We start from the raw sequence: 57671 nt of genomic DNA, 5'->3' as shown, positions 1-57671 counted from the left end.
CCAGCACTAACGGCAAGCTAAATGAGCAAGCGATACCGTGCGGCACACCGTGCTGCAGCGTGATGTCGTAAGACAGTGAATGCGCCAGCGCCGTTTTGGTGTTGGAGAATGCGAGCCCGGCCAGCAAAGCGGCCTGAGCCATGTCGCTTCGAAGCTGTACATTGCACAGATCGTCCATCAAGGCAGGTAGCGTCGCCATCACTTGGCGGGCAGCTTGCACCGCCAGCGATATGGAAACGGGGTTGCGATTGACGTTCCAGATCGACTCCAGTGCATGCGACAGCGCATCCAGCCCCGAGGCCAGGGTCGCACCGGCAGGCAAGCTGCGCATCAACCCAGCATCAATGATGGCGGCCTCAGGCCAGGTGCATGCCTGATGCAGTGAATGCTTGCGCCCGCCTGCTTGGTCCCAGATGGTGGCCCAAGGCGTGACTTCGCTGCCAGTACCTGCCGTTGTCGGGATAGCGATCAATGCCTTGTGTGCATTGGTTTGATTGGTCGCTGGTAATTGGCCTGCCTGTTCAAGCACCTCCAGCAATTGTTCAAACTTGCCGCTGGGGGTTGCGCACAACAATGCCTTCGCAGAGTCAATGGCACTGCCGCCACCTAAGGCGACGATGACAGGCACATCTGCATGCTCACGCTGCACTTGCTCATACAACGGAGCCAGCCATTGGACATCCGGGTTGGGGGCAATGGTGTCGATGACTCCGTGCAATTGCTTGCCGACCAGCTGCTGGGTACGTTCTATCATCCCGAGTTCATGCGCTTCAGGAAACGTCACCAGAATGCAGCTGCGACCTGCAAGCAATGCAGGCAATTTATCCAGGCTGTTGATGCCTGCAGTGACGTTTACGGGGTTGTGATACTTCCACACGGTCAGAGTCTTTTCAAATATTGAGGATGCAATCGGCCCTGTGCGCTGGAGCTGAGTGCACAGAAAGCTAATTTTTTGATGGATTGAATGTGGTGCTTCGATTGCGCACCACTGAATGCGCAGTGGGCCAAATCAGTGGCGTGCGCCTTGCTGAATTCGATTGCGCAGCCAGTTGGATGCCATGTCTGCGGCAATCACCATCACCGTGATCACGATGATGCAGGTCGCTGTTTCCTGATAGCGAAACAGCTTGAGGCTGCTGACCAGCTCAAAGCCCAAGCCACCGGCTCCTACCATGCCGAGCACAGTGGCTGAGCGCAGATTGACCTCGAAGCGGTAGAGCACCACCGCGATCCAAGCGGTAATGACTTGAGGTACGACGCCAAAGGCGATGACCTGAAGCTGGCTGGCACCTGCACTTCGCAGTGCTTGCAGCGGACCGTCGTCAATTTCTTCAATTGCTTCGGCAAAAAATTTACCCAGCATGCCCATGCCGTGCAGGGCCAACGCCAGCACACCTGGAAACGGACCCAGCCCCACCGCAGAGACAAACACCAAAGCCAAAATCAGTTCATTGATACTGCGTACCACGTTCATGAATTGGCGAGTTACCCTGCGAAGCCAGTGCCAGCTGTGAAGATTGCCCGCCGCGATAAATGACAGAGGCAAGGCGAGCAATACACTCAGTAAAGTACCCCAGATGGCAATTTGAATCGTCTCCATGGCAGGGGCCCACAGACGCGGCAAGATGCTCCAGTCAGGCGGCACCGATCGGGACAGAAAGTCCCCGATCTGTGGCATGCCACCAGCCAGTTCGCTCCAGCTCATCTGCGCACCACCTGCGCTCCAGTGCAACAGCCAGCCAATACCCAATGCCAAGGCAGCATAGGTGAGCCAGCTGCCCGTCGTTTCCGGGCGGCCTGCCGTCCAAACCCAGCGGGCATTTGTCTTATGTAAACGTGGCGCTTGCATCACAACGCCCTCTCGGTAGCAGCCACTGCGTGTGCCGCATTGGCAGTGGCGGGCATCCATTTTCCTGCGCAGTAGGCAGGTACGTGTTCGTGAGCATAAGGTCGAGGTTGCACCTCATCCATCGCCGGCATGGAGCTGGATTGCACATCGGTCGTGTGATAAATCGCATCCAATGCAGCCGCATTCAGGGCAGCGGGTACATCGTTAAAGACCATGCGTCCCTGCGCCAGCCCCACAACACGATCACCGAACTCTTTGGCGTAATCGACCTGGTGCAGATTGCAAACCACGGCGATGCCCATTTCTCGTGTGGCATCCCTGAGGTACTGCAAGACGCTGCGGGCTGTCTTTGGGTCCAAGCTTGCCACTGGCTCATCAGCCAAGATCACATTTGGCTGCTGTGCCAGCGCCCGGGCAATGCCTACGCGCTGCATTTGCCCGCCCGATAATGCCTGGGTGCGTTGATCAGCTTTGTTGATCAATCCCACGCGCTCTAAACACTGGTCAGCCAGCACGATATCGCTGTGCCTGAACATCTGCATCATTGAAGCAAACGTGCCAACCTGTCCCAGACGACCCGTCAATACGTTCTTGCGTACCGACAGTCGCGGCACAAGGTTGTGGTGCTGGAAGACCATCGCAACATGACGTGCCAATTCGCGGCGCGAGTGCTTTTGCATCAAGTCAATTCCACCGACTTGCAGCGTACCGCTGTCGGCTCGGTTGAGTCCATTCATACAACGCAGCAGCGTCGATTTACCAGCACCGGAGAGGCCCAGCATGACCACAAACTCACCGGCTTTCACATCCAGGTCGATGCCATGCAGCACGTGGTTGCTGCCATAACTCTTGCGCAAGTTACGGATCGTGATCATTTCATTTTTCCTAGATCCAGATTGAGGGTCTTGGCCGTATCACGTACCACGTTGTAAGCCGCATCGTTGGTAGCTGCAAAACCATTAAGTACACCCCGGTCACCCCAAGGCAGCCCTTTAATTTCTGCCAGTGCTGCGGCTACTTTTTGCTTGGTCTGTGCATCTAATCCCTTGCGCCACGCCATGGGTGATTCAGGGATGGGCTGAGAAGTCCAGATCACCTGGAAATCTTCTGCCTTCACATGCCCCTTGGCCACTGCCGTCTGAAAAATAGGACTAGCTACTGCTGCCGCATCTACCTTGCCATGGGCCACGGCCATGATGCTTGCATCGTGTGAGCCAGAGAAGATGACGCGCGAGAAATATTTGTCTGCATCAACGCCATCGCCTTTCAAGCCCGCTTTAGGAAACAAGTGACCTGATGCCGAGCTGGGATCCACGAACGCAAAAGTCTTGCCTTGCAACTGCGCCACGCTGCTGGGGCCCTTGTCTTTTTTGCTGATGATGATGCTTTGATAGGAGCTTTGGCCTGATTTTTTTGAAACCGGAATCGCGAACGCTTCGGCGTTGGCCATCTGTGCAGCCAACACGTAGGAGAAGGGGCCAAAGTACGCCACATCAATCTTGCCTGAGCGCATGGCCTCAATGACACCGTTGTAATCGTTGGCGACAAAGGGCTTGACCTTCAAACCAGTTTTCTGCTCCAGCTGCTCCATCACTTGCTGGCTGGCGCGCATCATGGCCTGTGCATCTTCTGACGGAATTAGTCCGACTCGCAATTCGCTGTTCTGTGCCCAAGCTGCGCCAGTAGCCGTCAGCAGCAAAGACGCTATAGATGTTTGTAGCCAAGCTTTACGAGTCATTTTCATGGAAGTCATCCTTTGCATTTGCATCGTTCGCAGCACGGTATGTGGTGCGATGGGTTGAATGCTAGGCAAGACATATGACTGTCATGTGAAGGTTTCAAAATCAGTTTTGACACCTTCTATAGATAAATCCTTGAGATGAGACTTGTATGAGCACTGCCCGTTATCGCGCTTTTATAGCTGTCGCTCAGCATCGCAGCCTCAGTGCTGCAGCCCGCGCCTTGGGAGTGAGCCAGCCGACCATATCCAGTCAAATCACGACACTTGAGCGGCAAAGCCAGATTGAGCTGTTTCACCGTCAGGGCTATCGAATGTCGCTGACGGGCGCTGGTCACAAGCTGCTGGCTCTGGCTCAGAAAATAGTGGCCATCGAATCTGAGGCAGATTTTTTCCTTCGAGACTCGGGCAAGCTCAATCAGGGGGAGCTGAAAATTGGCGCGGTCGGTCCATTCCATGTCATTGAGATGGTTGCGTCATACCGTGCATGCCATCCTGGCATGCAGTTGTCTATCCGCATGGGGAATTCTCAGCAGGTGCTGCACGACCTGGAGCACTACATCACGGATGTCGCCGTGCTCGCTGGCATGCATGAGCGCCCTGAGTTTCAGGCGTATGAGTACGCACGCCATGCCATCATCTTGTTCGTGCACAAAAGTCATCCTTTTGCACAACGCCGTCAGATAGATATCCAAGAGCTCAATGGTCAGCCGCTGCTGTTGCGTGAACCGGGCTCCACCACCCGTGCCGCCATCGAAAAAGTACTCAGACAGGCTGGTGTCAAAGCACAACTTGGCCTGGAAATTGGTAGCCGTGAAGCCATACGAGAAGGCGTCATTCGAAGGCTTGGTATTGGCGCTGTATCAGAAGCCGAATTCATCGCAGATCCAAATTTGGCACCCGTGCGCATTACTGGCGACCCGGCTCACACCACTACTTACGTGTATTGCATGAAAGAGCGCAGCGATAGTTTGCTGGTTCGCTCGTTTATCAAAACATTTCAGCAGTTGCGGCCTTGAATCTGATAAACCAAGTCGTGCGGAACATCGCTTTGCCTGGCTCAATGACATTGGCCAAACTCCGTAAACAGCTGCTATGACGCAGCGCTCGGCCTTACGGATTGAGGCATGGCCAGCGACCATTGTTTGGGGGTCTTCGGCACCTGCAGATCGGCCATGAGCACGCAAGCATGGTGTTTTTCGTCAAAGTGTCTCGGCTGCGGCGCGCTCCAGCGCGTCGATATCGCAGGCACACAGCAGCGGCTGCAGACGCTGGAATTTTTCGGCGGGCCAGTCGTAGATCTTGAGCGCCAGCAGCCGCGCAATCACGCTGTCTGCAAAGCGGTTTTTGATGCACTGGGCTGGATTGCCGCCCACCACGCTATAGGGCGCCACATCGCGGGTGACCACGGAGTTGGCCGCAACCACGGCACCTTCGCCAATGGTCACGCCCGGCATGATCATGGCGCGCATGCCAATCCAGGCGCCGTCACCCAGGGTAGTGGGGCCCTTGCCCTGGTAGGCATTGCTGATGTTGTCGGCAAAGGGGTAGAGGCTGAACCAGTCGGCCCGGTGGGTGTGGTTGCCTCCCATCAAAATCACCGCCTCGGCACCTATGCACACATAGTCGCCGATATACAGCGGATCGATCTCCCACTGCGGCTGCCAGTGCTGCAGGCTGTAGGCATCGCCATACAGGTAGCGCACCACGGACTGCTCGAAGCCGCCATCCCATGCATCGCTGTAATAGCTGTGCTGGCCTTTGATGTGGATGTTGGGGTTGCGTACGGTCTGGTGCAGCATCTCCACGCGGGACCAGTGCTTGGATGGTGGCTGGATAGACATCAAGGCGTTTCTCTACAAAAAAACAAACCTGCTCAGGCAGGGGCGGGGGCTCTTGCATCCATGCTAGCGCAAGCAATCCGGCCGGGGGGCACTGCGAACTGCTGAGCCAGCTCAGCACTGTGCATCGCACTTCAGTGCGCCACTGGCTTTGAAGGCGGCGCTGTGCTTGCGTCTTGAATGAATGGCCGTGGATTGCTCCAGATTCGACCTGATGTCAGGCCGTTTTTACGGCAGGGCATCTGGTGTGGCCCACTGTTCAAAAAACCGGTGCCACGGCTCACAAACGCCTATTTTTCCACGTCCGCTGTCGCGGTCATTAAGCATAGGCCGGCAGAAAATTCCAGCGGCCGCTATGGATCGCTGACAGCCGTCCACGTTAGCCCGCAGTTGATAGAGCCTGACAGGCTGCAAGCTGTGGATATATGCTTTTGCGACAGAGCCGGGAGGTATTCAAGACACCCGGCCAATCGAGGAAAGACAGGCGAAGAAAGAGGGTGGTGTGCGCTGCTTTCAGAAAAAAACCGCGTGCAGGCTAGCGGGCTGGTTTGTCCAGCCGTTTCAAGAACACGCTCAGCTCTTTGACGACCTGCGCATCGCCGTTGGTCTGGGCGCAGGCCAGACCCTGCGTCCACGCTTGGCGTGCGGCGTCGCTGTCGTCGAGGGCCAGATGGACTCTGCCCAGAAGTTTCCAGGCCACGGAGTACTGCGGCTCCAGCGCCGTGGCCCGCTGCAGGTGGAGCAGCGCAGCAGCGGGTTGTTCGCTGTCGAAAGCGGCCTTTCCCAGGGTATAGCGCAGCAGCGCGGTTTCCTTACCGGTAGCCAGCAGGGCTTCTAGGCGCTCGGTCATGGAGGACATGCCAATCCTTTGGGGTGCGTCAATGGCGCTATGGTGCCCGGGTCAGAGAAAGCGCATGGCACACAGGTCAATTGTCCCGGGCTTGCAAAGCAGCCCTGAGCCTCAAGGAAAAGCGGCTTAAAGCAAAGGGCGGCTAGCAGGTCGCAGCTCCAAATATGTGCGTTGTAGCTGTCTGCTATGGGTGGTGTGCGGCTGTCCATATTGGGCAGCCAGGCGTCCATGAAATTTCAGCAAATTGTTCATGGGAGCTGAAATGGGGGGGCAAGAAAAGCTGCAATCTGCGTTGTATAGGTGTGGGCTCAAGCGCAAAAATATCCATCTCTCTCCTTGCGGTGGCACTGGGCGCTGATCAGCACCACTTTGCGGGTTGGCATGGTCATTCAGCGCTGTTTACGGGGGCAGGGCGGTGCAGGCAGGCAGCGATGCTCAGGGCTGCAGCCGAGTATTGGCTGCGGTGCATTTGCTGCTATTGGGGAGCGTAAAAAACCCGCCAAATTGGGACAACGCCTTGGCCTTGATCTGTGCCATATATCGTTGCCTCCAGGCAACAATAGTAAATCATATTGAGATTGATTCGCTTTTAGAAATGTATCATCGGCACCGCCTTGCGCAGGGCGACTGCAGCCGTTTTCTTGAACCGTGCTGTTCCCGCAAGGCCTTGTGCAGGCTGTGTAAAAGGTGCGTGTTAAGCCCCTTTCATTGTGGGCTGCACCTGAGGTTGCCTGCGCTTTGCGGTGCCAAGTGCGCTGCGGGCGCTGATGGCTGACTTTCAGGTGGGCGGCAGGTTTGGTCCATGGCCGTCTCTGCAAGTCAGTAATTTTCTGATCTGACGAGGACGTCTCTTTCATGCTTTCCCCCTCCTTTAAACCCCGTCGCACCCTGCTGGCGCATGCGAGCATCTGCCTGGGCCTGGCCCTGCAAATGCAGGCTGCCATGGCACAAACTGCGCGTTTTGATATTCCCGCGCAGCCATTGTCCAGCGCGCTGGAGCAGTTGGCCCAGCAGGCCAATCTGAAATTGGTGGCATCCCCACCGGCAGCGCAGGGGCGTCAAGCGCCTGCCGTGAAGGGGGCGCAGGATGTTGAGCAGGCGCTGCATACGCTGCTGAGCGGCTCGGGTCTGCAGGGCAGGGTTGAGGGCGGCATGCTCACCGTGCAGTCTGCCCCTGCTGCGGGCGAGCCTGCGACCTTGTCTGAAGTGACGGTGCGCTCCAACCAGCTGGGCGAAATCACCGAAGGCAGTGGCTCCTATACGCCGGGTGCCATTGCCACGGCCACGCGTCTGGTGCTCACGCCGCGCGAGACTCCACAGTCTGTCAGCGTGGTCACGCGCCAGGTGATGGATGACTTTCAGCTCAACTCGATTGACGACGTGATCAATCACACGCCGGGCGTGAGCATCGTGACGTATGACAGCGAACGCACCGAGTACTACGCGCGCGGTTTTGCCATTCAGAACTTCCAGTACGACGGTATTCCGATGACGCGCAACTCTGCCTATTCCGCAGGCAACACGCAGACGGATATGGCGATTTATGACCGGGTTGAGGTGCTCAAGGGCGCGACCGGTCTGCTCACCGGCAGTGGAGACCCCGGGGCCACCATCAACCTGGTGCGCAAGAAACCCACGCGTGAATTTGCGGGCCACGCCACGCTCAGTGCAGGCAGCTGGCAAAACTACCGGGGTGAGCTGGACATCAGCGGCGCTCTCAACGAAAGCGGCAGCATCCGTGCGCGTGGCGTGGCGACCTATCAGGACAAGCAATCGTTCATGGACAGGTATGAGCGCAAGACGGGTGTGCTGTACGGCATTGTTGAAGTCGATCTGACGCCCGGCACACTGCTGACAGTGGGCGCTGACCGCCAGGACAACAAGCCCACGGCATCGACCTGGGGCGGCATTCCGCTGCTGGACTCCAATGGCAGTTTCAACGCCATGCCCCGTTCGTTCAACAACGGTGCCAACTGGAGCCACTGGGACCAGTACACGCGCACCACCTTTGCCACGCTGGAGCACAACTTTGACAGCGGCTGGGTCACCAAGCTGCAGCTGAACCACCAGATCAATGGTTACAACGCCAATCTGGGCGCTGCCGCAGGCGGCAATCCCAACCCGGTAACGGGTGGCGGGGTGAAAATGTGGCGCGGCCAGTACATTGGCCGCACCACCAGCGATGCCGCTGACGTGTACGCCAGCGGCCCCTTCTCGCTGCTGGGGCGCGAGCATGAGCTGGTGGTGGGCGGCAGTCTGGCCAAGCGCCGCTGGAAAAATGACGGCTACTTCAACGACAACAGCGGTTTCAACGGTGATGTGGACAACTATTACCAGTGGAATGGCAATGTGCCCGCTCCGGTGTGGAACAGTACCCCGGACTACACCGACGACGAGACCACGCACGAAAGCGGTATCTACACCACGGCGCGCTGGAACCTGCGCGATGACCTGAAGCTGATCACCGGTGGGCGTTTTTCCAACTACAAGAACAAGGTGCAGGAGCAAGACGAAAAGAACGTCTTCACGCCCTATCTGGGTGCGGTGTATGACCTGAACGAAAACTATTCGGTCTATGCCAGCTACAGCGGTATCTTCAAACCGCAGTCCGCCCAGAACGAACGGGGGCGCACGCTGGACCCGTTGGAAGGCACGAACTACGAGCTGGGTGCCAAGGCGTCATTTTTTGGTGGCCGCCTCAATGCCAGTGCTGCCGTCTTTCAGATAAAGCAGGACAATTTCGCCGTGGAAAGCGGTGGCACCACGCCCAGCGGCAACCCTGCCTACCGCGCCATTCAGGGTGTGAAGACCAAGGGCTGGGAGGCCGAAGTGTCTGGCCAGATCACCCCGGCGTGGCAGATTCAGGCGGGCTACTCACACGGCGTGGCGCGCAAGGGAGATGAGCGTGTATCCACGCTGACGCCTGCCAACCAGTTCAACCTGTACACCAGCTACAAGCTGGGCGGCTCCATGACGGGGCTGACGCTGGGCGGCGGTGCCCGCTGGCAGGACAAAACCTGGGGCACGATCAGCGTGCCCACAGGGGGCAAGACGGTGCACACCGTTCAGGACTACTGGGTGCTGGATGCCATGGCCCGCTATCAGTTCAACAAGCAACTGTCGGCGTCGCTCAACATCAAGAACCTGCTGGACAAGAAGTACTACACCATCTTCAGCCACTACAGCACCTACACCTGGGGTGAGCCGCGCAGTGTCAATGTCAGCATGACGTACAAGTTCTGACGCTTCAAAGGCGGCCTCGATGCCGCTTCAATTCTTTGAATACACCACGGGCCAGTGTGGCCCGGCGGTGTTTTTTTATGCCTTGGTGCAGGGCAGGGTGGCTTGCTTCACAGTTGCACCATCCACACGGCAAGTTGCTGGAGCGCGCCAGCAACGGTCAGCAACGGTCAGCAACGGCCAACTGCTGCCAGCAGCGCAAGCCCGATGCCAGCGCGGGTTTTGGGGGCCGCCTACGATGAGCGCATTCGTTTTTTCCGGACTCTGCCATGACCAGTGCGCCTGTTACCTTGAAGATTGATTTTGTTTCTGACGTCTCCTGCCCGTGGTGCGTGATAGGGCTGAAATCGCTGCAGCAGGCTGCACAGCGTTTACAAGACCAGGTGGCGCTGGAGCTGCACTTTCAACCGTTTGAGCTGAATGCGCAGATGGCCCCTGAGGGACAGGACATGGCGGAGCACCTGATGGAAAAGTACGGCGCCACGCCTGAGCAGTCGCAGCAAAACCGTGATGCCATTACACAGCGCGGTGCGGCGCTGGGCTTTACTTTCAATATGGGTCAGCGCAGCCGTATCTACAACACCTTTGATGCACACCGGCTGTTGCACTGGGCCGGGCAGGAGGGAGCACAAGGGCAGCAACTGGCACTGAAGATGGCGCTGTTTTCAGCCTATTTCACGCATGGCCAAAGCCCGGCAGACCATGCGGTGCTGTTGCGTGCAGCCGAGTTAGCAGGGCTGAACGTGGAGCGCGCCCGTGAGGTGCTGGACACGAACATGTTTGCCGACGCAGTGCGTGAGCGCGAAGCGTTTTACCAGCAGCACGGCATTCACTCGGTGCCAGCCGTCATCATCAATGACCGCCACCTGATTCAGGGCGGCCAGCCGGTCGAAGTGTTCGAGCAGGCCCTGCGTCAACTGGCCGCAGATGCCTGATGGTGCTTGATAGCGCTTGAGGGTGTTTGAGGGTGCTATGAGTAGTAGAGCTGCCAACGCTTGTGTGTATTGGTTTTTAGATATAAAAGTATCTGAAAGTCAATAAGGTAAAGCGCTGGCAGCTATCTTATTGAATTCTTGGTTTATTCAGTGCTTGGTGCGCCCAGTGGATTGGCTCAGCCCGTGATGCAATCGCACGCAGTGCATGCACCACAGCGCTGTGGTGCTGGGGCAATGGCTCAAGTGGCCGTCGCTACAGAGCCCATCTGCTTTGAGTGCACAGCGCAATGCAGGGTGCGCGCACTGTCGCTGCTGCTTCACCGGTGCGGTGCAGCGGACTTGGATTAAAAGCTCAGCCATTGCAGCAACGTGCCCAGCCAGCGCAGCAGGGCCAAAATGGCTTCCAGAAAATTGGTTGGGGCGGGGTCGGCACTTGCAAACATGGTGGCTCCATTGTGCAGTGCCCGCAGTTTCCACGTTCAGGCAAACGCCTATGATGGCGGGCTTAGCGCAGCGCACACGTACTCCAAAAATGCCCTTGTCTGGCCTGCCGCATGCACCGCATCGGCTTGCTGCGGTGGCATTTTGGCTGCCCACCGTCACTGACAGAGGTGCGTGCGCTGTGGCTGCAAAGGGTAGCGCGGCTGCCGTTTCGTTGATTGAACACAAGATTTTTATGCCAAGCAGCAAATTTACATGGGCGCTCAAGTTGAGCGCATTGGGTGCGGTGGTTCTGACTTCGGGCTGCACCTATGTCAAAGGCTTGTATGGTGGAAAAACCGCCCCTGCGCCGGCAGCTACGGCCACTACCTCGCAAGTGATGTATGCGCCCGAGCGCCATTACGCCGGCGATATCAGTGCTGCACGTGCCTATATCGGCACGCAATTGCCAGTCAGCCAGAGGATGGCTCTGCTGGATGTGCGTGATGCCACGGAATACCGCCTGGGCCACCCCGAAGGTGCACGCCACCTGCCGTATCCGCGCATGTACCAGCAATGCCAGCCGCACCCCAGTGGCGCTCCTGAGGCGCAGATTCGCTCGGATGACGGCAGCCAATGCCGCTATGGCGTGGTGCAGGGCAGTGAAGTGCGCACCAGCGCAGAAAGCTTCTGGCAGGCGGTACAGGCGGTGCTGCCGTACAAAGACGCACCGGTAGCCATTCTGTGCCGCACAGGAGCTTGTGCAGTCGATGCCGCCAATGTGATGGCACGCCCAGATGTGTTCGTCGACAAACGTTTTGCGGGTCAGGGCTATACCGAGGTGTACGTCATCAAGGAAGGTTTTGTGGGCGAGCCCATGGCCGCCATTGATGCACCAACGGGCAAACTGCTCAGTACCGATAAAAAGGGCGAAAAACTCAAACTGGCCACCTCCAGCCACACCTTCTACGGCACAGCCCCTGTGGCCCTGGATGTGAACAAGGATGGAAAAATCACACAGGCGGACTGGAGCGGCTGGCGCAACTTCCTGGGTTTGCCTTATGGCGTGAGCATGCAGCCCAATTTGCTCAGCGAGTCAGCGCACAACTATTACGACAAGCCCTGAACACGTGCGCTTTCTGCCTTCTTCCTACACGCAGGTTGAGGGTGCACCGATCAAGATAACGCTTTCTTTCGCAAGGACATGAGCATGGCTGGTGGTGGACTTTTAATGCTTCTCGATGACATCGCCGCACTGCTCGACGATGTGGCGCTGATGACCAAGGTGGCGGCACGCAAATCCGCCACCATGGCCGATGATGTAGCCGGAATGACCAAGGTGGCCATGCAAAAGACGGCGGGTGTGCTGGGCGACGATCTGGCACTCAATGCCGAGCAAGTCTCTGGTGTGCGCTCCAACCGCGAGTTACCCGTGGTCTGGGGGGTGGCCAAGGGTTCGCTGGTCAACAAGGTGATCTTGGTGCCGGCGTTCTTGCTCATCAGCGCTTTTGCCTCCTGGCTGATTACCCCGCTCTTGATGATTGGCGGGGCATTTTTGTGCTTTGAAGGGGTAGAAAAAATTGTGCACTCCCTGCACAAGCGCAGCAAAACGCACGACCCCGTACAAGAAGCCCTTGAGGCCCAGGCACAGGGCCTGGCTCCGTCTTCTGTGCGCCAGAGCAAAGAGCTGGGCATTGACCCTGCCACTTACGAAAAGCAAAAAATCGGCGGCGCTATTCGAACCGACTTTATTTTGTCGGCAGAAATTCTGGCCATTGCGCTGAGCACCATTGCTGATGAACCACTGCCCAAGCAGGTGGCGGTGCTGGTGGCAGTCTCGATTGCCATCACCGTGTTTGTGTACGGTTTGGTGGCCGGCATTGTGCGGATGGACGACGTGGGCAACTGGCTCATGCGCCAGCACAGCAGCGCGGTGCAGGCCATGGGCCGAGGCTTGATTGCGTTTACCCCGTGGCTGATGAAAGGCCTGTCGATCGTCGGCACAGCGGCCATGTTTCTGGTTGGAGGCAGTTTGCTGGTGCACGGCATCGGCCCCATTCAGGGCTGGATTGAAAGTGCGGTGATACCTCAGGGTGGTGTGGTGCAGGCCGTTGTACCCCTGCTGGTACACGTGGTGGTGGGCGCCGCCATTGGTGGCGTCATCGTGCTTTTGGTCACGCTGTGGCAGCGCCTGCGAGGCTCGGCTGCGGCCCACTGAATACGGCGTGTTGCGAAATTCCAACATTTCTGAAAGCACTGAAATGTGCCTTGGTGGTGGATTGATATAAGGCAAACCCTTGGGTGGGGCGCAGTGATGCAATGGGTTTCACGGGGGTTGTCCCCGGACTTTTACTGATCACCCATTATGAAAAAGACCCTGCTGGCTGTGGCCGCTCTGTGTGCGTTGACTTCCGGTGCTGCAATGGCGCAGCAGCAAGATGGCAAGTGGCAAGTGCGCCTGCGCGCTGTGAACATTGATGCAGCCAACAAAGGCGCTGCAGCTGACGCTTTGAAATTGACGATCAACGACAAAGTAATTCCTGAAGTGGACATCAGCTACTACTTCACACCCAACTTCGCGGCCGAACTGATCCTGACCTACCCCCAAAAGCACACTGTGCGTGCTGGTGGCGCCAAAATCGGTAGCCTCAAGCACCTGCCTCCCACTCTGCTGGCCCAGTACCACTTCACCAACTTTGGCGCGTTCAAGCCTTACGTAGGTGCTGGTATCAACTACACACGTTTCTCGGGTGTTAAAGACAATGGCGCAGCCGGTGCGCCTTGGGATGTGAAGCGCAACAGCTTTGGCGGCGCACTGCAAGTGGGCTTTGACTACGCACTGGACAAGAACTGGTCGCTGAACTTTGACGTCAAGAAGGTTTACATCGATACGGACGTGTCTGTGGCCGGTGCCAAAGTTGGCAAGTTCAAAGTTGACCCAGTGCTGGTCGGCGTGGGCGTTGGCTACCGCTTCTAATTTCCAACTCTCCTCCTCCAAGGGGCTTTTAAACCGCTGTGCTTCACAGCGGTTTTTTTTCGTCTGCTCTTTGTGTTTGTCGAAGGCATGAAAAAAGCCCGCACAAGGCGGGCTGCTGGTGGGGCTGAGCAGATTAAACCTTGGACAAGGCCTGCTCCAGATCTGCCTGCAAGTCATCGATGTGTTCAATGCCCACAGACAGGCGCACCATGCCTTCCGTGACACCAGCCTTGGCCAGCTCTGCGGCATCCAGCTGGCGGTGGGTGGTGGAGGCCGGGTGTGTGGCCAGCGACTTGGCATCTCCAATATTGACCAGCCGCGTAAACAGCTGCAGCGCATCCAGAAAACGCGCACCTGCGGCGCGTGCATCACCTGCCGTGCTTTTAAGGCTGAACGACAAGATGCCAGAGGCACGGCCAGCGGATTGCTTTTGCACAATCGCATGGTCGGGGTGGTCTTGAAGGCCCGCGTAGCGCACCCATTCCACCTTGGGGTGCTTTTGCAGCGTTTCGGCGATCTTTTGCGTGTTCTCGCAGATGCGGTCCATGCGCAGCGCCAGCGTTTCAATGCCTTGAAGAATCTGGAATGCATTCTGCGGCGAGATGGCGGCGCCCATATTGCGCAGCGGCACCACGCGGGCGCGGCCAATGTAGGCAGCTTCGCCCAGTGCTTCGGTATAGACCACGCCGTGGTAGCTCACATCGGGCTCGTTGAGGCGATTGAAGCGTTGCTTGTGCTGTGCCCAGGGGAATTTGCCGCTGTCCACAATCGCGCCGCCCACACTGGTGCCGTGGCCACCCAGGTACTTGGTCAGCGAGTGCACAACAATGTCTGCGCCGTGTTCAATGGGGCGCAGCAGATAAGGCGATGGGACGGTGTTGTCCACAATCAGCGGCACACCATGGGCATGGGCCACATCGGCCAGTGCACGGATATCGGTCACATTGCCCAGTGGGTTGCCGATAGATTCAATAAAGATGGCTTTGGTTCTGGCATCAATCAGCTTGCCAAAGCTGGCCGGATCGCGGGCATCGGCAAAACGCACTTCGATGCCTTGCTGCGGGAAAGTGTGTGCAAACAGGTTGTAGGTGCCGCCATACAGGGTGCTGGCGCTGACGATGTTGTCACCTGATTCCGCGATGGTCTGGATGGCCGCCGTGATAGCGGCCATGCCCGATGCCAGTGCCAGCGCTGCAATGCCGCCTTCCAGTGCAGCCACCCGTTTTTCCAGCACGTCGGTGGTTGGATTCATGATGCGGGTGTAGATATTGCCCGCTACCTTCAGGTCAAACAGGTCCGCACCATGCTGTGCACTGTCAAAGGCGTAGGCCACCGTTTGGTAAATAGGCACAGCCACAGCTTTGGTCGTGGGGTCTGGGCTATAGCCCGCGTGGACAGCCAAGGTTTCCAGGCGCATGTTCTTGTCTCCGATGGTTGGTTTTGATTGCCAGCCATTGTGAGAACAAAAAACGCTTGCGCCAACTACGCAAATGCTATGTGCTTATGTCACATCAAACAAAAGCAGCCATTGTTGGACATGGGCTGCTGATGCCTGCAAGACAAGCGTTTAGCCAGTGTTTTTCTTGCCTTCTGGGGCGCGCAGCAAGGCAGCGCGGTGTGGCCGGTGCGTGGGTTCAGTCGATGTCTGGCGCGGCACACGCGGTGCACGCTGGGGTTGCGGTGCAGCGGCAGGTTGTGCCGCTTCCCACGCGGGTAAGGCGGCATAGACCATGGCTGGACCATGGGCGTCATTGGCCGCATAACGGATCTGCGCGTCGTTCAAGGTCTTGACGGACCAGTTGCTGGTGGATTGCTTTTTGGATTTGTGAAAGTTCTGTCCCAGCACCAGCGCAACTGCTGCACGAACACCGGTGGATGCCCCAAAACCGTAGCGCTTGAACACGCGGTCGAGGTCGAGGATGTTGGCCAGCTCTGCCCCCAGACGCTTGGGCAGGGTGGATTTGTCATTGTCCAGCCCAAAACCTACCTTGCAGATGCCCGGATGGGCGACGATTTCGCGTGCCAGCGCCATGGCTTGCGGGTGGTGCAATTGCAAGATCCAGGCGGCGGTGGGTGTGGCCAGCTGCACCACATGGGGCCCGGTATCTACCTGAGCCACATGAAAAAGTGGCTTGCTTTCCGTGTCAAATCCCAGGGCTGTCTGCGCCAGCAATTGCGCCCGCGCCGCATCAAACTGCTCAGCGGTGGCTGGAATGAAAATGGCAGCATCAGGCAGTGCTGCATAGGAGGGCAGCAGCAGACTTTCTTCTTTGGATGGTGGTTTGCGGCGCGACATGTGCAAAAGGTACAGCGTTCAACGAAGCTGCCATAGTCAGGCAGGTATCGTTTTTTATTTCAATCAGACGGTTTGCCAACGTCAAGCCTGCAGCGGCTGGGAGTGCATCAGTGCTTTTTCTCCCGCCATCACTACAGAATCACGCTTGGGCTTGCGGCGGTGCAGGGCGTGTGCGGTAAAACTGCATGGGAGACTCTTGCATCTCTTTGGCATGCTGGTTCAGTACCGAACGCTTCATCTTGCCAACAACGTGCATTTCGCAGGGTTTGCAGTCAAAGCGCAGGGTCAGTTTTTCTTTGCCATTGATCAGTTGCAGCGGCTCGGCCTTGATGGTGCCCTTCACGCCAATCACGCCCTTGGCCTGTTTGGGGCACAGACTCATGGAAAAACGCACGCAGTGCTTGGTGATCATCAGGCTGACTTCACCTTCTTCTTCCTTGCTCTCGTACGCGGCATCAATCACCTTGACGCCATGCTTGACATAGAAGTCATGGGCTTTCTGGTTGAAAACGTTGGCCAGGTAGGTCAATGTTTCCTCAGGGAAAGCCACAGGCGGCTCGACGGGCTTGGCGCGGGGCAGGCGCACAAGGCCTGAGAGGCGGGCTTGCTCCAGTGCGTCCAGCGCGTCACGGCGCAGCTGGTTCAGTGCCGAGGCCGGCACGAACCATGGCTGGCTGATGGCCAGCGAAATATCGTGGACCGTAAAAATAGATGCGCCAAAACGGCCCAGCTGCTCACGCAGCGTGTCCTGTGCCTTGCTGGGATCTGTTGCGGGCTGGTGCTGCTGGGCAATCGACGATGTGCCCACAAAACCGTCTTCGTCTGTCAGCGTCAGCGCAAAACCGTTCACGGTTTCCTTGAACTGCGCCCACAGACCAATGCGGCGGTCACTGGATTTTTTGTCCAGCATGCGCACCCAGTTCATGTCTCGATTGCGGTTGACTTCCAGTCCCTTGCGCAAGTCTTTGAACTCGGTAATTGCGTTCTTGGGGAATACGCGCCAGATACCTTTTTTGGCATGCATGCACTCGGCACGGTTGATGTGTACGCCCACCAGTTCTTTTTGCAGGTCGTAGTAGCACAGACCGTCGCCGTTGTTGATGATGGCGCTCTTGTCATTGGTCTCAAACTCAAACCACTTGTCACCCACCTGCGTGACCCACCCAATGGCCCGCCCGGGCGTCTTGGGGGAGTCAAAAGCACCGATGTCGTCCTTGCGGCCGTTCACGAAGTAGTCGGTGAACTCGCGGTTGAAATTCTGGTCAGGATCGGGGGTGAAGGTGAACGTGGTGGTGCCAGAGGACGAACGTGCCAGCGGCATGTCAGAGAACTCGCGCTCTTGCATGATGCCGTCCAGCAGCTTGCGGTAATGCGCCGTAATGTTCTTGACGTAACCCAGATCCTTGTAGCGGCCCTCGATCTTGAAACTGCGCACACCGGCATCTACCAAGGCACGCATGTTGTCGGACTGGTTGTTGTCCTTCATCGACAGCACGTGTTTTTCGTGCGCGATGATGCGCCCGCTTTGATCCAGCACTTCGTAGGGCAGGCGGCAGGCCTGGTTGCAGTCACCCCGGTTGGCGCTGCGCCCCGTGTGGGCATGGGTGATGTAGCACTGGCCCGAATACGCAACGCACAGCGCGCCGTGGATGAAGTATTCAATGGTGGTGCTGGGGTCGATGGCCTGGTGAACGGCCTTGATCTGCTGCAGATCCAGCTCCCGCGCCAGCACAATCTGGCTCAAACCCGCGTCTTGCAGAAAACGGGCTTTTTCGGGTGTGCGGATATCGTTTTGTGTGGAGGCGTGCAACTGGATGGGGGGTAAATCCAGCTCCAGCAAACCCATGTCTTGAATGATCAGCGCATCGGCACCAATGTTGTAGACATCCCAAGCCATCTGGCGTGCGCCTTGCAGCTCATCGTCGCGCAAAATAGTGTTGAGCGTGATGAAGATGCGGCTGCCAAAGCGGTGGGCATGTTTCACCAGTCGCTCCAGATCGCGGATCTCATTGCCCGCAGTGGCGCGTGCGCCAAAGCCCGGGCCGCCGATGTAGACGGCATCTGCTCCGTGGTTGATGGCTTCAATGCCAATATCGGCATCGCGGGCCGGGGACAGGAGTTCGAGCTGGTGGGGCAGGAGAGACATAGGGGGCGAATTATCCCCGCGTCGACTGCTTTTGTGGAGACCGGGGGATATTGCAAGTGCTGGCCGCTGTGTTGGGGCTTGACCTGCAGCTGGCTGCGTGCTGGCTTCGTTTTTGTCCTATAGCTATTTCAAGTGTTTCAGGCAGGGTAAAGAGATCGCTCATGCCATGTTGGACTTCAGGCAGGAATTTATGGATATTCAATTCAACACCTACTACACCCTGATCTGGGCGGCTTTGGTCTTGTTGCTGGGAAAGTTTCTGGTCAGCCGCATACGCTGGCTACGGGACTTCAATATTCCGGAGCCCGTGGCTGGAGGCTTGATCGCAGCTACGGGTTGCTACGTGCTGTACGCGGTCATGGGCTACCGCTTGAGTTTTGATGGAGAGCTGCAAACAGCGTTCATGCTGGTGTTTTTCTCCTCGATCGGTCTGAGCGCCAACTTCGCCAAACTCAAGGCTGGGGGGCGCTCTCTGTTTGTCTTTTTGCTGGTGATTGCAGTGTTTATCGGCCTGCAAAATGCGGTGGGTATCAGCATGGCGAGCTTGCTGGGACTGGATCCGCTGATTGGGTTGATTGCGGGGTCCATGACGCTGCTCGGTGGCCACGGAACAGCGGGCGCCTGGGGCAGCATTTTGGAGTATGAGCATGGCGTGCAGGGTGCCATGACGCTGGGCATGGCGTGTGCAACCTTTGGGCTGGTGATCGGTGGACTGGTCGGAGGGCCTTTGGCCAAATGGCTGATCCGGCGCAATCAGCTGCAGGGGCCTGAAGGTAACAGCGAAGACATGGTGGACGCGGCCTCACCCAATTTTGAGTCACCGCGCAAAACGCGTCTGATAACTACCGATGCCACCATTGAAACCTTGGCACTCTTTGCAGGGTGCCTGGCTTTTGCACAATTGATGACAGAGTTGACGGCAGGAGCCAGTTTTCAGTTGCCCACCTTTGTATGGGCGCTGGGGGCAGGCGTGCTGATCCGCAATGCACTGGACTATGTGTTTCACTTTGAGGTGTTTGATCGCGCCATCGATGTGTTTGGCAGCGCCGCATTGTCTATTTATCTGGCCATTGCGCTGCTGTCGCTCAAGCTGTGGGAGCTGGCGGGGCTTGCTGGTCCCTTGGTGATTATTCTGGCTGTGCAGGCGGTGGTGATGGTGCTGTATGTGGCGCTGGTGACGTTTCGTGTCATGGGCCGCGACTACGACGCTGCAGTACTGAGCGCAGGCAACTGTGGTTTTGGCATGGGCGCTACCCCGACGGCGGTGGCCAATATGCAGGCTATTACCAACCAGTACGGCCCTTCGCACAAGGCGTTCTTGATCGTGCCCATGGTGGGAGCTTTCTTCATTGATTTGCTCAACGCCATCTTTCTGCAGTTCTTTATCAAGCTGCTGGCGTAAATGGCATGGCACATGCCACGGGATAATGTGCGGTTATGAGTGTTGCAAGCCCTGATCATGACCACTGGATGCGCCATGCCTTGCGCCTGGCCCAGCAAGCTGCTGGCGCAGGTGAGGTGCCTGTGGGCGCTGTGGTGGTCAAAGATGGACAAGTTGTGGGGCAGGGAGCGAACGCTCCACTGGCAAGCCAAGACCCAACAGCCCATGCGGAAGTTGTGGCGCTGCGTGCTGCCGCACGACAGCTGGGCAACTATCGGCTGGATGGATGCACTCTGTATGTGACGCTCGAGCCGTGCACCATGTGCAGCGGAGCCATGCTGCACGCGCGCCTAGATACGGTGGTTTATGGAGCTGCTGAACCCAAGACGGGGGCCGCAGGCTCTGTGCTGGACGTTTTCAGCTATCCGCAGATCAACCACCAGACGCAAGTTGTACGCGGGGTGCTGGCCGATGAATGTGCTGCAATACTGGCTCAATTTTTTCAGCAGCGACGTGCCGCCAACAAAACGCTGGCACTGGCCAATCACCCTTTGAAAGACACTGCGCTGCGCAATCCAGACAGCGCTTTTTGTGATCTGCCCAATTGGCCGTACCAGCCGCAATGGCACAGTGGCTGGCCCGTGCTGGCTGGGCTGCGCATGGCCGTGATTGATGAGGGCCCCCGCCACGCTCCCATCACATGGCTATGTTTGCACGGTGCCGCCAGCTGGGGTTATGCCTTTTGCCATTGGTTGTCGCCATTGCAGCAGGCGGGGCACCGCGTGGTGGTGCCGGATTTGCCTGGCTTTGGCCGCAGCGACCAGCCCAAGCGCGATAAGGCGCACAGTGCACAGTGGCATATACAGGTGCTGCAAACACTGGTGCAGCACTTTGATCTGAACAACGTAGTGCTGATCGGTGAAGGCGATGGCGCACGACTGGGCCTTGCGGTGGCGCAGGCCATGCCTGAGCGCTTTGCAGGGGGCTGGCTCATGGATGCATGGCCAGATGCCAATTTGCCAAAGCCGTTGGCACAATGGCTGCATGCAGCGGCCAGCAAGCCGCGCTGGGATGTGGCGCAAGGTTTCAATCAAGCAGGTTTGTGGCCTGTAGGGAAAGCGGAAAAAACGCCCATAGCGATACCTTTTGAAAACGCGGGCCATCGTGCAGCCCTCAAAGCCTGGCCTTCGGTACAGGCGCAACTGCCACCGGTTGCGCAGACGTTATTGGGCGATTGGCTCCAGCAAGGGCGCTGCCTGATTACGCGCAGTGCCAGCAACACCTTGATGCCAGCGGCCGCGTGGTACAGCGCGTGGCTGGCAGCAGTACCTGCTTTGGCGCAGCACCCTCAAGCATTGCAACAGACCCCAATGCCTCCTCTGGTTCCGGAGCAGGTGGCAGCCAGCGTGCGCCAGGCTATGGAATACTTTGCGCCATTCGCTAAGGTTTAGGCCTTAGCCACACAGACACCATCACATACGGAGCATGCCGCACAGTTGCGGCATGGAGCGCTTTGGCCAATTCCACTAAAAAAACAAGTCCTGCGGCTGTGCAAGACCAGGCCCCCATGCACCCTGTGCATAGCGGCTGTCAGCACGACCATGACCACGCAGCCCATGATTGCGGGCACAGCCATGTGCATGACGCGCACTGCAGCCACGATCACAGTCACGCCCATGCACACGGTGACGCTTGCTGTGGTCATGACCATAGCAATGGGCCCAAACACATCTATGTGTACTCGCCGGCGGGTGCCGTGCGCGACAAGGCTGCATTCAAGCGCGCTGTCAAACGGTTGCAGGGCATGGGCCACCAGGTGGAAATCGATGGTGATGCGCTGAGCAGCCACCAGCGCTTTGCCGGTGATGACGCCACGCGCATTGCCGCCATTCACCGGGCAGCGGCAAGTGGTGCTGATGTGGCCCTGATCAGCCGCGGTGGCTATGGCCTGACACGCATCTTGCCGGGCATCGACTACGCAGCAGTCGCCACCGCTATTGAGAGTGGTACCCGCTTTGTCGGTTTGAGCGATTTCACGGCCTTTCAAAATGCCTTATTGGCCCAAACCGGAGCCACCAGCTGGGCGGGCCCGGCGTTGATTGCCGACTTTGGGCAAAAAGATGAGGTGGACGACATCATGCTCGACTGCTTTGAAGATCTGATCTACGGCCATGGTGAAGGCGCTGGCTGGCGCATGCCCAAGCAGCCAGCAGGGGCCGTGCCCGACGATTTCTATATTGAAGGAGGTGCCACGCTGTGGGGCAGCAACTTGGCCGTACTGGTGTCGTTGCTGGGCACGCCCTACTTTCCGCAAGTGGACGGTGGCATTTTGTTCTTGGAAGACGTCGGCGAGCACCCCTATAAGATCGAACGCATGCTCACTCAGCTGCTGCATGCAGGCGTGCTGGCCAAACAAAAAGCCATCGTTTTTGGTCAGTTCACCGAAATTAAGCTCACCCCCCATGACAAGGGCTACAAGCTGCAAAGCGTGATTGACTGGCTGCGCACCCAGCTCACCATTCCGGTGCTGCAGGGCCTGCCTTACGGGCACGTGGCCACCAAGGTGATGCTGCCTGTTGGCGCGCAAGTTTCACTGTCGGTGGAAGGGCGCGATGCGCTCATTTACTGGGGACATACGCACTGATGAAATCATGGCTTTTAACGCTTGTTACATGGGCGGTAGAAGCTAATTTGTTTCATAGGATTTTTAAAAGGCATACGCATGGGCAAAGCCGCCTTGGAATGGACCGATGAAATGCTGGCCCTGCTGGGGCAGGAAAAAGATGCCGTACTGGCTGAGCGCTGGGGGACATCGGCCAAGACCGTGAACCTCAAGCGCAATGCGCTGGGCATTGCTGCCTGTGGACTGGTGCACTGGACACCCGAGATGCAGGCACAGCTGGGTACCGACAGCGATGCCGAGCTTGCCAAGCGCTGGGGCATCAGCAAAGCCAGTGTGGTGGCGCAGCGCAAAGTTCTGGGCATTGCCTCGCGAACCGAAAAACACGGTGGCGTGTTTGTCTGGACGCCTGAAGCTGTCGCGCTACTCGGTAGTGCGTCTGATGCCAAGGTGGCTGAACAGCTGGGCCTGACACGGCTGACGGTTTACAACGCCCGCCAGGCGCGTGGCATTGCCCCCGCAGCGCGGGGTAAAGCCTCGTCGATGGAAAATCTCGAGCAGCAATAAAACGGCAGTAGGAATGTATCAGGCAGAGCATTCTCAGCGCAGTGAGAATGCTGGGGGGTGTCTAAAGCGCCGCGCACGTAACCTAAGACGGGGTCTTTTGACCAAAAATGATGCCTATTTGTGCGCGTGTCAGCTCTGCAGCATTGGCTCCGGGGTAGGTGCCGTCGGCACTCAATGCGTCGTGTACCAGTGAGATCCAAAACGGTGCCGCCAGCAGCTGTGAAGCCACAGCCGGGGTGATGCCTTGCAGCTCCCCCTCTTTTTTGGCTATGGCGAACAGCTTTTCAAAATGCTGGTGCCAGGGGGCAAACACCTGCTGGTAGTAAAGCTGCATCAGCGATGGGTGGCTGCGTGCCTCGCCCAGCACCAGGCGCGCCAAAGAGGCACGAGCTGGAAGGTGGAAGTGCTCCATCGGAGGTACTGCCAGCCGAGTGATGTACTCCTTCATGGACTCTTTGGGCATGCGTGGGGTTTGTATGGATGCCAGGGCCGAATGCGCAATCGTCGCTTGCAAGGCCCCTTGCAGCAGGGCCTCCTTGTTAGCAAAGTGCAGATACAAAGTGCCTTTGGCCAGTTTGGCGCGTTTGGCAATCTTGTCCATGGTGGCTTTGGCAATACCTACTTCGGTGAACTCATCCAGTGCTGCACTCAAAATTTCCTGGCGGGTGAGCTCGGTTTTCTGTGGACTGGGTCCGCGTGTGCGGCGCAGTACAGGCGCAACCGCGCTGGGGTGGGGTGTGGGTTTTTTATTGGGTGTGGGTTTCATGCGCGGCCAAAGCGGGTGGGCGTTAGCCATGCACTTTAATCTCAAGTGTCTGGGCTGCACAAAAGGCGCTATTGCAGCATCTTTGCCGACACGAATGTAAGTGCTTGTCTCGGCAAGACCTGCTCGCCGCGCCTCTAGGCTCAATGCCATGTTCCAAGATGCAGGAGCTTTTGTGGCACAAGGCATGCATTTCAATGTTTCGGGCAGCACATGGCGAACACCATGCAAGACGATCGCTCTTGCAGCGGCTGTGATGGCTGCTGGGTGCGCAGTTTCTGTCCCCGCACATATTCAACCCATCAGTAATTTCGATGCTGCCAGGTACGCAGGCACTTGGTATGAAATTGCCCGCATTGATCACCGGTTTGAAAAGGGCTTGATCAACACCAGCGCCAGCTATGCCCTCAATGGAGATGGCACCTTGAAAGTCATCAATCGTGGCTTTAACCCTGAGACAAAAGAATGGAAGCAAGTCGAAGGTAAAGCCCGGTTTTTAGGCGACTCAAGCGTTGCCGCATTGAAAGTGTCGTTCTTTGGTCCGTTTTACGGTGGCTACAACGTGGTGAGTCTGGATGAGCAGTACCAGACGGCTGTGGTGATTGGTCAGGATGCCCGCTACTTTTGGCTGCTTTCTCGCAGCAAAACCATGCCGGCTGAGCAAATGCACCGGTTATTGCAAAAGGCGCAAGCCATGCAAGTGGATTTGAACAGAGTCATCTTGGTGCAGCAGGATTAACGGCATGTGTATCAGCCACTGCTTGCGTTCAAGAAGCGTGCACTTGACTGATGGGCCGCAACGCTCAGTTCACTGTAATTTCAGTAATTTCTGAAAACTTAGGTACACACGGAGAAGCTATGGACTTTATTTCTCATAAACAATGGACTTTCTTTCTCATAAAAAATAAAGGCTGGCTGTCGCAGTGATCGTGCATGCGCAGGGGCCGGCTCGTGTTCGAGGATTCGATATGCAACATCAACAACCTGTGCAGTCAGTGGCTGCACGTGTCTGGCTTGGGGTTTTAGGGGCAGTACTGGCGCTGGCCGGGCTGTTCTTCCTCATCGGCGGCGGCAAGCTCATCAGCTTGGGTGGCAGCTGGTACTTTTTGCTGGCGGGCATGGCCCTGCTGGCTTCTGGCGTGCAATTTGTGCGCCGTCGTCCTTCCGGGGCCTGGATCTATCTGGCGGCCTTTGCCGCCACGGTGGTCTGGGCGCTGAGTGAAGTAGGGCTGGATTACTGGAGCCTTGTTTCGCGCTTGCTGGCCATGACGTTTGGCGCTGTGGCAGTGGCCGCTAGCTTGCCACTGCTGCGCAAGGCCAGTGGGCAAACGGCTGCTTGCAAGGGGGCATTCACTGCCGCCGGCGTATTGCTGGTGGCTGGCCTGCTGGGCTTTGTCTCCATGTTCCAGATCCATCCTGAAGTGCAAGCGCAGGCAGCGGCCGCGACCCGCAAACCTGTGGATGCTGCGAGCGAGCAAAAAAACTGGAACAACTACGGCAGCAGCAGCAAGAACGACCGCTTTGCCGCCCTGGACCAGATCAATGTGGACAACGTCAACCAGCTACAAGTGGCATGGACGTACCAGACCGGTGACGTACCCAAATCTACGGGTGCCGGAGCAGAAGACCAGACCACCCCATTGCAAGTGGGTGACAAGGTGTTTATATGCACGCCCAGCAATAACGTGATCGCACTGGATGCTGATTCTGGCAAGGAGCTGTGGCGCCACGATGTCAATGCCCATGTGGGTGGCGTGTGGGAGCGCTGCCGTGGGCTGGCGTACTTTGATGCGACAGCACCGCTGGATCAGCCGACAGTGCCTGGCTCGACAGCGGTGCAAAAGGTGTCTTTGCCAGCAGGTGCCAGCTGTGAACGCCGCATTTTGATGAACTCCATCGACGCTCGCCTGTTTGCTATCAATGCCGATAACGGTGAGCTGTGCGGTGAGTTTGGCAAAGACGGTGTGGTGGATCTCAAGGAAGGCATTGGCGCTGTGGCCAACCCTGCTTACTACACTTTGACGTCTGCCCCCACCGTTGCGGGCACTACGGTGGTGATTGGTGGCCGCGTTGCCGACAACGTGCAAGTCGATATGCCTGGTGGTGTGATTCGAGGTTTTGACGTCATCACCGGCGCACAGCGCTGGGCGTTTGACGCGGGCTCGAGCACCCCTAACGAAATCTTGAAGCCTGGTGAAACCTACACCCGTTCGTCTGCGAACGTGTGGGCCGGAACCACATACGATGCCAGCTCCAACACGGTGTATCTGCCCATGGGTTCGGCTTCGGTTGACCTGTATGGCGCAACTCGCAGCGCGATGGACCGTAAGTACGGTGCATCTGTGCTGGCTCTGGATGCCGCTACCGGCAAGGAAAAATGGCTGTACCAGACCGTGCGCAATGATCTTTGGGACTTTGACATTCCCATGGCTCCGACGCTGATTGATTTCCCCCATGCCGATGGCACAACGACGCCAGCGGTGCTGGTGGGGACAAAGGCTGGCCAGATCTTTGTGCTCGACCGTCAAAACGGCCAGCCGTTGACTAAGGTGCAAGAGGTGGCCGTCAAGCCCGGCACCATTCCTGGTGAGTTCTACCCTGCGACGCAGCCTCTGTCTGTTGGCATGCCACAGATCGGAACGAAGACGCTGACCGAAGCGGACATGTGGGGTGCCACCCCCATTGACCAGCTCATTTGCCGCATCAAGTTCAAGTCCATGCGTTATGACGGTCTGTATACCGTACCGGATACCGATGTGTCGCTGAGTTTTCCTGGCTCTTTGGGCGGCATGAACTGGGGCGGCGTGTCCGCTGATCCCACTAACAATCTGATTTTTGTGAACGACATGCGTCTGGGCCTGTGGGTGCAGATGATGCCGCAACAGCAAAAATCGGCACTGTCGGATGGCAGCGAAGCGCCTAATGCGGGCATGGGGCAGGTTCCTCTGGGTGGCACGCCTTACGCGGTGATCAAAGATCGCTTCATGTCGCCTCTGGGCATTCCTTGCCAAAAGCCTCCATTCGGAACGCTGACTGCGATCGATATGAAAACGCAGCAGATCGCGTGGCAGGTGCCTGTGGGCACCGTGCAAGATCAGGGCCCCATGGGCATCAAGATGCGCTTGCCATTGCCTGTGGGTCTGCCTACGCTGGGCGGCTCGCTGGCCACACAAGGAGGCTTGGTGTTTTTTGCTGGCACGCAAGACTACTACCTGCGTGCCTGGGACAGCGCTACAGGCAAGGAAATCTGGAAGGCTCGCCTGCCCGTGGGCAGCCAGGGTGGTCCGATGAGCTACAAGTCACCCAAAACGGGCAAGCAGTATGTGGTGATCAGCGCCGGTGGCGCGCGTCAATCGCCTGACCGTGGTGACTATGTGATTGCCTACGCCTTGCCTGACCGTGCCAAGTAAGGCGATTAGCCCAAGTTGAGCCAGGCCAGTAATGGCTAAAAGCCACGTGGCACTCCGGTGCCCCGTGGCTTTTTTCATGCCTGCTGCACACGCAGTGCTCTGTACCTGGAGGGCGTGGCTTGCGTGTTAGGCTTTGTGCCCCAGAAATAAGGAGTTGGGCCGTGAGCCAGCCGCAAGTTTTGAAAGCCCCCATCGCTGAAGCTGTAGACAAAGCGGCGGCAGACATGCGCCAGGCATTGCTGGATGCCGGCAAAACCGAGTTCGCCAACTACGGCTACGACGGCGCGCGCCTGGAGCGCATCGCAGCCAAGGTTGGCTGTGCCAAACGCATGCTGTATTACTACTTTGGTAATAAAAAAGACGTGTACCTGGCCGTGATCGAGCAAAGCTACAGCGATATACGAGCCTCTGAGGAACAGCTGAACCTGGATGCTTTAGAGCCTTTGCAAGCGCTGCATACACTGGCCCGGAAAAGCTTTGACTACCACGAGCACAACCAGGAATTTACCCGTCTGGTGCTGCAGGAGAACTTTCAGGGTGGCGAAATGCTGGGGCAAATCTCCACGATCGATGCTTTGCGCAAAGCAGCGTTTGAACCCTTGGGGCGTATTTTGCAGCGTGGCGTGGCACAAGGCTTGTTTAAAGAGGGCATCACCGCTGTAGATGTGCACTATTTGATCTCCGCGCTTTCCAGTTTCCGGGTGGATCACAGTGCAACGTGGCGCAGCTTGCTCCAGGTCGATTTGATGGGTGCAGCCCTGCGAGAGCGCCATCAGCAGATGCTGCAAGACCAGTTGACCGCACTGGTATGTAAAGAAGCTGCCGCGCAAGATTGAACAAAAACGATGTAATTGCAAAAATGGATGCTGCAAAAAATATAGCTTTTAATGCTTTTGGAATAAGGGCTTGATACCTTTTTCAGTAAACTTTAAGAGAGCAGTTTGTGCGCTGACGCAGCAGTCAAAGTGCGCAAGATGGGTGAGCCACGATAAGCTTGTTCAAAGAAAGGGCAGCGCTGCAAGGCGAATCCTGTTAAAGTTGCTGCCGCTGCTACAACGCAACGCTAGCCAGCAGCCATCCCATCGTGCGGTTTGATTGATTAAGTCACGCGCGCCCGCGATCGCTTCAGACGATTTTTCAAGTTTTCCCCCCTCCGGTTTTCTGTTCGCCGTTGGAACCATCCCAAGCAGCTTGTGCGTGCATGGGGTTTTCTTTTACGTTTTTTTAAAAGCGTTGAGCGGCTTGCTTTTGAGCCACCTTTTCTAGCGCATGCCCAAGAGCATGGCGCATCTTTGTTGAAACATATCTCGCATCTTGCGCAGATTGTGGGCAAGTACCAGCTCACACCATCTGCAGAAATTACTACCAGCGGCTCCTACACCGCATCGCTTTCCATTCGCAGCGGTTGCGGCACAGGCACTCACGACAGAGTGTTTCGTTTCCTGCCCCGTTTTGGCACTGCCGCCGCTGCCAAGCACTACGCCATCGAACAAGGCAAAAGCTATGTACAGCAGCCTGCTTTGCCAGCCTGATGGCCTTTCCCCAATTTAATACTGAAGGATCCCAATATGTCTAAAGAAGATCTCGTGGAAATGCGCGGGCAGGTCATGGAAGTACTGCCCGATTCGCGCTTCCGCGTGACACTGGACAACGGCCATCAACTTATTGCCTATACCGGTGGCAAAATGCGCAAATTTCGTATTCGCATCTTGGCCGGTGACAAGGTTTCCTTGGAAATGTCGCCCTATGATTTGACCAAGGGCCGTATTACCTTTCGCCATATTGAGACGCGTTCTGGCGCTGCACCATCGGCAGCCAAGCGTCGTCCTCCAGCCCGTTAACCCCCAGGGGCATTTGCCCCTATCTTTTTGAATACAGCCTCAGGCTGTGCTCAGTTACTTTGAGAGTTTCACTATGAACAACAAACTGTACGTTGGCAATCTGGCCTATTCCGTTCGCGACAACGATCTGGAACAAGCATTCTCCGAATTCGGTAACGTCGTGTCCGCCAAGGTCATGATGGAGCGTGATACAGGTCGCTCCAAGGGCTTCGGCTTTGTGGAAATGTCTTCGGAAGCAGAAGCTCAAGCCGCAATCAACGGCCTGAACGAGCAACAGCTGGGCGGCCGTAACCTGATGGTGAACGTTGCTCGTCCCCGTGAAGAAAACGGCGGCGGTTTCCGTGGCGGCAATGGCGGCGGTTTCCGTGGTAACAACGGCGGCGGCTTCGGCGGCGGCAATGGTGGTGGCTACGGCGGTGGCCGTGACCGTTACTAAATAGTCGTTTTCCGCAGCATTCAGGCTTGCCTGGATGCTGTTGGCTGACGCAAAAGCCTGGCCCACCTTGTGTGGGCCAGGCTTTTTTTTGGGGTGCGTATTGCAGCCGCTGGAGTTAGCGGGCCCCAGTGCCGGCAGGCGCGGATATGACGCACGCTCTCATGCAACAAAGAAAGCCCAATTTCGGGCTTTCTTTGTTTGCTCAGAGCTGCTGAGCGGGGGCAGACAAAACAGGCTCTACATTGCTTGGCAAGCTTGGCAAGCTTGGCAGATGCAGTTGAGCTTTAGTGGGGAGACTGTAGAAGCGCCTGTGTGTTCGCCGCCATGCTTTTTCTGGGCTGTGTGTGCTGTGCGGCATAGCCCGTGGTGGCTATCGCTTGCTGGCCGACGCCTTGGGGGAGCCGGAAAACCGCTACCGCGTTCACCAGCTGTGTGGCTTGGCCATTGAGGCTGCCTGCAGCTGCGGCACTTTCCTCGACCAGCGCTGCATTTTGCTGGGTGGCCTGGTCCATTTGCATGACGGCTTCACCGACCTGGGCTACGCCTTGGCTTTGCTCGGTGCTGGCAGCGCTGATCTCGCCCATGATGTCTGTGACACGGCGGATGGCACGTACCACTTCGCTCATGGTGGTGCCTGCCTGGTCCACCAAGTGTGTGCCTTGCTCTACTTGCTGCACGCTGGCAGAGATCAATTGCTTGATTTCCTTGGCGGCCTCGGCACTGCGCTGCGCCAGACTGCGCACTTCACTGGCCACAACGGCAAAGCCACGGCCTTGTTCTCCAGCACGGGCGGCTTCTACCGCTGCATTCAGGGCCAGGATGTTGGTTTGGAAGGCGATGCCATCGATGACGCCAATGATGTCTGCAATCTTTCGGCTGCTGTCGTTGATGCCCTGCATGGTGTTCACGACCTGAGACACAACGTCACCGCCTTGCGCGGCGACGGTGGACGCTTCCAATGCCAGCTGGTTGGCCTGATGTGCATTGGAGGCGTTCTGGCGCACGGTGGAGCCCAGCTGCTCCATGGAGGCAGCGGTTTCTTCCAGTGCGCTGGCCTGGCTTTCGGTGCGGCTGGATAAATCGCTGTTGCCTTGTGCAATCTGTGCGCTGGCAGAGGCCACGCTTTCTGCATTGGTGCGCACACCTGCGACCACGTCAGCCAGCTTGCCTTGCATATTTTTCAGTGCAGCCAGCAGCGTCGCCATTTCGTCGCGACCTTCCACATGAATGGCTTGTGTCAAATCGCCATCAGCAATGCCGCTGGCGCTGCGCACAGCCAGCTGCAAAGGTCTCGTCACAGAGCGGCTCAAAAGCCAGGCCGACCATGCGCCGGCAAGCAGTGCCAGCACAGCGCAGACAGCAATGATGAGCTGGCCTTGTTTGGCCTGTGCGGCAGCTTCATCGCGGGTTTTTTCATACAGCTCTTTTTGCCGCTGCTCAAAGTCTCGCACGGACTGGTTGTAGGCTTGTGCCAGCGGTGTCAGCTGCTGGCGCAGCGCAGATGACACGTCTTCGCCGCTGGCTTTGCGTTGAAGCAAGGCCGCTCTGGGGGCCCGGTAAGCTTCGCGCGCCTTGTCAATATTGGTGATGAGCTGGCGGCCCGTATCGCTGGTGATCAAGCGCTCGACAGTGCTGCGTGTGGTGTTGACCGCAGCTGAGGTCGCCTCCATTTCGGCTTGCAGTTCAGCGAAATGGCCGCTGTCTGCCGACAGCCCTGCGGCGCGTGTGCGCATCCAGTTCAACTCAATGTTCTGTCGCCACTCCATGGTGGCCTGCAGGCGCTCGTTATCTACCTGGGTGAGCTGCTGGGTGGTGTGCGCCAATGTTTCCAAACGCCAGGCACCAATACCGGCAATCACCGCGGTGATGAGCAAAACCAGGCCAAAGGACAATGCCAGACGGCGTCCTATTTTGATGTTGTTGAGTTGCATGAATGCTAGCCTCCCTGTTGATTTATCCATCTGATTATGAAATTGATAGTTCTTTCAGAAGGGCTGGAGAAATAAGGGTTTGAACGGCCTGATCAGCCTGCTAGTGGGTGCAGCTGATTGCAGCATGCCAGCGCAGATGAAGCGTGTCACAGCAGGCTACGCCCCGGCAAAGCCACGATTGCTCAAGGCGTGTGTGGAGGGTTACGTGCTTGTTTTGATAGCTGTTATCGCTTATGAATAAAGGATTTCAGATATAAAACTATCTGAAGTCATTGCCTTATAATCGATAGCAGCTCTTATTTTATTTTTCAGATACTTGAGAGCCTTTGCTTAGAGTGCTGGCTGCAGAGCTTGTTCGTCGCCTGCAAAGAACGCCTGGTCAATTTTGTAGTCCTGCATTTTGGGGTGCTGCTGCAGGTAATGCAGGATTTCTGCTCGGCTTTTTAATGGCGTGTGGCCAAACAGGATATCCAGTTTGGTCAGCGTATTCATGATGGGCTTGTTCTTGCAGTACTCATGAATTTTTGGGTGGGCATCAAAGTGATCGAGCTGGCATTGTGCAATCACCAGTAACGAGGGGCGCCACCAGTCATAGGCAAAGTCGACGTGTTTGACCACCTCAATCGCTGATTCGCGCTGTGCCAGCATGGCAAAGAAATTCAGAACATCGTCCAGTTTGAGGCGGTCATCGCGCTCGATTTTGGAAAAATCCATGCTTTTCAAGCGCTCTTTATTGCCCTCCAGTGCTTCGATGGTCTGTGTAATCTGCTGATTATCTGGAAATTTCTGCTGCTCTACCGCATACAGCCTGCTTGCGACAAACATGGCATATTTTTTGTGCTGAATGGCGGGTATCAGCACGCGGAATGCAGCATCTTTGGTTTTCTGAAAATCGCTGCTGGTAAATACCTGAAACATTTCCAGAATGGATTTTTCCATCGATTCCTGGTGTGCGGCTTCGGCTTGGTAGTTCTGATAAATCAGCGTAATAATTACCCCGCTGAAAGCCAGTGCAGTAAATAGCACATTCAGCACACCATACAAAGAATTCAAAGGTTCTTTGAATACGGTGGATGGCAGATTAGATGCCACTGGGTAAGCCAGCGCCCAGATGGCAACAATAAACACCATGGTGAAAATGGCGGTACTTTTTATTTTTTGGTGTTTGTATTTCATATGCTTTGCTTTACTTAATCCACGTTTTGATCAAATCCAGCGTTTGAGGCAGTGCCTGCTTGTGGGGCACATGGCCGCAATCGGCAAGCAGATGCAGGCTGCTAGGCCCTTGCACCAGAGCGGCAATGGTCTGTGGGTGAATGGCAGTGCCATATTCATCCAGTTCACCGTGCAGGGCCAGCGTGGGGCATTGCACCTGCTGCAAAAAGGGGTCCAGCCGCCAGTGGGCAAACGCTTGAGACAGCCAGGTGTCTGTCCATGCGTGCAGCACCCAGTGGGCTTTGGCACCGTGGTATCTGGCCAGGCGATCCATGGCGCCGGGCTGGGCAAACTCTGCCTGGGCCTGGCGGATGCCTGTGAGGGTGCGCTCTTGTACAAACGTCTGGGCTGCGATGGTGATCAGCGCCTGACACTGGCGGGGGTAGGTGGCCGCGCAGCACACGGCCATGCCGCCACCTACGCTGTGCCCCAGCGCCACAAAGGTCTGCAGACCAAAATGCGCCAGCACCGCTGCAAAGCCTTGGCGGGCTTCGTCGGCCACAAAGCTGGTGGGCAGGGTGCTGGGGTGGGCCGCAGATGCGCCAAAGCCCAGTCGGTCATAGGCAATGACGGTACGCCCGGTGGCCTGTGCCAGCTGCAGGGGAAAGTCACGCCACAGAGCCACGCAGCCCAAAGAGTCGTGCAGCAGCACCAAGGCTGCCCCGTGGGGTTGCTCGGGTGTCCAGCTTTGTGCAAACAGCAAGCCCTGGGGCGTGGCAATGTGGTGACTTTGAAGGTGCACGTCAGTCATGGGGCCGTGGGGGGATGGTTGAAACAACCCTGCATCGTCGTCGCCCGGAGGGTGTCAGCGCTAGTGCGCTCAGCGCGGCGATTGATGCATAGGTGACTTTCATTGGCGAATTTATGAGCTGTGGGCGCTTGTGCACCAAGGACCGTGGCGCTGTTTGGCAGTCAACGTTAAGTCGGGCCAATGGTGGCGGTGGCCTGTATGTGTCGGGGAAATGCGGGCTGGATCATTGGCTTGCATCACCCCATCGTTTTGCAGCGACCGCCTTGTGCCACATGGGGCCGTGTCTACAGCGCAGGCTGCCCCAGCCATTGCTGTGCAAAGGCGGCCCTGAATTCCAGAATCCATGCCAAGCGCTCCTGCCCCAGGCGCTTGCCTGCGGTGGTTTGCATGCTGGCGGGCAGGGTTGCCAGTTTGACGGCAATGTGATCCAGGCTATAGCGGCCATCGTCCAGCGGGCGGGCGCTGGCCAGCGGATCGCCCGGGTGTGCCAGTGGGCGACCGAGCTGTCCGCCCACGCTGAACATGCGCGCAATGCCCACGGGGCCCAGGGCATCCAGCCGGTCTGCGTCTTGCACGATCTGGGCTTCGATGGTCTGCGGCGCAATACCGGCAGAAAAACTGTGCGCCTCAATCGCATGGGCTACGGCAGGCAGTTTTGCCTCAGGAAAGCCTTCGCTGCGCAAAATGCCCAGTGCTTTTTCTGCAGCCATGCGTGAGGCCTGGTGGCGCTGCGCATGGTTCTTGGGCAGATTGACGCAGTCGTGCAACCGGCATGCGGCCTCTACCACCTGGGCATCGGCCTGCGGGTAATCGCGCAGCAGGGTTTGCGCAGTGGCCCATACGCGGGTGAGGTGAGAAATATCGTGAGCGGGGTCGTTATCAATAGACATTGAATGGCTTGAATAAAACTGTTATTTATATTTGAATGGTTCTGGTTATTAATAAATATTTAATCTATTAATTTGAAATCTATTAATTTGATTTGGCAATTTGCCTGAGCAGCAGCGCCATTTTTTGGCAGCCTGCTGTTTCATCGACCATCGACACCGGTAATCGCAGCATGGTGGAAGGCTGCTGGTTGGCAGAGAACAGCACGCCCGGTGCCAGCAGCACCCCCTGCGCTGCGGCCTTGCGTGCCAGCACTTCCGTATCTTGCTGGGCATCTACCCACACAAACATGCCTGCCAGTGGCTCCTGGTGCACTTTCAGCCCCATGCTTTCCACCATCTTCAGGCAGCGGTGGCGGGTTTCATCCAGACGCTCGCGCAGGCGCAGCACGTGTTTGCGGTATTGACCGTCGGCCAGAATGCGGTGCACCACGCGCTCGCCCAGTTCGGGGCTGGTCAGGCCGCTGAGCAGTTTGGCATCGGTCAGCGCGCGAATGCGCTCGGGCTTGGCCGCGATATAGCCTACGCGCAGGCTGCCAGCCAGTGTTTTGGAGAAACCACCCAGCAAGATGACGCGCCGCAGCCGGTCCAGCGTGGACAGCCGCATGGGGTGTTGCGGGGCAAAGTCCGCGTAGGTATCGTCTTCCAGCACCAGAAAGTCGTGCTGCTCGGCCAGGCGCAGCACGTCATAGGCCACGGGCAGCGACAGGCCAAAGCCCGTCGGGTTGTGCACCACCGTGTTGGTGATGAACATTTTGGGCCTGTGGGTGGCGGCCAGATGTTCCAGCACTGCCAGATCAGGCCCATCGCGCAGGCGTGGCACGGCCAGCATCTGCACGCCCAGGGCGCGCAGCATGCCAAACACCATGAACCAGGTCGGGTCCTCGACCAAAACCGTATCGCCGGGGCGCAGCGTGCTGCGCAGCACCAGGTCCATGCCCTGGGTGACGCCGGTGACCGTCATCAACTCTTGCTCGGGGTCTACCGTCAGCCCTTGCGCCAGCAGGTGGGCCGACAGTTGCTGGCGCAAGGGCGCGTAGCCTTGCGGTGCGCCATAGCCCAGCAGTTGCACGCCTGCGCTGCGTCCCACACTGCGTACGGCGGCGTTGAGCATGTCGTGGTCCATCCAGTTGGCAGGCAAGATGCCGGTGCTGCCATCGAGCTGCGTACCTTCGGTGGGACGGAACATGCTGCGCAGCAAAAAAGGCGTATCAAACGCCGCATCGGCAGAGAGGATGGGGGTTTTGAGTGATTTTCCCGTTTGCACAAGGTGTGGGCTGCGCTGCGCGCTGACAAAAAAACCGGCTCCCGGACGTGAATGGGCCACGCCTTGGGCAACCAGCCGGTCATAGGCCTGCACCACGGTGTCGCGGCTGACGCCGGCACTGTCAGACAGCTCGCGCACTGAGGGCAGGCGCGTGCCCGCACGCAGGCTGTGATGGTGCAGCAATTGCAGGCAGTGCTGCACCAGTTGCTCCACCAAAGGGGGCATGCCGGGTGCGCGCTGTGCTTGCCAGCCCAGCGTGTTGCTGGCAACTGTTCGGGTATTTTGAGCCATACAGCAGGTAAATCGACTTGTGAAACTGTATTGGTACTGTACGGTTAAACGCCTCTAGCATGCAAGCACTGATGACCCGGAGCTTGCCATGAACCTGCCACTCGAACTGTCCACCCTGTCTGCCAATCCCGTGCTGTTGCCGCTGGCAACGTTTATTTTTGTCAGCTCCATCACTCCCGGCCCCAACAACGTGATGCTGACGGCCTCGGGTGCCAACTTTGGCTACAAGCGCAGCGTGCCGCACATGCTCGGTATTACTGTGGGCGGCACCATCATGCTGCTGCTGGTGGGGGCGGGGCTGGGGGCGTTGTTTGAGCAAGTGCCTCAGCTGTACACCGTGCTGCAGTACGTAGGTGCCGCCTACCTGATCTGGCTGGCATGGAAGATTGCCACTTCAGGCCGTGCGCAAGTGGCCGATGCCCGGCCCAAGCCGTTTAATTTCTGGCAGGCTGCGGCTTTCCAATGGGTGAACCCCAAGGCGTGGCTGATGTCTGTGGGCGTGGTGGCCGCGTATACCTCGCCCAACGCGTACTGGGCCAGTTTGGCGGTGGGCGCGGTGGTGATGCTGATCGTGAACTACCCCTGCATCAGCGCCTGGACTTTGTTTGGCAGTGCCATTGGCCGCTGGCTGCAGTCACCGCGTGCACTGCAAATTTTTAATGGAGTGATGGCGTTGCTGCTGCTGCTGTCGCTGTACCCACTGTTTGCTGGGGTGCATTGAAAGCACAAAACCGCATGAACTGCGGTTTTTGTGGGGTGCAAAGCGCTGGTGCCAAATCGGCTGGCGCTGCGGCTGCTGATGCAGCTGCCAGCTCTTTGGGGCAGTGGCTGGCTCGCCACTTTGGCTTGGTCTGAGCGTTAGCCGTGCAGACCGGCTCTTAAGAATGTGTGGCGGCGGCGCTCCAGCCACCGCCCAGCGCTTTATACAGCTGCACGCGGTTGTCCAGCTCTGCCTGACGCAGTCTGACCACTTCAAGCTGTGCAGCGTACAGGTTGCGCTGTGCATCCAGCTCTTCAAGGTAGGAGGCGTAGCCTGCCTCATAGCGGTCGTGCGCAAAGCCCAGCGATTGCTGCAGCACATCACGGCGCTCGGTGGCAAATTGCGATTGCTGGGCCAGACGGCGGGTGCCGGTCAGCGCATTTTCTACATCGGCAAAGGCACTGAGCACGGCAGCGCGGTAGGCGTAAGCGGCCTGATCGCGCTGCGCGGCAGCGGCATCGAGCTGTGCATGCAATCGACCACCATTGAACAGCGGGGCCAGCAGGCTGCCACCCAGCCCCCACAGCGTCAGCGGGTTGTAGTCCAGGCTGTTGATCAGCAGGCTGCCCACGTTGGCGCTGAGGCTGACCTGTGGCAAAAAGGCCGCGCGCTGGGCGCTGAGGCTGTGGTCGCTGGCAGCCAGTGTGTGGGCAGCGCGGGCGATGTCAGGGCGCCGCTGCAGCAGTTGCGAGGGCAGGCTGGCGGGCACAGGGGGCAGTTGCAGGTCTTGCCAGTCGGCAGTGGCAGCAGGCGGTGTGTCGCCTCCGGCCTGGCCCAGCAGCAGGTGCAGGGTGCTGCGCTGCTTGTCGATCTGCCACAGTAACTGCTGCACCTGTTGCTGCACGCTGGCGTATTCCGATTGCGCCTGCGTCAGCTGCAGCTGCGAGCTGTAGCCCACGCGCACCTGGTCTTGCGCCAGTTCAAGGGCTTGCGCACGCGATTGCACCGTGGCCTGGCTGATAGCCAACTGGGTCTGCAGCGCCCGCAGGCCCACGTAGGTTTGCACCGTAGTGGCAGCCACGCTCAGCGCCATGGCATCACGGTCTGCCTGACTGGCCTGTACGCGCGCGCTGGCCGCCTGGCTTTGCGCGGACAGGCGGCCCCATACATCCAGCTCCCAGCTGGCTTGCAGGCCGGGCTGAAAGCTGCGGCTGTGCGTGGGGCCCGCAGCTGCCAGGCTGCGCGCTGCCTGTGCTGTGAGCGTGGCGTTGACTTGCGGGCTGCGTGCACCATCGGTGAAGGCTAGGTTGGCCTGTGCTTCCTGCACGCGGGCCATGGCACTGAGTACATCGGTGTTGTTGGCCAGCGCCTGAGCGACCAGGGCATTGAGCTGGGCATCGCCCAGTTGTGTCCACCAATCGGTAGCAACAGCTCGAGATTGCTCGGTGCCTGCGGCCAGAGGTTCACTCCATTGCGCGGGTAGCACGGCCCGTGCGTTGTCAGGCATGGCGGCAGGCATGGGCGCGCAAGCACTCAGGCTGAGGGCGGCGGCCAGCAAAGTGCCGGCGGTGGCAATGCGGCGCTGCATCATGGTTGCAGCCCCTGACTGCCCGTATCCACGTGGGCGACGACGGACATGCCCGCACGCAGGCGCTGGGCCAGGGCCTGATCGGCATCAATCGCAATTTTGACGGGCAGGCGCTGTACCACCTTGGTGAAGTTGCCGGTGGCGTTGTCGGCCTTCAGTACGGAGAACTCTGAACCTGTGGCCGGCGCAATCTCCTGCACTTTGCCGGTAAGTTCTGCGCTGTCCAGCCCATCGACGGTGAAATGAGCGCTCTGGCCAATGCGCACGTGGGCTGTTTGGGTTTCCTTGAAGTTGGCAACGACCCACAACTGGGGTGGAACAACATAGAGCAACTGGCTGCCCGCTGCGACGTACTGGCCCTGGCGTGCAGAGACCTCGCTGACTTGCCCATCGCTGGGGGCGTGCACGGTGGTGTTGTCCAGGTTGATCTGTGCCTGGTGTACCTGGGCCTGCGCCATTTGCACGGCAGCTTGCAGCGCGGCGCGGTTCACAGTTGTGGCTTTGATGGTCTCTTGGCCAATGGTGATGTCAGCCCGGGCTTTGTCGGTGTTGGCACTGGCCAGGCGTGCGGTTGCACGGACCTTGTCGCGCTCGTTGAGGGAGACGGAGCCTCGCTGGGCCAGATCTTGCACACGGTGCAGCTCTGCCTGGGCGCGCTCAGATTCTGCCTGGGTGGCGCTGAGCGTCGCCTGCCTGGCTTTGAGGCTGGCGTGATTTTGTGCCTGCGTCTGCGTGGCATTGGCCAGCTGGGCCTGGGCGCTGGCCAGCTGTGCCTGTGCCTGGGCCAAAGCGGCTTCGTAGGTGCGGCTGTCAATCTTGACCAGCGGCTGGCCAGCACGCACATGTTCGTAGTCTTTGACCAGTACTTCGGTCACATAGCCATTGACCTGGGGGGCCAGCACCGTGATCTGGCCACGCACATATGCGTTGTCGGTGGAGATGTCTGCGCTCTGGAATGGGCCAAGATGCCATGCGCGCAGCACCAGCACGATACCAAGCAGGGCCACCACTGCCATGAGCAAGGCGCTGCGTACAGTCGGGCGCTCTTTCTTGGGCGTGGGTGATGGCGAGGGTGCCGCAGCAGTGGCTGCTGGAGAGGGTGAAGCAGATGTTGTGCTCATACGAATGCAATGTTGTTGGTTTTATCGGGAAGGCGGTGTGCTGGTGCTGACCGGGGGGGCGGCCCCTTCGTCATCAGGCTGCATGGCAGCGTCAGTCCCCATGTCGTGGGTGGTGCTGGCTGCGCGGCGCGCCGCTTGAGATGCAGCCAGCTTGGCGCTGCCCAGCAGCAGTACCGACCACAGCAGATAGCTCAGAGCTGCCATGGCAATCACACGAAAGACGTCATTGAAAGCCTGTACATGGGCCTCGCGCCGCACAATCTGGGCCAGCTGTGCGCTGGCTTGTGCGGCACGCTGGGCACTGTCTGTGATGTAAGGGGCCAGTGCCTGCTGCTGCAGTTGCAGGCGCTGTGCCACCAGCGGGTGGGTGGGGTCGATCTGCTCGACCAAGGCCACGGAATACGCTTGCTCTCGGTAGGTCTGGTAGGTGCCCAGCAAGGCAGAGCCCATCAAGCCGCCCAGCGTTTGCGTCAAAGAGATGGTCACGATGGCGGTCAGCATGAAATGGGGGCCGTTTTTAAGGCCCTGGGCAATACCTTGCAGCATCAACGGGCCCATGAACATGCCTGAACCCATGGCCAGAAAAAACTGGCTGACATAAAAATTGGCAGGCCTGTCCAGACTGCTGCGGTCAAAGTCCAGGATGGCTGCCACGCCCAGCAAGACAATCGCCGCCAGCAATTGCTTGCCCGCGGTTTCAAGGCCGAACGTCAGCGCCGAAGCTCCAATGCCAAGCACGGTGCCGATCAAAATGACGATGAACAGTGGCTGCATCTGCTCGGCCGTCATGCCCAGTGTGCGCATCAGGCCGACCACTCCGTAGCTTTGCTCTGTCGTCAAGAAACGCAGCACGATGGCGCCAATCACAAAGCGGATGGTGGCCCCCTGTGCAAACCAGCGTGTATGCAGCAGCGGGTTGGGGCGGTGGTGTTCCAGATACAGGCCGGCACAGATCAGACTGATGGCTGCCATCAGCATCCAGGCCAGCTCAGGTGCGTTGAACCACCAGCGGGTGGTGCCCTGCACCAGAACCGCCACCAGCAAGCCCACGCCGGGAATGAGCAGGCCCATGGTGAGAAAGTCGCGTGGCTCAAAGGCTTTGAGGTGCACACCCGCAGGCAGTTTGAGCATGACTACGGCTGCAAACGCCAGCAAGGCCAGACCAGCTTCAAGCATGTAGAGGTTTTGCCACTGCCCGTGATTGAGCAGGCTGGGTGACAGGATCCAGGCCAGTGGCGTGGCCAGCTGGCTGATGCCCACTCCCAGCACCAGCATCTTGAGCACGTAAGTGCGTGGCAGGGCCTGCAGCATGTACAGCGTACCCAGCGAAGTGCAGGCAGCGGCAGCCAGGCCACTGGCCGCACGCAGCCACAGCAGGCTGGCGCTGCTGCCCAGCACCAGATGCAGCAGACACAGCAATGCATAAGCGCCGAGACTGATTTCTGTGAACAGACGCATGCCGTATTGCTGGCGAAACTTGTAAATCAGCAAGTTGGCCGTGACATTGAACGTCACAAAGGCACCGGTCAGCCACGCCGCTTCGCTGCTGGTCAGCCCCATCTGCCCTTGAATGGTGGGCAGATTGGCTGTGAACAGTGCGTTGCCCAAACCTCCAGTAATGCCCACCAGTATGGCAACCAGGGCATAACACACGCGTTCCCAGGCCGCGTGCGAGAGCATGGCCGGTGAGCCGGGCAAGGCCGGTTTTTCGTGCTCTTCCCAGTCTGGTGGGCGGCGCAGGTAGACGGTTTCAGTCATCGAGCGGGTCGGGGCGCAGGCCACGGCGTAGCAGGCCCAGCGCCTGATTGGCAAGACGGCGGCGGTCGGCATCGGTATTGCCGCGCAAGGCGGCCCCCAGCATGCCAGACAGCAAGGCGATGTCCTGCGGCTGCACATCGCAGCGGACCAGACCATGGGCCTGGGCTTTTTTCAATGCCGGCGCAAAGCTTTCCTTGAAGCGCTGGCGTGCGTGTGTAAAGCGGGGGTCATTCAGACCCGTGGTGCGCCAGTAGTCCGACAGAGCAGGCGAGCGCACGATGCGCTCGGCCAGGTGTTCCAGCAGGATAAAGAAGGCCTCGGGCTGCGCGCTCAAACTCTGTGCTTTTTCATACAGACGCTCGCAGGAGCGTTCCAGCAGTGCCAGCAAGATGGCATGGCGGTCCGGGAACTGGCGGTACAGCGTGGCTCTGCCAACGCCGGCATGCGCCACCACCAGCTCCAGCGGGGCGTTGACGCCATGGGTGGTAAAGACGGCGTCTGCCGCATCTAGCAATTGCACACGGCGGGTTTCGGCATCAGGCCGTTTGGTGGGGGATGGCATAGGGGAAGTATTTTCGGACAATTTTGTCCGTTATGGGCTCGGCCGTAATTACCCATGCGGCAGGGCTGGTTTCCAGCAGGCAGGACAACAGCTATCTGTATGGCTTGGGCAACTGCTGACGCAGGCGCTCAAGGGGCAGCCTGTTTGTTCCCGGGGCCTGCCAGCGCCATGTTTGATACATCGTTACTTGGCCGTGCCGTACTTTTGTACGGTTGACGGCTTTGCCGGGTGCTGCTGGCAGCGCTTAGTGAAATACGCTGACGGCTTCGACCAGACGCTGGGTCTGGTTTTCCAGGCTTTGCGCTGCTGCGGCACTTTGTTCAACCAAGGCAGCGTTTTGCTGGGTGATGGAATCCATCTGACCGACGGACTGGTTGGCCTCCAAAATGCCGTCGCGCTGCTCGCGTGTGGCGGCGCTGATGTCGGTAATCAACACCGACACCTGCTGCACCTGCTGCACGATGGATTCAATCTCAGCCTGTGTGCTGGCAACCAAGGCGGTGCCGCTTTGCACTTTGTTGACGCAAGTGCCAATCAGTGTCTTGATTTCTTTGGCTGCTGAGGCGCTGCGCTGGGCCAGAGCGCGTACTTCCGAGGCAACGACCGCAAAACCGCGCCCTTGCTCGCCTGCGCGGGCCGCTTCAACGGCGGCATTGAGCGCCAGAATATTGGTTTGAAAAGCGATGGAGTCGATGGCGCCGATGATGTCGTTCATGCGGTTGGAGCTGGCAGAAATCTCTGCCATCACCTCTGAAACCTTGTGCATGGCCTGACCGCCCTGATTGGCCGTGGTGGATGACTTTTGCGCCAGTTGTGTGGCCTGTGCCGAGGTGCCCGCGTTGTTTTCGACCGTGCTGGTCATTTGCTCCATGAACGACGCGGTTTGCTGCACGCTGGCAGCCGATCGCTCGGTGCGTTCGCTCAAGTCGAGATTGCCCTTGGCAATTTCTTCAACGGCTGTGCGCACATTCATCACTTGCTGGCTGACATCGTCGATCAGCCAGCGAAACATCAGGCCCAGTTGGCTGATGGTGCGCATGGTGGTGCCGATCTCGTCCACACGGTCCACGTTCAGTGCAGCACGGTTACTGCCCGTGGCGACATCCAGCGCTTGCTGGCGCAGTTGCTCGATAGGGCGCGCAAATTGCATCTCCAGCAGCACATTGCCCATGGCAAAAATCAGCGTGAGCAAACCTGCCAGGCTGTACCCCGCAGGGTTGATGCCTTGCACTGCCAGTACCCCAGCAAGCGCCAGCAGCCATAGCCCCAGCATGTTGAGCCGCACCCGCGCGCGCACAGACATGAGTTTGCCGGCAGACACAATCTTCAACAGCCCCTTGCGCACCACAATGCCTTTGTAAATGCGTGTGCCTGTGGCTTTGCCTGCACGCATGGCCGCGTACAGGGCGCCAGCGGCCTGTGTTTCTTGTGCAGTGGGTTTGGTGCGCACGGACATGAAGCCTTTGACCGCACCATTGCGCATGATGGGAATGGCGTTGGCGCGCACCCAGTAAAAGTCACCGTTTTGGCGGCGGTTTTTGACCAGCGCGCTCCAGGGCTCGCCAGCTTTGAGGGTGGCCCACATGTCGGCAAATGCCTCGGGTGGCATATCGGGGTGGCGCACGATGTTGTGCGGCTGGCCTTGCAGCTCTTCCAGCGTATAGCCGCTGGCGCTGACAAAGGCGGCATTGGCATAGCTGATGTGGCTGTGTGGATCGGTGGTGGACATCAACGTTGCGTTGTCTGCCATCACATATTCATTGCTGGTAACTGGCTGGTTGTTGCGCATGGATGTCTCTAGTCCTCACTTCGAGTCTGATGGCCGCATGGTCAGTGCAAGAGTTGCAAACCACCACAGGGTGGTGCTTGATGGGCTCCGTCACAGAGCGAGCGGGCTGGGTTTTCGCAGGACGGTAAACGGAGATGCCCGCGCTACGAAAAATGCAGCGTATTTGCGAGTTGTTACATCCAGCGTAGGAAATTTACCCTATGGATTTAAAGCAATTGCTGACTTGAGGCGCTGCGGAACGGATATACGGCGAGCAGTCAATCCCTGTTGGAAGGTGTTTTCCGGCTCGCCCGGGGCCGCAATCCCTAAACCGCCGCGCCTTATTTACTGCGCCACAACCGTTGTGCAGTAACGGCGTACCTGGGCCAGCAATTGGTTGGGCGAGTAGGGCTTGGTCAGAAATGCCTGAGCGCCCAGATCCAGCGCTTTTTGGCTGACGGGGCCTGCAATGTGCGCAGTCAGCATGACGATGGGCAATTGCTTGAAGCGGGCCTCAGCCCTCACACGGCGCAGCAACTCCATGCCGTCCATGTTGGGCATTTCCACATCGGCAATTAACAGCGCGGGGGCATTGTCTGCTTGCAGCCACTGCAGTGCTTCCAGTCCATCGGCGGCAGTGGCGACACGGTAGCCATTGGTTTGCAGCAAATGCTGGGCCAGGCGGCGCACGCTCAGTGAATCATCGGCCAGCAGTATCAGGGGACGATCGGGTGCATTGTCTGCAGCAATGGGCACATTTTCTGCCGCATCGTGCCGGGCCAGCAAGCGTGCTTCATGGGCGCTGAGCACGGCTGCAGGCTCATACACCTGCAGCACCTGCCCAGACGGCTGCGCGGCCGTACCCAGCAGGCCAGGTACGGGCACTTCCATATCTGTGGGGGGCTGCAGCGTCACTTCCTGCGTGCCCAGTACCTCATCGACCACCAGGCCCCAGCGTGCGCTGTCGCTGCGCACGATCAGCAGGCTGCGCTGGCCGTCCAGTGTGGGCTCCATGCTGTGCGCCGATTGCTGCCACACGGCACCTGCCCAGTACACCGGCAAAGGGCCGGATGCATCGTCTTGCAAGACCCCTTGTGACAGGGCTTGCGTGGCGGTGTCCACGGCAATGCGGCGCACGGTCTCAAGGCTGCGCGCCGGCAAGGCAACGCGCCAGCTGCCTGCGCGCAAAGCCACCACCTGCTCCACCTGCGGAGGGGCAGGCAAGGTAATGTCAAACCGGCAGCCTTGCCCTGCAGCACTGGTAATGCGCAGTTTCCCGCCCAGACTGGCAATGGTGTCAGCCACCACATCCATCCCGATGCCGCGGCCAGCCAGTTCGGTGACGGCCGTGGCTGTGCTCAGACCCGGCTGCAAGATCAGCTGTGCTGCGCGGGCGTTGTCTATGGTCTCGTCTGCAGCGATCAGCCCTAATGCCAGGGCCTTGCTGCAAATGGCCGCAACGTTCAGCCCCGCTCCATCGTCTTGCAGGCTGAGCAGCTGTTGCTGGCCGGCATTGTGCAGACGGATGTGAATTTTTCCTGTTTCAGCTTTTTGGGCGCTTTGGCGGGCCTGCGTGGCTTCAATGCCGTGTGCCACGCAGTTGCGCAGCAGGTGCTCCAGCGCTGGCGTCAGGGCATCCAGCACGCTGTGCTCCATCTGGGTGTCTATGCCTTGCCAGACCAGCTCCACAGGTTTGCCTGTGTCCTGTGCTGCCAGCTGTGCGCAGTGGGTCAGCCGCTCCTGAATGTGAGCCAAAGGTCGCAAACGTGCGTAGAGTAAGGTGTGTTGCAAAGCGCGCAGGTGGCCCGCATGGGTGCTGAGCGCGTTGTGGGTATCAGCCACACCATGCTGCAGCTGCTGCTGGGCGGTGCCTAAATCGTCGGTGCAGTCATTGAGGCCATGCACCAGGGCATGCAGCTCTTCATGCCATTCATACGGCAGCTCTACATCGCCATGCAGCATGAGTGAATCGGCCCAGGCAGCACAGTCTTTGATGTGCGTACGCAGTTTTTGCAAGCCAGCGGCAATTTCGTTCAAAGACAGCTGGCTGGCCGTCAGTGCCTGCTGGCCAGCGTCTTGGGTGCTCCACAAGGCCTGTGCATGGCGGCCCACGGTCTCCAGCGGGTTCTGGCTCAGACGGCTTTGCAGGTGATCTGGATGGCGGTCGGCCATCTCTTGCTGCAACGCGACAAAGGCAATGCGCAAGGCCTCCAGAGGCTGCGGCAATGATGCCGGGCCACGTGGCCCGTGATGGGGTTGCACATCCAGGGCCAAGCCTTCCAGCGCGTGCACCTGGCTGGCCCAGGCCATGACGCCTGCCAGACGTGCACTGCCTTTGAGCGTGTGCAGGCTGCGCAGCAAAATTTGTCGTGCACTCTGGTCCTGGGGAGATTGTTGCCACTGTTTGAGCGCGCTTTGCAGTCTGGGCCAGACGCTGAGCATTTCTTCTTCAAAAACCGAAAAATGCATGGCATCCAGCACAGGCGCTGGTGCGGGTGGCTCAGCCTCCAGGGCCAGTGCGGCTTCGTCCTGCGCTGGTTCAGTTGCAACTGGGTTGCCGGTTAAGGCGTCCACAGCCTTGCCACCGTGTGGCGTGGGGTCTGACTCAGGCAGGTCTTGAACAGGGAAAGGGGCAGTTGTCTCTGGCAGCTGTGCGCACAGGCTGTACAGCGCCTCCATCACCTGAGGGTGTGCGCGGCGCATAAAACCTGCGGCGAACTGGTGCAGCAGGCGGTGAATTTCTTCGCTGGCGTGCTGGCAGGTTTGGCGCTGTGCCGGGTGCGAATCTGCGCGCATGCGCTGCAGGCAGCGCTGCAGCAAGTGAGACAGGGTGGCAATCTCTGTGCAGCCTGATGCCCAGGCCAGACGCGACAGCTCTGCTGCTTGCTCGACAGCTTCTTGCGGCAAGACTGCGCTTTCATCGGTCAGCCACGCGGCGATGCTGGACTCCAGTTGCTGCGACAGCAGTTCGGCCGCATGCAGAAAATCAAGGTCTGGTGCAAGCTGCGCTGTGGTAGCAAGGCCTTGCAAAAGGGGCTCGGTAGGCAGAATTTCTGGAGCCGCTTGAAAGGCAGGCAGTGCTGCAAGGCTCTGAGGTGCAGCGGGCGGCTGGTGCAGCGCTACGCGGCCTTCTGGCGTATCCAGCATGAATGTTTCAGTGGCTGTCTCCGCTTGCAGGGCAGCCTTTGCGGCTGCTATGGGCTGGCAATGCTGGTGCACCACTGCCAGTGCAGCAGGCAGGCTTTGCTGGCGCTGCATGGCAGCATCGGTGGCTTGTGCACAGAAGAACAGCAAGTCACGCGCCAGTGCAGGTGCTGGTACTTCCTGCCCTTTGGCAAAGCTGGCGTAGTGCGCAAGCAGGCGCGAGGCCAGACGTTTGGCGTAAAGGTCCAGCTCCAGCAGGCCGTATTCCAGCGCTTGCAGCCATGCCGCAGCCAGATGCCAGGTGGTGGCATCTGCCGCATGGGCAGACAGACCCAGACTCAGCTGCTGCAGCGTGGTGCAAAACGCGGGGTTGCCGGTCTGCAGCAGCGCCAGCACATGCTGGTCAAGCAGGGCGCGCAGCTCAGCGCAGGGCGGGGTGGCTTCAACGCCCTGGGGCGCTGTGAGTGTGGGCGTGGGCCAGGGGCTATCCCACAGGTCGGCGGGATGGGCGGTGTCTTTGCCGCTGAGTTTGGTCAGTGCGCGGTAGCTGGCAAAAAGGTCCTGCGGGCAGGTGGGCTCCCCGCGTTGCATTGCCTGTAAAAAAGCATGGGCATCGCGGGCGGCCAGCTGCAGCAGTTCGCCCGTTTTATCTGCCGGCGCCTCGCCAGTTGTGGCGTAGTGCAGCAGGGGCACTTCCATGGCCTGCATGAGGGTGGCCAGACTGTTGAGCTGCACCACTTGCAAGGCATTGACCATTTGCTGCAGCAGTTGCTTGGCTTGCAGCGCTTGCACCACGCTGGCGGGCGGCAGCATGTGCGTCAGATCCTGCACCATGGCGGTCACGGAGGGCAAGAGCAGCTGGCGGGGGTCTAGCGGGGCAGTGTCTGTGGACGGCTGCGCGGTCTCAGTCATGGGCAAGCGTTGTGGCGGATAAGGACTGGCGTGGACTATAGGGTGCATTGGCCCCAAGGCCCTGTTTATTCGACAAACTTGCCGTTTTCTTTGCGCCGCTGGCGCACGCCTTTGCGGATAAACATGTCAATGCCGGGAAAAGAGATGAAAGGCTGGCTCATGTCGCCGTGGACATGGGTGTTGAGTCGCAGGGGCAGATCGGCCAGCAGCGCCTGCACGGTCTGCACTTCGGGCGTGACCGTGCCTTTTTGTGTGCTGATGAAGTCTTGCAGATAGCGGCGCACTTCCACTTCAAGCTGCTCCAGGGTGGCGGGTGCACCGATGTACTCGGGCTTGGCAGCGCCAGCCACTTCGGTGCCAAAGAGGTAGCAGCCTATGTAGTCGCGGAAGGTTTCGCCCACGTTGGGGCCTTTGGTGAGTTTGCGCAGCAAGTCGGTGAGCCACATGGCAGCAGGCTTTCATAACAGCAGGCGCAAAAACAAGAGCTGCTTGCGCATGCAAATCAAGGGTTATAGGTTGAAATGTACCGCAAAGCCTTGAAATGAAAGCGCTAACTGCTTCTGATTTGATTTACTCAGTGCTGCGCGTGGGCTCAGGCTGGCAGAAGTCTTCAATCATCTGCGCCACTCGCTGGGGCTGGTCGTGGTGCAGCATGTGGCCTGCATCATCGAGCTGGGCAATGCGGCAGTGGGGTACGGCTTTCAGGCGTTCGTGGTACTGGGCCAGACTGTACCGGTCTTTCCACCACTGACCCAGACTGTCAGCCGTGGCCTCCACGGCCAGCACGGGTGCGCTGATGGCTGCGTAATGTGCCAGGGTTTCGTCCAGCCGGAACAGCTGGGGGTTGACGATCTTGTGCGCGGCATCACCCAAAATGGCCCAGCGGCCCTGCGCATTGGGGGCCGCCCATTCACCGGCCAGCCACAGCGCTTTGTCTGCGCTCAGGCGGTGGTTGGTTTTTTGCAGGCGTGCTGCCACGGCCTGCACGCTGTCGTAGGTTTTGAGCTCAATTGCACCGCTGTGCAAGGCTTTGAGCTCATCGAGCCACTGGGCCATGCGTTCAGGCGCTTGCGCGGGCTGGGTGGCAGGCAGGCCAAAGCCTTCCAGATTGATCACACGGCGAATGCGTGCAGGGCGAGCCCCTGCGTACAGCATGACCACGTTGCCGCCCATGCTGTGCCCCACCAGATCCACCATTTGCCCTTCGGGGGCGTAATGCTCCAGCAGGGCGTCCAGATCACCCAGGTAGTCAGCAAAGCTGTAGCTGTCGCTGGGTGAGGGGGGCATGCTGTGGCCAAAGCCACGCCAGTCAGGGGCAATGATGTGGCGACCGGTAAAAAAGGCTTCACTCAAGGCGTCCACCACAAACTGGTAGGACGCACCCACATCCATCCAGCCATGCAGTAACACCAGCGGCGGCACATCAGCGCGAGGCTGGCCCCACGTGCGCACCCGGTAGGTCATGTGGCGAATGGGCAGGTCTTGGGTGGTGCTGGGGCGCAAAGGGGTATACATGCGGTGCATTATTTGTGCAGTCGGTACTGACCACAGTCAAGATGGCGACGCAGCGCTCTACACTTGCTGGCTATGAATAGCCCAATGATGAACCCCGTGCGGCTGGGCCGCAGTGATTTGATGGTCAGCCCCATTTGCCTGGGCACCATGACTTTTGGCGAGCAGGTCAGCGAGCGCGAAGCCTTCGCCATCATGGACCGCGCGCTGGAGCGTGGCGTGAATTTCTGGGATACGGCCGAGATGTATGCCGTACCTGCACGCGCTGAAACCTTCGGTGCGACGGAGACCATCATTGGCAACTGGCTGGCAGCGCGCCCCGGTGTGCGCGAAAAGATCGTGCTGGCAACCAAGGTGGCGGGCCCCTCGCGAGGCATGCCCTGGATTCGCGAAGGCGCAGGCATGACAGCGGCGGACATTGTGGCCTCGTGCGAGGGCAGCTTGCGCCGTCTGCAAACCGATGTGATTGATCTCTACCAGATTCACTGGCCCGAGCGGCATGCCCCGGCCTTTGGCAACCTGTATTACGACCCTGCCAAGGAAGTGACGCAGACGTCCATCCATACGCAGCTGGAGACGCTCGCTCAGCTGGTACAGCAGGGCAAGATTCGCAACGTGGGCTTGTCCAACGAAACGCCTTATGGCGTGCATGAGTTTGTGCGTCTGGCCGAGCAATACGGCCTGCCACGCGTGGCCAGCGTGCAAAACCCGTACTGCCTGATTAACCGCAGCTGGGACAACGCCATGGATGAAAGCTGCGACCGTCTGGGCGTGAGCTTGCTGGCATATTCGCCGCTGGGCGTGGGTTTGCTGACGGGCAAATACGACGCATCGGGCACCACCGGTCCTGATGCCCCGCAAGGCACGCGGCTGGCATATCCCTCGGTGCAAAAGCAGCGCTGGGGCCGCCCAGAAGCGCTGGAGACGGCGCGCCTGTACAACGCCTTGGCGCGCGAGCATGGCCTGACTGCAACTCAGCTGGCACTGGCCTTTTGCTACCGCAGCTGGCGCGTGGCCAGCACCATCATTGGTGTGACCAGTCTGGCGCAGCTGGATGAAAATCTGGATGCCTGGAGCGTGCAGCTGACACCTGAGCTGTTGAGCCAGGTGGATGCACTGCGCTGGAAATTTCGCGACCCAGGGCAGTAATAAGCCGCCCACCCAACGTTCTTCAAGCCAATGGCAAAAAAAGACAAAGTCCATGTGAGCGAAACGCCGGCTACGCACATGCTCAAAGCCCATAAAGTGGTGTTTACCGAACATCCTTATGAGTATGTGGAGCACGGCGGCACTTCAGAATCTGCCAAGCAACTGGGGCTCGATGAGCACGCCGTGGTGAAAACCCTGGTCATGCAAGACCAGGATGCCAAGCCGCTGATTGTGCTGATGCACGGTGACTGCACCGTCTCCACCAAAAATCTGGCGCGCCAGATCAGTGCCAAGAGCGTAGAGCCCTGCAAGCCTGAGGTAGCCAGTCGCCACAGTGGCTATCTGGTGGGGGGCACTTCGCCGTTTGGGCTGCGCAAGCCCATGCCGGTGTATATCGAGCAATCCATTTTGGAGCTGCCGCGCATTGCCATCAATGGTGGGCGGCGCGGTTTTCTGGTGCAGCTGGATCCAAGGGTTTGTGTGGACTTGCTGGGTGCCAGGCCCGTGCAGTGCGCGCTGGCACAATAAGCACTTTGGCACCTGGTGCTGTAGAAACCCACATAACAAAAGTCTGCCCTGAAGGCAGGCAAGGATTGCAGTTTTGAATTCCGTATTACCTGTATTGGCCACCGTGGTGGCCTATTTGATTGGATCGCTGTCGTTTGCGGTCATTGTCAGCTCTGTCATGGGGCTCAATGATCCGCGCTCCTACGGCAGTGGCAACCCTGGCGCAACCAATGTGCTGCGCTCAGGCAGCAAAACCGCCGCAGCACTGACGCTGCTGCTGGATGCCGTCAAGGGTCTGGTGCCCGTGCTGCTGGTGAAGTACTGGGGTCCTGAATATGGCCTGCACGAAGGTACGCTGGCACTGGTGGCCATTGCAGCTTTTCTGGGACACCTGTTCCCGATCTTCTTCAAATTCAAGGGTGGCAAAGGCGTTGCCACTGCGCTGGGCGTGCTGCTGGGCCTGAGCGGCTGGCTGGGTCTGCTGGTGTTGCTGACATGGCTGGCGGTAGCTGTTGTCACGCGCTATTCATCACTGTCGGCACTGCTGGCTGCCGTGCTTGCACCGGTGTATTACGTGCTGTTTGGCGCAAGCCTTTGGGATTATGAAAAACCGGTGCTGCTGGCAGTGATTGCCATGTCGGCATTGCTGCTGTGGCGCCATGCAGAGAACATCAGCCGCTTGCTCAAGGGTCAGGAAAGTAAGATCGGCAGCAAGAAAGACAAGGCGGCGGTTGCTCCCGCTGTGAAAAAGTCCAGGCCTAAACGCTAAGCTTTTTGGTCTTCTGCGCCATCCATGCCCGCCCTGTGCGGGCATTTTTCATGGTGTGGCCCTTGGCTGGGGGCATGCCACAGGCTGCAGCTTGAACCGTAGCAATTGGTACTGTGCCTTGTGGGGCATGTCAGATGGAGATGCCTTGGTGTCAAAAAAGATACTGAAAATTCAAATTCAGCACTTAATTGCGGGAAGTACGTATCTTTTTTGAGATTAGCATGTGTCCTTAGCAACCCTGAAAGCCTGTACGCACGTTGGAGTGCAGGCATGTTGATATGGAACTGCAGTCTTTACAGCCCCTTGCACAGCAATTGTTTGCGGATGTCCGTGCGCTGACATTTGATGGCGTCGGTGTCACCCGTGCCAGCTATGGTGAAGGCGAGAACGCCTGCGCCGCCTACCTCGATACCTTCGCGCGCAAAGAAGGTCTGGAGGTTGCTACCGACCGCGCGGGCAATTTCATTTATTTTGACCCTGCAGACACCCGCACCACACCGGCCATCTGGTCGGGCTCGCACCTGGATTCAGTGCCCCAGGGCGGCAACTATGATGGTCTGGCTGGTGTGGTGGCCGGCTTGCTGGTGCTGATTGCCGCCAAGCGCGCTGGCACGACGCTGCCCGCGCCACTGAAAGTGATTGGTTTTCGCGGTGAAGAAAGTGCGTGGTTTGGCAAGGCCTACATGGGCTCAGGCGCGTTGTGGGGCAAATTGTCGTCCGCAGATCTGGAGCTGCAGCGCCGTGGCGATGCCATCAGCCTGCGCGATGCCTTCAAGGCCTGCGGCGCTGATGTCGACGCCATCAGCCGCCAGGAAAAACTCTTCAACCCAGCCGATGTGCTGGCCTACGTAGAGCTGCACATTGAGCAAGGCCCGGTGATGGTGGCGCGCGAAATCCCGGTGGGTGTCGTCAGCGGCATTCGCGGCAATGTGCGTCACAACAAGATTGAGTGCTTTGGCGAGGCCCAGCACTCGGGCGTGGTGCCCCGCTGGCTGCGAAAGGATGCGGTGTTTGCCGTATCAGATCTGATTGTGCGCGTAGACAACCACTGGCGCGCACTGCTGGAGCGCGGCACCGATCTGGTGGTCACTTGCGGTGTGGTGCAGACCAACCCGGCCGAGCATTCCATCTCGCGTGTGCCTGGCTACGCCCACTTCAGTTTTGAAGCACGCAGCAAGAGCAGCGACACGCTGGAGGCCTTCTACCAGCTGGTGCAGGCCGAGATGAACTCCATTGAGCGTGAGCGCGGCGTGCAGTTCAAGGCTGACCGCCGTTTGCTCAGCGAGCCTGCCATCACTGATCCGCATTTGTGCGACCTGATGGCCAAGGCCTGCCGTGACCGCGGTATTGCGCATGAGCGCATTCCCAGTGGCGCAGGCCATGATGCGGCCTTGTTTGCCAACGGCGGCATCCCTTCGGCCATGGTGTTTGTACGCAACCAAAATGGCTCGCACAACCCATATGAAGCCATGGAGCTGTCGGACTTTATGCTTGGCACGCAGGTGATGGCCGATACGATTGCCGCCATCACCCCACGCGCTGCATCGCACTAGTGGTCCCAGCTTTTTATGCCAGCTTCTGCCTTTACCTCCCACATTGACTACGCTGCCATGGGCGACCGGCTGCGCGCCTACCGCATGGGCGCGGGCCTGCAAGCCGATGAAGTGGCGCAGCAACTGGGGGTATCGCGTGCGGTGGTCTATCGCATGGAAAAAGGCGAAATTGTCAAAATCGACACGCTGGAGCGTCTGGCGCATTTGCTGGGCACCAGCCTGGCATCGCTGCTGGGCGTGGAGGCAGAGTACTACGCCTCAGCCTTGGCACTGTTTGAGCGCATGCGCCAGATTGAGCAAACCTCAGAGCGCATCCTGGCGCACTTTGAGCCGATCTCGGTGCTGCTCATGTCTGAGCAGTATCTGGGCTATCTGGCCTTGATGCTGGAGGAAGCCTTACCGCAAGGCACGGATGCCAGCGCCCAAGCCCAGCAAACGCACCAGATCATGGACATCTTGCGCGAGCGCAAGCTCAACTTTGAGCGGCGCAAGCCCCACATCGTCAGCTTGATTGGCCTGCGCGAGCTAGAGCGTTTTGTGCAAACCGGGTTGATTGGCCGCATGGACATGCCCGCCCAGGTGCGCCGCGAGCGCAGGCAGGCGGCGCACCATGAAGTGCTGCGCATTGCCGAGCTGATGGACAGCGAGCCCTGGTATGCGCAAGTAGGGCTGGTGGATGACGCCATGCCCTCGGCCACCTACCAGGTGCTGATCGGAGCCGGCCACAGGGTGCTGATGCACAGCCCATTTCGCCTGGGCGAGTTGCCCAACGTGCGCAACGGCATGGCCATGGTTACCGCCTCGCAAGAAGCCGTGGCGCTGCACGAGCGCATGACCACACATTTATGGGCCACGGCCAGCAAAGGCAAAGCGGGCGCGCAGCGCCTGCGTGATTTGCTGGCACGTTGCCCCATTGCCTAGAAAGAACACCATGAATGAATCTTTGAGCCAACAAGCCGCAGCATGGTTGCTGGATGCCGGTTGCGTGGAAGTGCGCACCGATGCGCCATTTTTGCTCCCCTCGGGCTGGGCCAGCCCGGTGTACATGGATGCTACGCGGCTGATTTCGCTGCCCACTATTCGTCGCGGCTTGATGAAGCAGGGCGTGCAGCGCTTGCTCGATGCCGGCGCGCTGCAGGGCCTGAGCGCCGTGGCCGGCGGCGAATCCAGTGGCATTGCCTTTGCGGCATGGTTTGCTGAAAAGCTGGACATGCCCTTGCAGTACGTGCGCAAGCGCGCTGTGGGCAGCCGCCAGATTGAAGGCGTGGTCGAGCAGGGCGGCAAAGTGCTGCTGGTGGATGACATGGTCTCTGCCGGGCAGTACAAGCTGAGCTTTATCGACGCCCTGCGTGCCCAGGGTGCACGCGTAGAAGACCTGTTTGTCGTGTTTGACTACGGCTGCTTTGGCTCGGATACCGTGCTGTCCCAGCACGGTGTGCGCGTGCATGCGCTGTGCAACTGGCAAGACGTGCTGGCCATGGCTTTTCAGCGGGGTGGCTTTTCGGTCGAGCAGCTGGCCATCTGGCAAGCCTTCCTGCAAAACCCCGCCAAGTGGTCGCTGGCGCACGGCGGTATTGGCAAGTAAAGCGTTCATATATTAAAAATAATAGCTGCTATCGCTTATAAATAAACGGTTTCAAATAGTTTTATATCTGAAAACGTTATGTAGTAAGCGTTGGTAGCTCCTTTATTAATGCACATGCTCGCTGCATCGTGCTGTATGAGTTTTTCGGCCAGCGTCCGGCAATTGTTGGGGTTCAGTCGCCGTGTGGTGCGTTAATGAGGTGATTGAGTTACGTACCGCAGTCAGCGCAGTACCGGCGTTGTGCCAGGTTTGTAACGGCCTTGCACGGACTGGTGTTGTGGTGCCAACGTGCACAGCACAGCACGCAGTACACAGCATGACCGGCGTAACAACAAAAAAAGCCTGCTCGAATGAGCAGGCTTTTTGCATGGCGCAGGCGCTGTGATTAAGCGGCTGTCACAGCCTTCACATCGTTAGCAGCGCTGGCAAATGCAGAGGCCACGGCTTCAGGGCCCATGCCCAGACCCTCGGCGCGCACAAAGCGCACGTCGGTGATGCCAAAGAAGCCCAGCACTACCTTCAGGTAGCTTTCTTGGTGCTCCAGCGCCTGCATGGCTTCGGAGGTGGAGTACACGCCACCACGGCTGGAAGCCACGATCACGGTCTTGCCCTTGGCCAGACCTTCGGGGCCACTGGCGGTGTAGCGGAAAGTGCGTCCGGGCTGGGCCAGGCGGTCAATCCAGGCCTTCAGCTGAGAAGGAATGGAGAAATTGTAGAAAGGCGCGCCAATCACAATCACGTCGGCAGACAGAAACTGGCTCACCAGTTGCTCGGACACAGCGTTCTCTGCAGTTTGCTCAGCGCTCAGGCCTTCAGTCTGGCCCGTACGCGGTGCCATCGCAGCCATGGTGAAGTGGTTGGGGGCCTGAGCGACCAAATCCAGATATTCCACTTCAGTGTCTGGGTGCTTGGCGGTCCAGGCAGCCACAATTTGCTGTGTCAGCTTGCGCGACGCAGAGTTATCGCCAGTGATGGATGAGTCAACGTGCAGTAGTTTCAAGGTGTGCTCCTGAGAATTTGGTTCGATGGGCTGAAGTATGGATTACACACTTAAATTTGATAAGTCTGCATTAATGCGATAGATTGTTCTAAATTTGGAACAATTAAGGAGTCGCTTCATGCAAGACCTCAACGACATGCTGTACTTTGCCGAGGTGGTAGAGCGCGGGGGATTCGCAGCGGCCGGGCGTGCGCTGGGGATTCCCAAGTCACGCCTGTCGCGTCGGGTGGCAGAACTGGAAGCTTTGCTGGGCGTGCGACTTTTGCAGCGCACCACGCGCAAGCTGTCACTGACCGAGGTGGGCGCCGCCTATTTGCGCCATTGTCAAGCCATGCGTGATGCGGCACAGGCGGCGCTGGATACGGTTCAGCAGGTGCAGAGCGAGCCCCGTGGCACGGTGCGTGTGAGCTGCCCCGTCACTCTGTCGCAAACAGTGCTGGCACCGCTGATCCCCCGCTATCTGGAGCGCTACCCCGAGGTGCGTGTCGAGATGACCGTGGTGAACCGCCCTGTCAACGTGGTGGAAGAGGGTCTTGATGTGGCCCTGCGTGTGCGCGCTTCGCTGGAAGACAGCGCCAGCATGGTGGTCAAGCGGCTGGATGTGGCCAATCAGATTTTGCTGGCCAGCCCGCAGTACCTGGTGCGGGCAGGGGTGCCTGCAACGCCACAAGATCTGCTGCAGCACCAAGTGCTTTCCATGTCGTCCTTTGAAGGCGTTGCACATTGGCGGCTGCGCAGTGATACGGGTGCCGAGGTGCAACTGCAGCCACAGGTTCGCTACATGGCAGATGATTTGATGACATTGAAGCTGGCAGTCTTGGGTGGTGCCGGTGTGTGCTATCTGCCCGATTACATGTGTGAGGCTGAAATCAAGCGGGGTGAGCTGGTTGTTGTCCTGCCGCAGTGGCGCTTTCCACCGGGCATCGTGCACGCGGTATTTAGCTCTCGGCGCGGGCTGACGCCAGCGGTGCGCAGTTTTTTGGATTTTCTCGGAGAGTTCATGCCAGGCACCAGTGGTGCAGTGGCGGCACATTAAGTGCTGCAAGGGCGCGTACGCTGGAGTGGCTTAAAGCATTGGGTATTGGCTTTGCGGCCAATAGCATTACCCCTAGTTTTTTCTTAGTATCTAAACGTATTCGGGTGTTTGCCCGCGGGTCGCTACCACGGGTAGTGTGAGTGCAATCTAAGAAAAGTTAGGACAGTCAATGGCAACGGTAGTGGTGGTGAAGCTGACAGGGCAAGCATGGGTACGTGACAACAATAATGGAACGCTGATACCGCTGACAGAAGGCATGGAGATTGCGGAAAATGCCAACGTCGTGACAGCCTCGGGTGCTCAAGTGCAGTTGCAGGCGCAAGGTCAGACGCTTATTACGGTGGACTCCGGCCAGGACATGAGCTTGAATGCGGAGCTTTTTACAAGCACCTTGCCGCAAGAAGCTGCTGTGGCAGCGTTAGCGCCTTCAGAGATTGATGGTCTGATTGCCGCCATCAATCAGGGGCAAGATCCTTTTGCAGATCTGGAGGCTCCGGCCGCAACACTGGGTGGTGGCGAAGCTGGCGGCAGCACATTTGTGCGTCTGGCCAATGTTCTGGAAGCCACCATTCCGCTGGACCTTGCATACCCGCGCTCGATCACTGCGCTGGATGCTGATCGTTTATCTGGTGGCGCTGTACCAGAAGAATCCGCAGCCGAAACACCTGCCACCCCTTATGCAGGGAAGGTGCAACTTTCCAGCACCCCTCAGGTGGTGGAAGGTGGAGGCATCACGATCACTGCCACAGTGGACCAGCCACCTGTTGGCACAGACTTGGTCATCACCCTGAAAACAGGCGAGGTCATCACCATACCTGTGGGCTCCTACACGGGCTCAGTTGTCGTCGGAAGCCGAGTGGATGATGTGTACATCCAGGGAACGAATACCCAGACTTTTGAAATTGGCTCCACATCAGGTGGCGGCTATGACAGCTTGGACAGCAACACCAGCACCCAAACTCAGGTGGTTGATGACGTAGACACGGTCAAAGTGACCTTGGTCGGTACCAACGCCGTCGAAGGCAGCACGAACGTGACCGTGGGCGGCAGCCTTGACCACGCACCACAAACCGAACTGGTGGTGACACTGAGCAACGGCGCCACGATCACGTTTGGCGTGGGCTATGTACCGGGCACAGTGGTGCAATCGACCGCGTTTGCGGTGCAGGGCGATGACGTCTACAAGGATGGCGCCACCGAGACGCTGACCATTACAGGCACCAATGGCGGCGGTAACTTTGAAAATCTGGACACCACAGCCACGGCAGACGTGGTGGTGGCCGATACGCCTGACACGGTCAAGGTGACCTTGGTGGGCACCAGCGCCGTCGAAGGCAGCACAAACGTGACCGTGG

Annotated in this window: 49 protein-coding genes (1 of these 49 running past the window's edge); 25 read left to right on the top strand and 24 right to left on the bottom strand. The window is 58.6% G+C overall.

Annotated elements, in window-relative coordinates; all coding sequences use genetic code 11:
* From psrA to phnD, 4 genes are all read right to left on the bottom strand, one after another.
* Nucleotides 1–877, bottom strand: the 5' portion of a protein-coding gene (gene psrA, locus IB213_RS15570; protein ID WP_192407717.1) for an iron-containing alcohol dehydrogenase PsrA. It extends 230 nt beyond the left edge of the window; the window shows 877 of its 1107 coding nt (coding positions 1–877); it begins with the start codon at nucleotides 875–877; its stop codon lies off the left edge, out of view.
* A 132-nt stretch (nucleotides 878–1009) separates the two neighbouring features.
* A complete protein-coding gene (phnE, locus tag IB213_RS15565; protein WP_192407715.1) occupies nucleotides 1010–1849 on the bottom strand; it encodes a phosphonate ABC transporter, permease protein PhnE in 840 nt (279 codons plus the stop codon).
* Nucleotides 1849–2724 (bottom strand): phosphonate ABC transporter ATP-binding protein, encoded by an 876-nt coding sequence (gene phnC, locus IB213_RS15560; protein ID WP_192407713.1) that lies wholly within the window; start codon nucleotides 2722–2724, stop codon nucleotides 1849–1851. The genes phnE and phnC overlap by 1 nt, the downstream gene beginning before the upstream one ends.
* Nucleotides 2721–3593, bottom strand: coding sequence for a phosphonate ABC transporter substrate-binding protein (phnD, locus tag IB213_RS15555; protein ID WP_191721418.1), 873 nt, complete (start codon nucleotides 3591–3593; stop codon nucleotides 2721–2723). The genes phnC and phnD overlap by 4 nt, the downstream gene beginning before the upstream one ends.
* 146 nt (nucleotides 3594–3739) lie before the next feature.
* Between phnD and IB213_RS15550 the strand changes: the two genes are divergently transcribed.
* Nucleotides 3740–4606, top strand: coding sequence for a LysR substrate-binding domain-containing protein (locus IB213_RS15550; protein ID WP_191721419.1), 867 nt, complete (start codon nucleotides 3740–3742; stop codon nucleotides 4604–4606).
* A gap of 183 nt (nucleotides 4607–4789) precedes the next feature.
* Here IB213_RS15550 and IB213_RS15545 read toward each other — a convergent pair whose 3' ends face one another.
* Together IB213_RS15545 and IB213_RS15540 are read right to left on the bottom strand one after the other, a co-directional pair.
* The gene (locus tag IB213_RS15545; RefSeq protein WP_191721420.1) at nucleotides 4790–5431 is read right to left on the bottom strand and encodes a CatB-related O-acetyltransferase; all 642 of its coding nucleotides are present in this window, start codon (nucleotides 5429–5431) and stop codon (nucleotides 4790–4792) included.
* Between the two features lie 532 nt (nucleotides 5432–5963).
* Nucleotides 5964–6287, bottom strand: coding sequence for a tetratricopeptide repeat protein (locus tag IB213_RS15540; protein ID WP_192407711.1), 324 nt, complete (start codon nucleotides 6285–6287; stop codon nucleotides 5964–5966).
* An 846-nt stretch (nucleotides 6288–7133) separates the two neighbouring features.
* Here IB213_RS15540 and IB213_RS15535 point away from each other — a divergent pair.
* From IB213_RS15535 to IB213_RS15515, 5 genes are all read left to right on the top strand, one after another.
* The gene (locus IB213_RS15535) at nucleotides 7134–9521 is read left to right on the top strand and encodes a TonB-dependent siderophore receptor (protein ID WP_192407709.1); all 2388 of its coding nucleotides are present in this window, start codon (nucleotides 7134–7136) and stop codon (nucleotides 9519–9521) included.
* Between the two features lie 266 nt (nucleotides 9522–9787).
* A complete protein-coding gene (locus tag IB213_RS15530; protein WP_192407707.1) occupies nucleotides 9788–10453 on the top strand; it encodes a DsbA family oxidoreductase in 666 nt (221 codons plus the stop codon).
* Between the two features lie 676 nt (nucleotides 10454–11129).
* Nucleotides 11130–11999: a rhodanese-like domain-containing protein gene (locus IB213_RS15525; RefSeq protein WP_191721424.1), complete on the top strand. Its 870-nt coding sequence runs from the start codon at nucleotides 11130–11132 to the stop codon at nucleotides 11997–11999.
* An 84-nt stretch (nucleotides 12000–12083) separates the two neighbouring features.
* Nucleotides 12084–13091 carry a DUF808 domain-containing protein gene (locus tag IB213_RS15520; RefSeq protein ID WP_191721425.1) on the top strand — a complete coding sequence of 336 codons (1008 nt, stop codon included), beginning with the start codon at nucleotides 12084–12086 and terminating at the stop codon, nucleotides 13089–13091.
* A gap of 147 nt (nucleotides 13092–13238) precedes the next feature.
* Nucleotides 13239–13850: an OmpW family protein gene (locus tag IB213_RS15515; protein WP_192407705.1), complete on the top strand. Its 612-nt coding sequence runs from the start codon at nucleotides 13239–13241 to the stop codon at nucleotides 13848–13850.
* A gap of 133 nt (nucleotides 13851–13983) precedes the next feature.
* Here IB213_RS15515 and IB213_RS15510 read toward each other — a convergent pair whose 3' ends face one another.
* From IB213_RS15510 to IB213_RS15500, 3 genes are all read right to left on the bottom strand, one after another.
* Nucleotides 13984–15267, bottom strand: coding sequence for an O-acetylhomoserine aminocarboxypropyltransferase/cysteine synthase family protein (locus IB213_RS15510; RefSeq protein ID WP_192407703.1), 1284 nt, complete (start codon nucleotides 15265–15267; stop codon nucleotides 13984–13986).
* A gap of 150 nt (nucleotides 15268–15417) precedes the next feature.
* Nucleotides 15418–16146, bottom strand: a complete 729-nt coding sequence (locus tag IB213_RS15505; RefSeq protein ID WP_192407701.1) for a 3'-5' exonuclease — start codon at nucleotides 16144–16146, stop codon at nucleotides 15418–15420.
* 139 nt (nucleotides 16147–16285) lie between these two features.
* On the bottom strand, nucleotides 16286–18292 hold the full coding sequence (locus tag IB213_RS15500; protein WP_192407699.1) for a U32 family peptidase: 2007 nt from the start codon (nucleotides 18290–18292) through the stop codon (nucleotides 16286–16288).
* A 190-nt stretch (nucleotides 18293–18482) separates the two neighbouring features.
* On the opposite strand from IB213_RS15500, the gene gltS reads away from it, so the two are divergent.
* From gltS to IB213_RS15480, 4 genes are all read left to right on the top strand, one after another.
* Nucleotides 18483–19694: a sodium/glutamate symporter gene (gltS, locus tag IB213_RS15495; protein WP_191721430.1), complete on the top strand. Its 1212-nt coding sequence runs from the start codon at nucleotides 18483–18485 to the stop codon at nucleotides 19692–19694.
* 35 nt (nucleotides 19695–19729) lie between these two features.
* Nucleotides 19730–21124 carry a tRNA adenosine(34) deaminase TadA gene (tadA, locus tag IB213_RS15490; RefSeq protein WP_192407697.1) on the top strand — a complete coding sequence of 465 codons (1395 nt, stop codon included), beginning with the start codon at nucleotides 19730–19732 and terminating at the stop codon, nucleotides 21122–21124.
* Nucleotides 21125–21240: 116 nt separating this feature from the next.
* Nucleotides 21241–22317 (top strand): LD-carboxypeptidase, encoded by a 1077-nt coding sequence (locus IB213_RS15485; protein WP_192407695.1) that lies wholly within the window; start codon nucleotides 21241–21243, stop codon nucleotides 22315–22317.
* Between the two features lie 78 nt (nucleotides 22318–22395).
* Nucleotides 22396–22860, top strand: a complete 465-nt coding sequence (locus IB213_RS15480) for a hypothetical protein (protein ID WP_192407689.1) — start codon at nucleotides 22396–22398, stop codon at nucleotides 22858–22860.
* Between the two features lie 82 nt (nucleotides 22861–22942).
* Here the strand turns inward: IB213_RS15480 and IB213_RS15475 are convergent, their stop codons facing one another.
* Nucleotides 22943–23626, bottom strand: coding sequence for a TetR/AcrR family transcriptional regulator (locus IB213_RS15475; RefSeq protein ID WP_191721434.1), 684 nt, complete (start codon nucleotides 23624–23626; stop codon nucleotides 22943–22945).
* Between the two features lie 148 nt (nucleotides 23627–23774).
* On the opposite strand from IB213_RS15475, the gene IB213_RS15470 reads away from it, so the two are divergent.
* From IB213_RS15470 to IB213_RS15445, 6 genes are all read left to right on the top strand, one after another.
* Entirely contained in the window at nucleotides 23775–24362 is a 588-nt protein-coding gene (locus IB213_RS15470; protein ID WP_304515610.1) for a lipocalin family protein, read from the top strand.
* Between the two features lie 229 nt (nucleotides 24363–24591).
* The gene (locus IB213_RS15465) at nucleotides 24592–27033 is read left to right on the top strand and encodes a membrane-bound PQQ-dependent dehydrogenase, glucose/quinate/shikimate family (RefSeq protein ID WP_192407688.1); all 2442 of its coding nucleotides are present in this window, start codon (nucleotides 24592–24594) and stop codon (nucleotides 27031–27033) included.
* 161 nt (nucleotides 27034–27194) lie between these two features.
* A complete protein-coding gene (locus IB213_RS15460; RefSeq protein WP_192407687.1) occupies nucleotides 27195–27869 on the top strand; it encodes a TetR/AcrR family transcriptional regulator in 675 nt (224 codons plus the stop codon).
* Nucleotides 27870–28328: 459 nt separating this feature from the next.
* A complete protein-coding gene (locus IB213_RS15455; protein ID WP_225213907.1) occupies nucleotides 28329–28565 on the top strand; it encodes a hypothetical protein in 237 nt (78 codons plus the stop codon).
* Between the two features lie 36 nt (nucleotides 28566–28601).
* A complete protein-coding gene (gene infA, locus IB213_RS15450) occupies nucleotides 28602–28874 on the top strand; it encodes a translation initiation factor IF-1 (protein WP_191721436.1) in 273 nt (90 codons plus the stop codon).
* A gap of 73 nt (nucleotides 28875–28947) precedes the next feature.
* Nucleotides 28948–29310 carry an RNA-binding protein gene (locus IB213_RS15445; RefSeq protein WP_191721437.1) on the top strand — a complete coding sequence of 121 codons (363 nt, stop codon included), beginning with the start codon at nucleotides 28948–28950 and terminating at the stop codon, nucleotides 29308–29310.
* 284 nt (nucleotides 29311–29594) lie between these two features.
* Here IB213_RS15445 and IB213_RS15440 read toward each other — a convergent pair whose 3' ends face one another.
* The 5 genes from IB213_RS15440 to IB213_RS15420 all read right to left on the bottom strand — a co-directional run bounded on the left by IB213_RS15440 (nucleotide 29595) and on the right by IB213_RS15420 (nucleotide 35652).
* The gene (locus IB213_RS15440) at nucleotides 29595–31241 is read right to left on the bottom strand and encodes a methyl-accepting chemotaxis protein (RefSeq protein WP_192407686.1); all 1647 of its coding nucleotides are present in this window, start codon (nucleotides 31239–31241) and stop codon (nucleotides 29595–29597) included.
* Between the two features lie 330 nt (nucleotides 31242–31571).
* On the bottom strand, nucleotides 31572–32417 hold the full coding sequence (locus IB213_RS15435) for a hypothetical protein (RefSeq protein ID WP_192407685.1): 846 nt from the start codon (nucleotides 32415–32417) through the stop codon (nucleotides 31572–31574).
* A gap of 10 nt (nucleotides 32418–32427) precedes the next feature.
* Nucleotides 32428–33207 (bottom strand): alpha/beta fold hydrolase, encoded by a 780-nt coding sequence (locus IB213_RS15430; protein ID WP_192407683.1) that lies wholly within the window; start codon nucleotides 33205–33207, stop codon nucleotides 32428–32430.
* Between the two features lie 284 nt (nucleotides 33208–33491).
* Entirely contained in the window at nucleotides 33492–34097 is a 606-nt protein-coding gene (locus IB213_RS15425; RefSeq protein WP_191721441.1) for an HD domain-containing protein, read from the bottom strand.
* A gap of 82 nt (nucleotides 34098–34179) precedes the next feature.
* On the bottom strand, nucleotides 34180–35652 hold the full coding sequence (locus IB213_RS15420; protein ID WP_192407680.1) for a PLP-dependent aminotransferase family protein: 1473 nt from the start codon (nucleotides 35650–35652) through the stop codon (nucleotides 34180–34182).
* 88 nt (nucleotides 35653–35740) lie between these two features.
* On the opposite strand from IB213_RS15420, the gene IB213_RS15415 reads away from it, so the two are divergent.
* Nucleotides 35741–36373 (top strand): LysE family translocator, encoded by a 633-nt coding sequence (locus tag IB213_RS15415; RefSeq protein ID WP_192407678.1) that lies wholly within the window; start codon nucleotides 35741–35743, stop codon nucleotides 36371–36373.
* Nucleotides 36374–36530: 157 nt separating this feature from the next.
* On the opposite strand, the gene IB213_RS15410 is transcribed toward IB213_RS15415, so the two are convergent.
* The 8 genes from IB213_RS15410 to IB213_RS15375 form a co-directional block, all read right to left on the bottom strand.
* Nucleotides 36531–37943 (bottom strand): efflux transporter outer membrane subunit, encoded by a 1413-nt coding sequence (locus tag IB213_RS15410; protein ID WP_192407676.1) that lies wholly within the window; start codon nucleotides 37941–37943, stop codon nucleotides 36531–36533.
* Nucleotides 37940–39061 carry an HlyD family secretion protein gene (locus tag IB213_RS15405; protein WP_192407674.1) on the bottom strand — a complete coding sequence of 374 codons (1122 nt, stop codon included), beginning with the start codon at nucleotides 39059–39061 and terminating at the stop codon, nucleotides 37940–37942. The genes IB213_RS15410 and IB213_RS15405 overlap by 4 nt, the downstream gene beginning before the upstream one ends.
* Nucleotides 39062–39082: 21 nt before the next feature.
* Nucleotides 39083–40819: an MFS transporter gene (locus tag IB213_RS15400; RefSeq protein WP_192407672.1), complete on the bottom strand. Its 1737-nt coding sequence runs from the start codon at nucleotides 40817–40819 to the stop codon at nucleotides 39083–39085.
* The gene (locus tag IB213_RS15395) at nucleotides 40812–41381 is read right to left on the bottom strand and encodes a TetR/AcrR family transcriptional regulator (protein WP_191721448.1); all 570 of its coding nucleotides are present in this window, start codon (nucleotides 41379–41381) and stop codon (nucleotides 40812–40814) included. The genes IB213_RS15400 and IB213_RS15395 overlap by 8 nt, the downstream gene beginning before the upstream one ends.
* Before the next feature lie 244 nt (nucleotides 41382–41625).
* Nucleotides 41626–43170 (bottom strand): PAS domain-containing methyl-accepting chemotaxis protein, encoded by a 1545-nt coding sequence (locus IB213_RS15390; protein WP_192407670.1) that lies wholly within the window; start codon nucleotides 43168–43170, stop codon nucleotides 41626–41628.
* A gap of 324 nt (nucleotides 43171–43494) precedes the next feature.
* The gene (locus tag IB213_RS15385; RefSeq protein WP_192407668.1) at nucleotides 43495–47205 is read right to left on the bottom strand and encodes a response regulator; all 3711 of its coding nucleotides are present in this window, start codon (nucleotides 47203–47205) and stop codon (nucleotides 43495–43497) included.
* A gap of 65 nt (nucleotides 47206–47270) precedes the next feature.
* Complete coding sequence (locus IB213_RS15380; RefSeq protein ID WP_191721451.1) at nucleotides 47271–47651, bottom strand: hypothetical protein; 381 nt, start codon at nucleotides 47649–47651, stop codon at nucleotides 47271–47273.
* Nucleotides 47652–47775: 124 nt separating this feature from the next.
* On the bottom strand, nucleotides 47776–48720 hold the full coding sequence (locus tag IB213_RS15375; RefSeq protein WP_192407667.1) for an alpha/beta fold hydrolase: 945 nt from the start codon (nucleotides 48718–48720) through the stop codon (nucleotides 47776–47778).
* A gap of 87 nt (nucleotides 48721–48807) precedes the next feature.
* On the opposite strand from IB213_RS15375, the gene IB213_RS15370 reads away from it, so the two are divergent.
* The 6 genes from IB213_RS15370 (at nucleotide 48808) to IB213_RS15345 (ending at nucleotide 54280) form a co-directional block, all read left to right on the top strand.
* The gene (locus tag IB213_RS15370) at nucleotides 48808–49866 is read left to right on the top strand and encodes an aldo/keto reductase (RefSeq protein ID WP_191721773.1); all 1059 of its coding nucleotides are present in this window, start codon (nucleotides 48808–48810) and stop codon (nucleotides 49864–49866) included.
* Between the two features lie 30 nt (nucleotides 49867–49896).
* Nucleotides 49897–50394, top strand: a complete 498-nt coding sequence (locus tag IB213_RS15365; protein ID WP_192407665.1) for an aminoacyl-tRNA deacylase — start codon at nucleotides 49897–49899, stop codon at nucleotides 50392–50394.
* A gap of 73 nt (nucleotides 50395–50467) precedes the next feature.
* Complete coding sequence (gene plsY / locus IB213_RS15360) at nucleotides 50468–51142, top strand: glycerol-3-phosphate 1-O-acyltransferase PlsY (protein ID WP_191721454.1); 675 nt, start codon at nucleotides 50468–50470, stop codon at nucleotides 51140–51142.
* A 278-nt stretch (nucleotides 51143–51420) separates the two neighbouring features.
* On the top strand, nucleotides 51421–52695 hold the full coding sequence (locus tag IB213_RS15355) for a hydantoinase/carbamoylase family amidase (protein ID WP_191721455.1): 1275 nt from the start codon (nucleotides 51421–51423) through the stop codon (nucleotides 52693–52695).
* Between the two features lie 15 nt (nucleotides 52696–52710).
* Nucleotides 52711–53616, top strand: coding sequence for a helix-turn-helix domain-containing protein (locus tag IB213_RS15350; RefSeq protein WP_191721456.1), 906 nt, complete (start codon nucleotides 52711–52713; stop codon nucleotides 53614–53616).
* Between the two features lie 10 nt (nucleotides 53617–53626).
* Nucleotides 53627–54280, top strand: a complete 654-nt coding sequence (locus IB213_RS15345; RefSeq protein ID WP_191721457.1) for an orotate phosphoribosyltransferase — start codon at nucleotides 53627–53629, stop codon at nucleotides 54278–54280.
* 385 nt (nucleotides 54281–54665) lie between these two features.
* On the opposite strand, the gene IB213_RS15340 is transcribed toward IB213_RS15345, so the two are convergent.
* Nucleotides 54666–55280 (bottom strand): FMN-dependent NADH-azoreductase, encoded by a 615-nt coding sequence (locus tag IB213_RS15340; RefSeq protein WP_191721458.1) that lies wholly within the window; start codon nucleotides 55278–55280, stop codon nucleotides 54666–54668.
* Nucleotides 55281–55398: 118 nt separating this feature from the next.
* Here IB213_RS15340 and IB213_RS15335 point away from each other — a divergent pair, with 118 nt between their 5' ends.
* Both IB213_RS15335 and IB213_RS15330 read left to right on the top strand, forming a co-directional pair.
* Nucleotides 55399–56316: a LysR family transcriptional regulator gene (locus IB213_RS15335; protein ID WP_192407663.1), complete on the top strand. Its 918-nt coding sequence runs from the start codon at nucleotides 55399–55401 to the stop codon at nucleotides 56314–56316.
* A 169-nt stretch (nucleotides 56317–56485) separates the two neighbouring features.
* A partial coding sequence (locus IB213_RS15330) for a retention module-containing protein (protein ID WP_192407661.1) occupies nucleotides 56486–57671 on the top strand: 1186 nt, incomplete at its 3' end.

This window comes from Comamonas sp. CMM02, from assembly GCF_014851485.1.
In the GTDB taxonomy this organism is placed as follows: Bacteria; Pseudomonadota; Gammaproteobacteria; order Burkholderiales; family Burkholderiaceae_C; genus Comamonas; species Comamonas avium.
This window is presented reverse-complemented; position numbering and strand designations above follow the sequence as displayed.

Excerpts from the sequence above, each read along its gene's own strand:
- phnE (WP_192407715.1), bottom strand. The coding sequence starts at position 1,849 with ATGCAAGCGCCACGTTTACATAAGACAAATGCCCGCTGGGTTTGGACG.
- phnC (WP_192407713.1), bottom strand. The coding sequence starts at position 2,724 with ATGATCACGATCCGTAACTTGCGCAAGAGTTATGGCAGCAACCACGTG.
- phnD (WP_191721418.1), bottom strand. The coding sequence starts at position 3,593 with ATGAAAATGACTCGTAAAGCTTGGCTACAAACATCTATAGCGTCTTTG.
- IB213_RS15550 (WP_191721419.1), top strand. The coding sequence starts at position 3,740 with ATGAGCACTGCCCGTTATCGCGCTTTTATAGCTGTCGCTCAGCATCGC.
- IB213_RS15545 (WP_191721420.1), bottom strand. The coding sequence starts at position 5,431 with ATGTCTATCCAGCCACCATCCAAGCACTGGTCCCGCGTGGAGATGCTG.
- IB213_RS15540 (WP_192407711.1), bottom strand. The coding sequence starts at position 6,287 with ATGTCCTCCATGACCGAGCGCCTAGAAGCCCTGCTGGCTACCGGTAAG.
- IB213_RS15535 (WP_192407709.1), top strand. The coding sequence starts at position 7,134 with ATGCTTTCCCCCTCCTTTAAACCCCGTCGCACCCTGCTGGCGCATGCG.
- IB213_RS15530 (WP_192407707.1), top strand. The coding sequence starts at position 9,788 with ATGACCAGTGCGCCTGTTACCTTGAAGATTGATTTTGTTTCTGACGTC.
- IB213_RS15525 (WP_191721424.1), top strand. The coding sequence starts at position 11,130 with ATGCCAAGCAGCAAATTTACATGGGCGCTCAAGTTGAGCGCATTGGGT.
- IB213_RS15520 (WP_191721425.1), top strand. The coding sequence starts at position 12,084 with ATGGCTGGTGGTGGACTTTTAATGCTTCTCGATGACATCGCCGCACTG.
- IB213_RS15515 (WP_192407705.1), top strand. The coding sequence starts at position 13,239 with ATGAAAAAGACCCTGCTGGCTGTGGCCGCTCTGTGTGCGTTGACTTCC.
- IB213_RS15510 (WP_192407703.1), bottom strand. The coding sequence starts at position 15,267 with ATGCGCCTGGAAACCTTGGCTGTCCACGCGGGCTATAGCCCAGACCCC.
- IB213_RS15505 (WP_192407701.1), bottom strand. The coding sequence starts at position 16,146 with ATGTCGCGCCGCAAACCACCATCCAAAGAAGAAAGTCTGCTGCTGCCC.
- IB213_RS15500 (WP_192407699.1), bottom strand. The coding sequence starts at position 18,292 with ATGTCTCTCCTGCCCCACCAGCTCGAACTCCTGTCCCCGGCCCGCGAT.
- gltS (WP_191721430.1), top strand. The coding sequence starts at position 18,483 with ATGGATATTCAATTCAACACCTACTACACCCTGATCTGGGCGGCTTTG.
- tadA (WP_192407697.1), top strand. The coding sequence starts at position 19,730 with ATGAGTGTTGCAAGCCCTGATCATGACCACTGGATGCGCCATGCCTTG.
- IB213_RS15485 (WP_192407695.1), top strand. The coding sequence starts at position 21,241 with ATGCACCCTGTGCATAGCGGCTGTCAGCACGACCATGACCACGCAGCC.
- IB213_RS15480 (WP_192407689.1), top strand. The coding sequence starts at position 22,396 with ATGGGCAAAGCCGCCTTGGAATGGACCGATGAAATGCTGGCCCTGCTG.
- IB213_RS15475 (WP_191721434.1), bottom strand. The coding sequence starts at position 23,626 with ATGAAACCCACACCCAATAAAAAACCCACACCCCACCCCAGCGCGGTT.
- IB213_RS15470 (WP_304515610.1), top strand. The coding sequence starts at position 23,775 with ATGTTCCAAGATGCAGGAGCTTTTGTGGCACAAGGCATGCATTTCAAT.
- IB213_RS15465 (WP_192407688.1), top strand. The coding sequence starts at position 24,592 with ATGCAACATCAACAACCTGTGCAGTCAGTGGCTGCACGTGTCTGGCTT.
- infA (WP_191721436.1), top strand. The coding sequence starts at position 28,602 with ATGTCTAAAGAAGATCTCGTGGAAATGCGCGGGCAGGTCATGGAAGTA.
- IB213_RS15445 (WP_191721437.1), top strand. The coding sequence starts at position 28,948 with ATGAACAACAAACTGTACGTTGGCAATCTGGCCTATTCCGTTCGCGAC.
- IB213_RS15440 (WP_192407686.1), bottom strand. The coding sequence starts at position 31,241 with ATGCAACTCAACAACATCAAAATAGGACGCCGTCTGGCATTGTCCTTT.
- IB213_RS15435 (WP_192407685.1), bottom strand. The coding sequence starts at position 32,417 with ATGAAATACAAACACCAAAAAATAAAAAGTACCGCCATTTTCACCATG.
- IB213_RS15430 (WP_192407683.1), bottom strand. The coding sequence starts at position 33,207 with ATGACTGACGTGCACCTTCAAAGTCACCACATTGCCACGCCCCAGGGC.
- IB213_RS15425 (WP_191721441.1), bottom strand. The coding sequence starts at position 34,097 with ATGTCTATTGATAACGACCCCGCTCACGATATTTCTCACCTCACCCGC.
- IB213_RS15420 (WP_192407680.1), bottom strand. The coding sequence starts at position 35,652 with ATGGCTCAAAATACCCGAACAGTTGCCAGCAACACGCTGGGCTGGCAA.
- IB213_RS15415 (WP_192407678.1), top strand. The coding sequence starts at position 35,741 with ATGAACCTGCCACTCGAACTGTCCACCCTGTCTGCCAATCCCGTGCTG.
- IB213_RS15410 (WP_192407676.1), bottom strand. The coding sequence starts at position 37,943 with ATGATGCAGCGCCGCATTGCCACCGCCGGCACTTTGCTGGCCGCCGCC.
- IB213_RS15405 (WP_192407674.1), bottom strand. The coding sequence starts at position 39,061 with ATGAGCACAACATCTGCTTCACCCTCTCCAGCAGCCACTGCTGCGGCA.
- IB213_RS15400 (WP_192407672.1), bottom strand. The coding sequence starts at position 40,819 with ATGACTGAAACCGTCTACCTGCGCCGCCCACCAGACTGGGAAGAGCAC.
- IB213_RS15395 (WP_191721448.1), bottom strand. The coding sequence starts at position 41,381 with ATGCCATCCCCCACCAAACGGCCTGATGCCGAAACCCGCCGTGTGCAA.
- IB213_RS15390 (WP_192407670.1), bottom strand. The coding sequence starts at position 43,170 with ATGCGCAACAACCAGCCAGTTACCAGCAATGAATATGTGATGGCAGAC.
- IB213_RS15385 (WP_192407668.1), bottom strand. The coding sequence starts at position 47,205 with ATGACTGAGACCGCGCAGCCGTCCACAGACACTGCCCCGCTAGACCCC.
- IB213_RS15380 (WP_191721451.1), bottom strand. The coding sequence starts at position 47,651 with ATGTGGCTCACCGACTTGCTGCGCAAACTCACCAAAGGCCCCAACGTG.
- IB213_RS15375 (WP_192407667.1), bottom strand. The coding sequence starts at position 48,720 with ATGTATACCCCTTTGCGCCCCAGCACCACCCAAGACCTGCCCATTCGC.
- IB213_RS15370 (WP_191721773.1), top strand. The coding sequence starts at position 48,808 with ATGAACCCCGTGCGGCTGGGCCGCAGTGATTTGATGGTCAGCCCCATT.
- IB213_RS15365 (WP_192407665.1), top strand. The coding sequence starts at position 49,897 with ATGGCAAAAAAAGACAAAGTCCATGTGAGCGAAACGCCGGCTACGCAC.
- IB213_RS15355 (WP_191721455.1), top strand. The coding sequence starts at position 51,421 with ATGGAACTGCAGTCTTTACAGCCCCTTGCACAGCAATTGTTTGCGGAT.
- IB213_RS15350 (WP_191721456.1), top strand. The coding sequence starts at position 52,711 with ATGCCAGCTTCTGCCTTTACCTCCCACATTGACTACGCTGCCATGGGC.
- IB213_RS15345 (WP_191721457.1), top strand. The coding sequence starts at position 53,627 with ATGAATGAATCTTTGAGCCAACAAGCCGCAGCATGGTTGCTGGATGCC.
- IB213_RS15335 (WP_192407663.1), top strand. The coding sequence starts at position 55,399 with ATGCAAGACCTCAACGACATGCTGTACTTTGCCGAGGTGGTAGAGCGC.